The sequence below is a fragment of the Rhodococcus sp. GQ147 genome, assembly GCF_059759155.1.
In genome coordinates, this window is record NZ_JCAXDU010000026.1 from 1 (window position 1) to 56,729 (window position 56,729).

Sequence of the window (56,729 nt, forward strand, 5' to 3'; positions counted from 1 at the left end):
CCCCTTCCCAGGCCCTCGGTGGACCTTGGGAAGAAGCGAACCTGCAGCAGCACCCACACCCCAACCGACACGCCCCAAAGGTGGGGAATTACGTGACAGGCGGGTGAGGAATTACGTGACGGGTCGACCCCTCAACCTGGGGAATTACATGACCGCTGACAGCCAGCGGGCTTGACGGCCTCTCGACGTGGCGTCCTTCGGATCGCAGGATGGCGCTGATTGGCGGGGTCACCCTTGCGCAGTTCCGCCACTGCGATAAATCATGGATAACCCCGATTATCCATCAAATGTGGAAGAGGCGAGAAGGGGCGATCGGTGGTCGCAGCACCCCGGGGGACGGGATAATCCCGCGCCACCAACATGCGCATCGTCCGCGCGATCTGCGGCGCGCAACGCGCACGCGACGACCACACGGTGCTGCCGCAACGCCGCATCGGTGAACCGTGGGTCGGTGCAGTGTGCGCGTCGCTGCGGCATGGCACCCGATGCATGAGCAGCCGAACGCGCGTCGAGCGGATCGGCGGCTCGATCCGGCACGGGCGCCGGCAGGCCGGTCGCAGTCCGGAGGTGAGCCGGACTCGAGCCAGAGGCCGAGTGACAGGTGGGGCCCATCGCATCGATCCGGGGCGAACCAGGGATCCCCGAACGCCTCGGACGCCCTGCCGCACCTGTCCGGAGGAGGTCCGGTTCCACTCTAGTTAACATAACTTAGGTTATCGGCAATCCTGCGACCTGCGCCTTTGCCGTCTATCTTGAGATTTGCGCGACTCTCGCTGCTTCGGCACCTCTCGCAGGCTTGTAGTGAGGTCGCTTGGGATCGTTCTACAAACAGGCTGCCGTGCGGAGGGTATAGACAGTAATCCTCGATGTGCAATCTGGTATCAATGACGCACTGTCGTAGCATCACTCGACGGTTTCCCGTCGCTTCGGCGTCCGATGGCAAGATCACTGCCCGCGCACGCTTAGCTCGTGCACCTAACTCTCTACTTCGTAGGTAGCAGAAAATTTCTGCAAGTCCGGCGTGTCTAGAGTGAAAGAACAAGACGAACTGTCATGATCGTCGGCATGTCCGATTGTGTCCGTCGCCGCAGAGTGGGCCGTCCCGCGCTGCCGTATACGCCTGTGCAGATGAACCTTCGTGTGCACCCAAGCGTGCGTCGGTTCCTTCATACCGAAGCGGAACGGCGTGGGCTCAACGCCAACACGCTGCTTATGGAGATCGTTGCGGACGCTATGGGGACGACAGTCGCCGACCTGACCGCCGCAGGGCTGCAGGAAGAGGAGGACACCCAGATCCAACGAAGCGCCTGACCGCGTAGAGCAGGCCTATACAAAAACGAAACCCCCGGCGTGCCGGCCAGGGGCTTCGAAATAAGTCACGTAGAGGAGAAGCGCCAACTTCTTGTTCCTCTACCTCCCCGAAGGGACACTCTTGCCTGAGTGGTCTCAGGGTATCGCACACCCTGAAGAAGGTTCAATCAAATCACCGCGTGTCGCCAGCGATTTAAGTACGGCCACTAAATGCTGCGGTTCGAACACGTCACAGATAAGTGACCCGCGTCTCATAGAGCGCTTGTTTGAGGTGTGTACTCGTAAATGGTCACCGCGACCCCGAGTACGTCTCGACGTGCAGCAAACGCATGACTACCTGGCCACATCAGCGATGCCTGCGACTGCACCGGCCGTGCCGTGGGCTATTCACCTCACTGATACACAGCGACGATTCCGGCTACTCGCGTTCGACTTCGATAGCAGTCGGCACGGTACTGAGACTGCCGTCAGTGATGCAGATCGCCTGTGCAATGTGCTTGATGACCTGGGAGTCGCATATCTGCGTACAGTCTCCGGTCCGACGAAGGGCCAGCACATATGGGTCCGGCTCACCGAACCGGGCACTTCTGCGGACAGTGTGCGCCGCTTAGCGCACGTACTACGCCAACACTACCCAAGTCTCGATCTGTCCCCGCTCACCAACTCCGCCACTGGCGCGGTGCGACCTCCTGGCGCTCCCCATCGTCACGGTGGCTGGTCCCTCCCCCATCTTCGTGGGCAAGCACTGATCGACACGTTGGTGCGCATGGATGCAGGTACTTCGCCCGAGGTGGTGCAATGGCTTCTCGCCCAGCATCCTCACACCGAATCTCATTTGCGAGACCCCCGTCTTCAGAGGGTCCGCATCGTCAAGGACCAGGCCGGACCGCATCTCGATCGCCCGCGCCGACCACTTACCGCCCGAACTCGCGCGCTTCTATCTACGACTCCCCCGCTAGGCACCGACAGATCGGCCCTCGCACACAGCATCCTGCTCGGGATGGCGAAAGCTGGTCGTACCCTGGCAGATGTCGAAGCAGTTGTCGGTTCAGCCCCGGGTCTTGTCCGCCTACGCGAAGACCGTGACCGGGGCCGAGATGAGACGGTTCGCCAGTGGCGGCGTGCCCTCGATACCGCCGCTCGGTTTACTCCGCCCAGTGTCACCGAACGCGAAGTTATCGATGACGAGCTCGACCAAATCGAAGCCGCTATTACAACAGACCCGACTCGTTGGGCACGCGCCGGCGGAGCGAGCGACGAACGAATCCTGCATGCCCTGGTCGTCCTGGCACGTACGGCCCGCACACGGACGCTGGACATAGATGTACGCCGATTGGCCGAAGCAGCCGCCGTTGATGCTTCCACGGTGTCTCGACGCCTGCGAGTGCTTGCACAGGAAGGCTGGATTTCTCGAGTTCGAGCAGGAGCAGGGACTCGAGCCTCCACCTGGGAGTTGAACATTCGGTGTTCTACTGCAACACAAGGGGAACCCGCCCCCCGCTCTGGTTCAGGGCTATCCCTAGAACTGTTGGACCACCACACTCACGATGTCTGGTCGAACGGAGCAGGGCTCGGTGGTGTGGGTGCCCGTGTTCACTGGGCAGTTCTCAAGTTCGGGGAAACCTCAACTTCCGCTTCCTTCGGAAATGACATAATTTCCTGGGTTACATCCTTTACTGGCTACACCCGAAGCACCGTGTCCCGGATCGTAGGAAAACTCTATGAGAAGGGGCTGCTTCCGAAGTTGTCGACTTCAAGAAATTCGCAACAGATGGACCGAGTGGCTGCCTCGCTCGGAGTTAGAGGCGTGGCAGCACAGAGAGCTCATCGGCACCTTGTCGACCGTGAACTGCATCGGTGGTGGCTCGAAGAAATTGAGTGGAGAAGCCGCCGCGGTAAGAAGCACGGCGTCCCTAGGACTCCCCCATCGAATCTGGCCCTCCCCATGGACGCAAGCGCTCGGATGCGATACGGACGATTTCCTGCCAGGGCCAATGGCCGTGCGGACTACCGGTCGGCGCGCCTGATCGTCACAGAAGCGCTTGCTGCGACGTCGTCCAACAGAAAGGCCGCATAAGTCTTGGAGAGGCCGAGCTTTCCCCTGGCAACGGATTCACCTATTACTATTGTAATATCTCCGGCAGTCCTGCGGATGAAGGGGGCGCTACGCCCAGAGTCGGGGGCAGTCGAGGAGGTCGCGTGACGGGGGAAGACGCCCAGCGGGGGGCATTCGGTTCCGAGGATCAGGGAGGACAGGGCGGTGGCGCAGAGCGAGGAATTCACGACACAGGTCGAGGGGATCGACCTGACGATCGCGGCCGAGACCAGGCGGATTCTGGTCGAGTGGCTGGGCGTCGATCCGGCGACCGAGCAGGAACGGATCGATCGGCAGGCCCTGCGCCTGCAGCAGCTGACCGAGGACGCGGCCGAACAGTTCGAGCAGGCGAACCCGCCGGCGCCGGACGCGACGTACCAGGACGCGGTCCGCGCGAAGGAAACGGCGTGGCGGGCAGCACGGGAGATGGTGCTCGAGAACGAACTGTATCCGCAGGTGACCCCCGAGATCCGACAGGACTGGGAGCAGTTCGAGCAGTGGGCCGAGCAGGAAGCCGAGAAGGACTGGGAAGCGGCTCGGGTAGCGCAGGACCCCGACCGGTGGCGGACGCAGAACGTCAGGCCGAACCCGACCGCGGTGCGGGTGGTCGAGCGAGTGTGGCTGGACAAGCCGGCATGGTTCCGGGCGTTGGCGCAGGCCCTGATCGCACAGCGGATCGAGGACAACCAGCCGGTGCCGGCGACCTCCCGCGACCGGCTGACCGAGGAGCTGACGGAGTTGATCGAGGACGAGATGCGGCGCAACCCGCCGGAGGACCCGGATCTGCCGTTCTGATCCAGGCGCAGTGGGCGCAAGTCCGCAGCGAATTCGTAGACCTGGAGCTGCTGGGACGCAAGCTCGCCAAGAGGCTGGGCGCAGCGAACACAGCTTTGGAGACTGCGCAGGAACGCGGTTTCGACCGTGGCATCGAGGTCAACGGTCAGCGCGTCACCACGCTGACCGAACGGCTCGACCGTCTGCGGGGACGCTGGCGTGAGCTGCGGGCGCAGGAAAACCAGCTGCGCACCGAGCTGCACACCTGGGGCATCGACCCGGAGGCCGTCCCCAAGCAGACGGTGCGCGAGGTCGCCGCCGCACAACCGGCCTGGCGGGAGCATCCCGCAACCGAGCGGCAACTGCGCACCATCGAGCGCCTGGCCGCGGAGGCGAACGTGCCGTTCGTCCTCGACGACGACATCACCAAAGGCCAAGCCCACGATCTGATCACGGCGATGCTCGCCGGCAACCTGCCCAACGCCCAGTTCACCGACCGTCCCGCCGGGCCGATGTTCATCCCGGCCGCGACACCGGCCGAGCCGGCCACACCACCTGCCCCAGCCGCTGCCGAGACATCCCAGGACGAAGAACCGCAGGTCGAGCAGCCGCGGCCGCGGCCGCGGATCGACCCCCTGGCCGACGTCGAGCGCCGGGTGCTCGAACGCCTCGCCGAACCGGACACCGACGCCGACACTGCCGCCAACCCGCAGGTCAACACCGCAGCGCAGTTCCTGTCGTGGGCCGACGGGCATTTCACGGTCAAAGCCCAGGTCGCCCTCGCGGATCTGATGGCCGATCGCGACTCGCTCACCGACGAGCAGTTCCTGGTGTGCCGAGTGATGCTGTCCGACCCGAAACGCTGGGGCGAGCTCGGGCACCGCGCTGCCGAGGCGTACTGGCAGGCCCGCACCGGCGAGCCGACACAGCATCCGGTCACCACCGAGGTCGCCGACGCGATCGTCGAGGCCCGCGCCGACGTCGAGCGTCCGTTCACCGAGGACTTCCTCGACACCACCCAGGCTGTACTCGACACCCAGGAGCCGGCCGAACCGGCCACCGCCGAGCAGCGCGGCGAGCACGTCGCCGCAGTGCAGGACGGGATCGACCAGGCCGCCACGGTCGAGGTCGATCAGTGGTGGGCACGAGGCCGCGCCGCCTATGACCCGGCCGATCCGCTGACGCTGCCGCAGCCGGACACCGATCCGCAGGTCGCCGCCGCGATCGGCAAGGTGCGCAGCCGCACGGGCCGCGATGAGATCCGCCACCAGTGGTTCGCCGGTGTCGAGCAGGCACGTCGCGAGGCCACCGCTGGCGAACGGCAGGCTCTGATCGCCGAGGTCGCCGTCGATCCGCGGCTGATCGCTCAGGTCGAAGGCCGGCGCCCGGACTACTTGCCGGCCGTGACCCGTTCCGAGGTCAAGAGCCTGATCGCCGAGGCCGCCCGCAAGGCGCCCCCGCTGCGCCAGGCCGCAGCGAAGGTACTGCTCGAACACCGGTTGCCGGACGAGCTGTATGAGCGGGCCTACGCCGAATGGGAGCGTGTGCACGGTCCCGAGCTGACCTGGGATCAGGGCACCGCCGCGCAGTGGACGGCGTGGATGACCATGCACGCCCGACGGGACCCGCTGCTCGGATCGTGGGTCGGGCTGCCGATGTACCCGCGCACCCCGATCATCGAGATCGGTATCGAGACCGCCTTCGAGGTCATGGCCGAAGAGCGCCCCGATCTGATCGCCGCCACCGCGGACATTCCCACCGAGCGTCTGGCTGCGGAGATGCGCGGGAACATCATCCCGAACCTGCCCGCACCCGACCCGTCGGAGCTGTCCGCCCAGTTCCGGGACGGGGCGGCCTACTGCGCCCTGACGTTGAAGGACCATCCGAACAGCAAGGTCGCCTACTTCCCGATGCGGGGCTGGGACTACACCCTCGGCGGCGAGAGCAGCTCCGTAACCTGCGGCCGCAACGCCCGGGCGGCAATCGGTGCGCTGCTCGAAGCCCGCAACATCGCGCTCCCGGAGTGGATCGAGCGGGCCTACCGGCCCTACGCCCAGGCCCGCGCCACCGTGCTGACCAGGGCGATCGCCTACGCCCGCAACAACGAGTTCTACCACGCTGCCGCCAGTGCGGACCTGCTGTGGCGCTACAGCCAATCCGGTTCCGCGGTTGCCGACCACGCACTCATCAAGGATGTGCGGCGCGGCATCATCGACCAGCTGCGCAGCGACTTCCCGGCCGAAACCGCCCTGCTCGACCGCTACGGCATCGACCTGGCCTGGACCCTTCAACACGATGTGGACCCGAAGGTTCTGCGCGAGCTTCGGGCAGCCGGGGACGACCTCTACAGCCTCACCCCGGCCGATCTGACCTTCGCCGGGGTCGGAGATGTGGTCATCGGCGACCCGGACGGCCGGCACGTGACGATCCGCTTGGGGCGGACACCGGGCAGCAAAGAACGCATCACCACCGTCGACGGCCGGCCCCGACCCGAGCTGACCCTGCGGGACGCGATCGCCGAAGCCCGCACCGTGCTCGCCGCCGAACACGACGGCGAGCAGCTCGACCCGCAGAACACCGCCGAGATCGGCCCACAGGCCGAGGCCGATGTCGACGCGGGAGCAGAACCGCAGCGCGAGGAGGCCGAACCGCCGTCCCCCCGAGTCGTAGCGCCTGCGATCGACGACGCAGGCGCGGTGATCTTCGACGAGGTCGACCCCGCTCCCACCGAGCCGTCGACCCCGACCGTCACCGACCCTGCCCTCGAGACGTCCGCAACCTCGTGGGTGCTCACCGAACACCTGATGGTCGGCCACGCCAGGCCGATCACCGATCCGGCCCCCGAGCCGGTTCTGGAGCAGGAAGAACCTGCCGCGCCCGCCGCGACCCCTCCGGCGGCGACCGTCGAGCCGGAGGCTGCCGCCTCGACCGATGAGGCGGCGCCCAGGACCCCGGCTGTGGACACCGACGAGCTGGTTGTTCCCGAGACCGAGTACGGCGAGCCGCTGTCGAGTCCCCTGTGGCGGGACAAGCGCCAGCTGGTGCGCGTCCGTAAGAAATCCGGCGCACACATCTGGGTTTCCCGCACCGCCGCCGCCAAGTACACCGCCGCAGCCAGCAGCGAGCTACCGGCCACCGCGGCCGCGGACCAGCCGACCGCGCCCGAGATGGTCGCGGAGACCGGCCTCGAGGAAAGCGCGCCGGCCGCCGAACACGGTGCCGACGCCGCGGTGGCCCGCCCTGCCGCCCCAGCCGTGGCGGTGCAGGACTTCGCCCTCGGAACCGAGGTGCTCGTCCCCAGCGGGGCGAAGGCCCGGGCACGGGCGAACATCGCCGCTCTGCGTCTGGTGCAGCACCTCGACCAGCAGCAGCGACCGGCCACCGCCGACGAGCAGGCGGTGCTGGCGCAGTGGTCCGGCTGGGGTGCGATCCCGGAGATCTTCGACAACCGGACGAGGATCCTCGCGCAGTGGGGCGACGAGCACGCCGAGCTGCTGGACCTGCTCGGGGACAAGGGCTTCGCCCAGGCCCGTCAGACCACCCTGAACGCGCACTACACCGACCCCGCGGTGGTGGCGGAGCTGTGGCGGGCGGTGGCGCGGGCCGGGTTGCCCGACGGCGCCGTGGTGCTCGAGCCGGGCTGCGGGGCCGGCCACTTCGTCGGCACCGCACCGGAGTCGGTGCGCATGGTCGGCGTCGAGATCGAGCCGATCAGCGCGAAGATCGCGCACTACCTGTATCCCTCGCAGCAGATCCGCAACCACGGCTTCGAGCGCAACTTCGCCCCCGAGAACACCTTCACCGGCGCGATCGGCAACGTCCCGTTCGGCAGGTTCGCACCCGTCGACCCGATCCACAACGCGGACGGTCTGTCCATCCACAACCACTTCATCGCCAAATCGCTGGCGTTGACCGTTCCCGGTGGCTACGTCGCGGTGGTCACCTCGATGTTCACCTCCGATGCCCGCCGCGCCGAAGAACGCGCCGCGATCGTCGCCAAGGGAGATCTGATCGGGGCGGTGCGCCTGCCCACCGGAGCATTCGACCGGCAGGCCGGCACCGACGTGGTCACCGACGTGCTGGTGTTCCGCCGCCGCGACGACGGTGCCACCCCCACCGAGGACACTCTCGAATGGGCACAGCCCGCCGTCCAGGTCGAGGCGGTCGACGCCAAGACCGGCGAAGCCGCCCATACGTGGATCAACCCGTACTTCAAGAAGTACCCGCAGCGGGTGCTGGGCACCCTGACGGTGGGGGGCGGCATGTACGCCGGGTCGTCGCTGCGCGTTGCCCCCACCACCACAAAGCCGCTGGCGACGCAGCTGCGCGAGCAGCTCGACCCGATCATCGACCAGGCCCGAGGGCGCGGACTCGGATTCACCGCCCCGGCCCCCGCTCCGGCGCAGGTCGAAGCGTTCACCACGCCGGGGCTGCACACCGGCGCCGACCTCGATTCCAACGAGGTGCTGCCCGGTGCGATGCGCTTCAACGAGGCCGAGGACCGCTTCGAGCAGTTCACCCTCGGTCGCGGCTGGGCCGAGGCCGGCTGCCGCGGCAAGGACCTGGCCGAGCAGTGGAAGGTCATCATCGCTCTGGGGGAGACGGTGATGGAGCTGGCCGAGGCCAGCCGCTCGCGCACCGCCACCGTCGCCGACCGCGACGTCATCCGCGCCCGCCTCGGTGGCCTCTACGACCGCTACGTGCGCAAGTGGGGGCCGCTGAACCGCTTCAAGCTCACCGAACCGACCCCGCTGTCGGACGACAAGATCGCCGCCCGCCTCGACAAGGCGATCGCCGAGTGGCGGATCAAGACCGGTCGCGAGGAGGCCCTCGCCGACGGGCTGGATCCGAAGGATGCCGGCCCCTACACCGGGTCGATCCCCGACCAGGTGTACGAGGAGCTGTACGAGAAGGCGTCCGAGCAGCCGCAACCGCGCCGCTATTCCGCGCATCTGCAAGGCGCGATCGCCCGGGATCCACGCCTGGGCATGGTGCTGGCCATCGAGAACTTCCAGTCGAAGTTCGACGGCAGCGACGCAGTGGCGACCAAGACGGCGATCTTCACCGAGGACACCACCCCGTTCAAGGACAAGGCCGCCAGCGCCGCCGACGTCGACGAAGCGCTGGCGATCAGCTTCGACGAGCTCGGACACATCTCGCCGCAGCGAGTCGCCGAGCTGCTGACGATGTCCGTCGAGGACGCGCTCGAGCAGGCTCAGGGGAAGATCTATCCGTCCCTGCACGACGCCGACCGGTGGGAATTGGCCACCGTGGCCCTGTCCGGGCAGGTGCGCGACAAGCTGGCGCGGGCGACGATCACAGCCGGCGACGATCCTCGCTATGCGCCGCTGGTGGAGGCGCTGACCGAGGTGGTGCCGCCGGATGTGGATCCCGCCGAGATCGGGGTGCGCATCGGCGCGACCTGGGTGCCGATCGAGGACTATCGCGCGTTTCTGGTCGAGGAGTTCGGGTTGCGCCCGGATCGGCTGACCGTCGAACACGATCAGGTCAGCGGAAACTGGCAGATCACCACCGATCAGCGCAGCCGCCACGAATTCTCCGGTGGCTATCCGGACAAGTACGGCAGTGCCCGGCTGCCGGGCGTGAAGATGGTCGAGCTGCTCGCCAACAACAAGCCGGTCCAGGTCAACAAGACCGGCGACGAGCTCGAACGCTCCCCGAAGCCGCGGTTCCACGTCAAGCTCACCGAGCAGGCGCAAGCCTCGGCCACGGCCTTGCAGGAGCGGTTCGAAAAATGGTTGTGGGAGGACGGTGACCGCTATGTGCGCCTGGCCCGCATCTTCAACGAGCGCTACAACTCCTACGTCAAGCCGGTCCACGACGCGACCGGCAAGGCGTTTCCCGGCATGAACCCGAAGTACACGCCGTACGACTACCAGGCCGCCGCCGTCACCCGGTTCCTGCACGATGAGACGATCCTGCTCGACCACGTCGTCGGGGCCGGCAAGACCCTGACGATCACCGCCTCGTGCATGGAAGCCAAACGGCTCGGGCAGATCCGCCAGCCGTGGATCGTGGTGCCCAATCACCTGCTCGGACAGTGGGCGGTCGAAGCCCGCGACGCCTACCCGAACGCGAACATCCTCGTCGCCGCCGACCTGGACGGGCGCGATGACCGGCAACGCTTCGTCGGGCAGAGCGCCGTCGGGGACTGGGACCTGGTGATCGTGCCGCAGTCGGTGTTCAGTCGCATCGCCATGCGCCGCGAAGCGCAGATCGAGTACCTCGAAGGCGAACTCGGTGAGCTGCGCGAGGCCCTCGACGCCGCCAACAGCCAAGGCGCGGAGTTCACGGTCAAGCAGATCGAGCAGGCGATCAAATCCACCGAAGCCAGGGTCGAGAAGATCATCGCGGCCAAGGCCACCGACGAAGGACTGACCTTCGAACAGTCGGGGTGTGACTTTTTGTTCATCGACGAGGCGCACGACTACAAGAACCTCACCCGCCCGTCCAACAGCGCCGATCTGGCGGTCACCAACGGCTCCCAGCGGGCCACCGACCTGGAGATGAAGGCCAAGTACCTGCGGGAGAAGGCCCGCGCCCGCAACACTGAGCAGGGGATGGCGCACGCGCCGGCCAAGGCGATCGCCTTCGCCACCGGCACCCCGATCAGCAATTCGCTGTCGGAAATCTGGGTGATGACCAAGTACCTGCGCCCGGACCTGCTGCACAATGCCGGCCTGGGACGGATCGACAACTGGGCGGGCACCTTCGCCAAGCCGGTGTCGGTGCCGGAGATGAACACCACCGCCACCCGCATCCAGATGAAAACCCGCATGGCCGAATACGCCAACGTCCCGCAGCTGGTGGCGATGCTCGACCAGTTCCGGGACGTGGTGACCTCCGACCGCATCCCGGTGCGCCTGCCCGTCCTCGACGGCGGAGCCCCGAAGATCGTGGAGTTCGACATGGGACAGGACGCGATCGACGCGATGGCCGACCTCGATGTGCGCATGTCCCAGATCCAGGGCGATCGGATGGACCTGGACAACAGCCTCAAGATCGCCACCGACGGGCGGAATCTGACGATGTATCCGTCATTGGCGAACCTGGGCGCACCGGACCCGCAGCACAGCCGGGTCGAGCACGCCGCCGACCTGATCTGGCAGGTCCACCGCGACCACGCCGACCTGCACATCCCGGCCGACAAGTACGGCCCCGAGATGACCGGGGTGTTCCAGCTGGTGTTCTGCGACCGCGGCACCCCCAAAGCCGGAGCCGGCCCCAAGGCCCGCAATCTCTACACCGAACTACGCGACGCCCTGGTGGCCCGAGGCATGAATCGGGAAGAGATCGCGTTCATGCACGACTACGACAACCCCAAGGCCAAGGCCCGCCTGGTGCAAGCCTGCGCCGACGGGCGGATCCGGGTGCTGCTCACCTCCACCAAGAAGGGCGGCACCGGCCTGAACGTCCAACGGGCACTCAAGCAGATGATCAACCTCGACCCCGCGTGGACGGCCGCGGACATGGAACAACGCCTCGGCCGCATCATCCGCCAAGGCAACGTCCACGAGACCGTCAGCGTGGTCAACATGGTCGCCCGCCGCTCCTACGACGCGATGATGTACCAGTACGTGGCCCGCAAATCGAACTTCGTGGCGATGATCCGCAAGGCCGATGTGCCGCCCACGATGGAGGATCTCGGCGGGGACCTGACCGTCTCGTGGGCGCAGAGCAAGGCCGCGGCCACCGGTGATCCGGTGTTCGTCGAACAGGTCGAAGCCGACCAGAAGGTCGCCGAACTTCAAGCCCGCCGCGATGCCGTGCTCAATGCCAACGCGGCCCGCAACGCTGCGATCCGGGCACTGAGCCGGTCCATCACCGCCGACGAGAAACGGCTGCCCGAGGTCCGGGAGGTCGCCGGCAAGCTCGCAGCCTGGAGCGCCGTCGAGGACCGTGCCCAGCGCACGTGGGCGTTCCCCGACAAGGCGATCCCCGACTCGCAGACGGCGGAGCTGGCCGATGCCCTGCGAGGGTCGTTGATCCGGCTCAAAGACGAGGTGACCCGCAGCAACGACGAGCAGGTCTTCGGTGTCATCGGCGGGGTGCCGCTGAGCCTGGGCTACAGCCAGACCCTCGGCCAGTTCTCCGTCACCGTCGGTGAGGAAACCGCCTGGTACGAGCGGGATCGGTTCTTCAACGTCCTCGAACGCTCCACCGGCGCCCAGGGAATGCTGTCCACCATCCGCAAGATCGCCGATCGAGCCGACCGGCACACCACCACCATCGAGTCGCGGATCGAACACAACCGTCGCCGGCTCGCCGAGGCCGAGGCCGAGCCGGAACTCGACTTCACCGACACGGCCGAACTCGAGGCCGCGAAGCTGCGAGCCGAGGAACTGCGGCTCGAAGTCAACGCCCGCGAGAACTCTCCCGAGGCGTTGCGCCGAGTCCGCGAGGACCAGCAGCGACGGGCTGCGGACGGGCAGTACCCGCAGTGGACTCTGGATCTGAACCCGACCGATGCGTGGGCCGAACACCGGAACATGAGCAAGGCCGAGCTCATCGCCTCGGTGCCCGAGCGCATGGCCGCAGCCCGGCAAGAATGGCTCGACGGCGCCGAGATGCGCGAGGCGAACCGCAAGGCCGATCCGTGGGTGGCCCTCGACGACACCGAAGCGATCTGGCAGTACGGCTTCGACTCGGGCAGCGGCCGGCCCGGCGCGCGAGTGCGCTGGGACGATCGGCAATGGCACCTCGAAGCCTGGGACGGCGAGAGCGGTATCGACCGCGACGCGGTCAACACCCGAGGCGAAGCCTTCAGCCTCGGCAGCCGACTGGTCGACACGTTCGCCGCCGACCGGCAGATCCCCCGCGAAGCGATCCACCAGGCCAGCATCGAACGCCGCGAACGCCTCAACAGCGCCGCCGCCCCCACGGCGACAGGGTCGGTCGACGCGGTGGTCGAACCTTCCGAGGCTGTGGCCGAACTCAACGGTGACGCGATCGTGGAGCCGACCGAGACGGTCGACATCGATGCCCCGGACGCCTTCGAACTCGACGAAACCCTCGCCCAAGGGTTGCAGGCCGCAGGGGATGTTCGTCCGCTGCGCACTTTCGACCCGCACAGCACCACAGGACAGCAGCGACACCCCGACCCGCTGCCGCAGTACGAAGCCGGATACGACGGCGGATACGACGGCGGATACGACGGCGGATACGAAGACGGTCGCGCCGTCTGAACTCGCCTTTAGGCTCGACATCACCGGTGGGGCAGAACCGGCCCCAAGGCTCTGCCCCACCGCCACCACCGACCAAGGGGAATCCGTGACACCACGCAAGACCGAATCCGAAGCCCGCGCCGCCCTCGCCGCAATGGAACCCATCATGGCGATCGAAGGCCGCCAGATGAGCGACGGCGACAAGGAATTATTGGTCGAGCTGATCCGGGGCACCAAAACGGTCGAAGAAGTCACCAAAATCATCGCCCGGGAGGCCGGATACGACATCGACTGATATGACCCCGCGATATTCACAAGAGTGGCTGGACTACTTCATTCCCGAGACGATCGAATGGAACGCGGACGACATGCCCGACCCCAGCCGCGCCGTCCTGAAAAATTTGCTGCTGCGATCGGAAAAGTGGCCCCACGGCATCCCGGACGCCGAGGTCGTGCATCGCGTCGAAGGTGCCGTCAGCTACTCGCGGATGCAAGAACTCGCCGACCGTCCCCTTCCGGGCCGCTACGACCTGGCTCACTTCCAGCGCACTCACTACCAGCTGTTTCAGGACATCTACCCTTGGGCCGGGCAACTACGCACCGCCCCGCAGGACTGGCCGATGGTCAAGTGGGGGCCGGACGTCGCCGCCATCCGCAACGGGCAAAACCACGTCACCGAAATACCACACAAGTATTTCAAGGCCCGCGAAGTCCCCCAAGCCGCTAAAGTCGTTCTCGACCGCATCGCCGCCAAAGACAATCTGCGCGGACTCGACCGCAGCGACTTCATCGGAGAACTGGCCACAGTGTGGCTGCGGATAAACTTCGTCCATCCATTTCGTGAGGGCAACACCCGTACTCAATTCGCCTTTTTCCGACAACTGTCCGTCGAGGCCGGTTACAGGCTCGACACCGATCGCTTCCAAGCCGTCAGCAAGACCGAGCTGAAGCAGAACCCCCTGGTCGGGGACCTGCGTGAGCAGTTCGTCTGGGGACGTTTCGAGTACATGCAGAACGGCGACACCGGCCTGATGCGCGACGTGCTGGACATGGCGATCACCGAGGTGGTCGATCCTGTTCCCGCCGGTCCGGCCATCGACCACGGTGTTGATCTGCGCGCTATCACCGCCGCCATGTCCGCGCACCCACGCTCTGTTCACGACTTCACCGCCAATACCTCCACGCCGGGTCCTGTGACTCCACCCGTGGACCCGCCCCGCAGCCGACCCACCCTCGACCTCGACTTTTAGACGGATACGTAACCGGCGGTTGGTGGTGCCGCAGCATCGCCACCGACACTCGCACCTACGCCATGGTGCCTCCACACCCCCGCGCCTGCCGGTCAGGGTTCTGCAGAGGAAAGCGGACCGTCATCGCTGGCCCGCCGTGCATCACCGAGCACCACCCGGAAGTGTTGCAGCGAGCAACAACAGGGTGAAACTGCTGCATACACGCACTATCATGAGAGCGATCCGTGCAGAGGGCGCAGATGGTTCGAGCCGAGGAGGTGGACAGATGAGCGTGGTCACACCGAAGACTGTGCGTCAGCAGCTCGTGCAGTCCGCCGTGCTCGACAAGATCATCACCACCGGTCTGTCGGTCGACACCGAACCGGTGCGCCGCAGCCTGCAAACGATCCGCCGTCAGGTGAACCGGAGCCCACTGATGGAGCGCTACCTGGACCGATGGGACATGATCGTCCGCACCAACGACATCGATGACATCCGCCGGATCGTCGAGACGGACGACGACACCAGCCGGGAAATGCGCAACCTGTCCCCCCTGTCGGTTCTGCTCAGCGATGACGAACGTCGCCGCGTCCTCACCGAATTCAGCACCAGACTCAAAGCTACTGCGCAGCGGTGAACCGGGACGAACTCGGACGGGCGATCAAGGCCGCGTGCGCCAACCTCGACGAACCTCGCGTGATCGTGCTCGGTTCCCAATCGATCCTCGGCAGCTTCGACACCACCGCCCTGCCTCCGGCCGCCTTCCTCTCTCGAGAAGTCGACATCCTGCCCCTGAGTGGGATCACCGATCCACCTGCCGTCGAAGACAAGCTGCTGCTCCTCGATGCCCGACTCGGCGAGGGCTCCCCTTTCCACATGTCCTTCGGCTTCTACGTCGAAGGCATCCACAAAGACGTCGTAGTCCTGCCCCGACACTGGGAACACCGCCTCGTCCACTTCATCGTCGACGACGACACCTCCACCCTCTACGGCCGAACCGGATTGTGCCTGGACCCAGTGGATCTGTGCGTGTCGAAAACGATCGCCGGACGCGAGAAAGACTACGAATTCGTCGCCGCCCTGGTCGCAGAACAACTCGTGCGAGCCGCCGACATCCGCGCCCGCATCGACAGCGGAATCGAGTGGTCACCGACCTACACCGAGAACAAGGACCTCTCCCTCGATCGAGCGCGGAACTGGCTGAGCAGTCTTGCCGACCCCACCGCGACCTCGGCCAAGAAAGATCCTGCCTCTAATGCTCCGGCGTCGGTGGCCACCGACATCGCCACCGCTCTCCTCGGCCATCCCCGCTCGGTCGAGCAGATGCTCAACAGCAAGAACCGAGGTGAGAACCCCTCGACGTCCGCTGCTCCCCCTGACACCGGACCGACCCGAGAAGCCGGACCCGACCTCTCTCAATGAGTGCTGTACGAATCTGCCTCCACAAACCGGCGTGCGAATACCGAACCGTACGGAAATAATGGAAAAACAGAACTTGTGCGCCAGTCGGCTACCGCCGCCGACCTTCCAGCGTGGACAACAACACGAACTTCGTGCCCATCAGATCGAACGCTGCTTCGCTGTCTGCGGCGACGAGGAGTTCCCGCTCGCGGGCGTGTAGCGCCGCAATCGCGGTCTTGAGTTCCTCGTCGGTCATCGCATCGGCGGCATCGCCGATGGCTCGCGTCCCCTCTTCCACGCGCCGAGGGTAGCCACCGTGTCGTCCGCTGCACGTACAACCCATCAGCGGAAAAGGCGATGGTCCCCGGCGGGGGCGCCGGGGACCATCCTTCGACCCGTCAGGGAATCACTCACCTGTCGGGGAACTCGGGTGATTGCAGCGGTCACCGTAGCGGAAGCACGGATCGGTACCAAACAGGTGGAGCGAGAGCGACCGGCAGGAGGAAGGACTCTCGGAGTCAGTCCTCGACGGGGTACAGATCGCTTACGCGCGCCGGCCACGGATACGTGAGCGGGCTGTCGGCGTTGACCTCGATCATCGCCGTGCCGGTGTCCTCATCGATGTCGTTGACGGTGAACACGAACGTGCCGCGTGCGCTGACCGTCACCTGATCGCCGGGCTTCAGGGTGCTGTCTCCGATCGACACGACAGAAGAGGGGCGTGTCGTTTTCCCAGTTCACACCACAAATTCAGCGAAGCTAATTTTCTGGATCCCGGCGGGTCGCCCCGTCTGCGATCCGGCCGGCTCGCTCACCTTCCGAGTAGGGCCTTGGTTGCTCCTGTGTCTGTCTCGGTGGCCATTGCACCCCGGTGAACGGCGGTCCCGTATGGCGCGGAATGGCGATCTCCGCCTCGCAGACGAGACACAGATAGGTGCGGTGTCCGGTGGCCCCGGAGGGGCGCAGGGCCGTTGTGCAGGTGCACGGTGTCCAGCCCACGACCACCCGGTGCGGTCCCAGCCGGTGCCCGTTCGGGCAGAACTTCGGCGGGCGCTCGTAGGACACCACACCACACATTTTCGCACATGTGTTCGATTAGGGCGTTTATAGTCAGGGCGGCAGGTCGATGGAGGGACGCGAGAGGCGGACTTCGGGAAGCATCGGCCTGCCACATCGTTTCCGCAGGAAACAGACATCGAGAGCGGAAGTACCCCCGATGCCGGGCACCCACGCACCGGCCCGTATGCCCGCCTCGGTACCCGGTCACTCCCTCCCCGAGCCGGCGCGAACCGGGGGGATGTGGGTTCCGCCGGGCACCCTCATGCCACCTCGAACGATCCGGGGTGGACCACGCCCCGCTACCGCGCCCCTCGATGGCATAGCGCCGATCCCTACCATTCGTAACGTACGTATCATGATACGTACGTTACGAATGATGTTACGATGCTGGATACGGAACGTCATCGGGTCGGGAGGGCGAGGTCATGGCCGAGGAAGCCAGAGGGGGACGGCGCCGCGAATACGCCACCGACGCCGACCGGGTACGGGCCTGGCGGCAGCGCCAGAAAGACAAGGCCCGCGCCCAGCAACACCAGGATGCGCTGCCGACCGATCCGACCTCGGCGATCGGCACCCTCGCCGAGGCGGTACCACTGCTGCGCCGCGAAACCCAGGCGATGCTCGAGACGCTGACGACGATCGCGTCGTCGATCACCACCGCGACCGATCTGCTCGCAGATCCGGCGGCGATCGATGCACAGCTGCGGCGCGTACGCGCCGAGGCCGACAAGGTCCGGGCCGACGCCGCAGCCGAGATCGCGGCACTGCGGGACGAACTCGACACCGCGCGCACCGAACGCGCCGACGCCGATGCCGCCGCCACGGCCGCCGACGCCGACGCCACCGAGGCCCTCGCCCAGCTCACCGCAGCCCGGGCCGACCACGCCGCGGCACAGGACCGCTGGCAGCAGCAGCTCGATCAGGCCGCCGCGACCCACCGCGAGCAGATCGCCGGCCTCGAGCACCGGATCGAGCTGCTCACCGGGCAGCTCGACGAACACCGCGAGCAGCTGACCCGAGCGATCGCCGAAAAAGACGCCGCGGCGGCCACCGCAGCCGACCACACCCGCCGGCTCGACGCCGAACTCACCGCCGCCCGCACCGCGGCGGCAGCCGAACGCGACCGCGCCTCCACCGCCCGCGCCGACGCCGCCGCCGCACACGCGCAAGCCGAAGCCGCCCGCGAACGAGTTGCCGAACTGCGCGCCGAACTCCAGGACCTGCGCACACCCCCGGCAGGCCCGTAAACCCCCCAGCCGGCTCCCCGTACTGCTGGCTGCCACAGCAGCGGACCTCGAGGTCCGACGGGGGCCGACCTGGCACACTTCGATCCGGCCATCCCCGCCGTACCCCTTGCGGCGGGGATGGGTTCGCCGCATAGACGGCTGCGGCAACCATGGTTCGACTGACAGGAACGACTCGCCTACTACCAGGTTCCGGATCGAACTTTGCCCGTCACGTAGAACTCTGCCCAGTAGCCATTGGCGTTGGGGTTTCGCCTCTTCTGGTCGTTCACGGCATTCACCAGTGGCCCACAGTTCCACTTGCTAAGGCCCGTGCTTGCGCACGCCGCAGCCCCGCCCTTCTGGTTCAGCTCTGCACGACCGACCTTGAACCATGCATGAGAGGGCAGACCAAACCCGGAGATGCCTCCCTGCGCCGCGCTGGCAGAACCCCCGCCAGCTACAACCAGACAGACCGCTGCACCACTGACAATTGCCATTCGTACGAGCTTGCGCATAAGGACTCCTGGTTGTTGCGATCCTGTGTCGACATCCTGGCTCCCGCTAAACGTAGCGAGACGATCGGAGGAGGCGATATACGCCAATCGGATGAACCTAACGCAATGCCGCTCCAGACCTCAGGTTTCGTGCCGGCTCCGTCTCACTGCCTGATCGATCCTGCCCACGCTCCGGTACATGCATTCAGCGGAGTGTTCGCTAAAATCTGTTCACTCCAGTGACACGCGCGTTCTCTCGAAGGACACGCCGAGTGATCGCGTCGCATCGGCGCTGCGCTATCAAAGTCGAGCTGCGTTGCTTCCAGCGGACAGCCACCCGCCCGCGGCAGCGTCTCGACCGAAATCGCCGGCTGCGACGAACCGCAGGCACGTCCGCTTCGACTCCACGCACCGATCCGGGAAGCAGCCACCACGACGCCGACCCGGGCGCGGCGGGGGCAGCAGAAGCCATGAACCACACCGGCAGTAAGGTCGAGACCACGGTGTTGGTGATTGCTGGCCGCAGCATCGACATCGACACCGCGATCGCGAAGGCCCATGCCTATCCGGCAGTGACCGTGGCCCGCTACGACCTGCCCGGACCCGGACCCGCCGCGGTGATCACCGCCGACGAGATCGCCCGCACCCACAAGGTGCGTTCCCGCATCAGCCACGCCCAACGCGACTGGTTCATCCGTACCGCGGAGTTGGGCAGTAGCGGCCCCCGGACCCGATGGACGGGGACTGTAGTGCACCCGACGGAAACCTACCGACCACGATCACGAAGGTGGACTTTCGGTGTTGCCGGGTCAACTCCGGTGTCCACCGGACCGAGTCCAAACGGGCGCGGATATCGGCGAGCATCGTATTCCCTCAAGTATTCGGACCTATCGACGAACCCTCCGATCGGGATTCTGCCTGGTCGGTCTGGTCGGTGTGCAGTTCGGTGCGCACCGACCGCGCCGACGTCCAGATGGCATGGTCGATCTCCCATGCGGTGACCCGTCGGCCAAGTACGCTGGTGACCTTGGTGGCGAGCTCGGAGAGCAGGGTGCGGGCGGTAACAGCCTCGACGTCGGCGCCGTGGCGGGCCAGCCATCGCAGCACCATACGGTCGGGTTTGATGGTGTCTTCGTCGCCGACGAGCATCCACAGATAGCCGCGGCGCACCCCGAAGCCACCTTCACCGGGAACGGCCCGCAACGCGGTCTCCACCGTGTCGAGCCGCTGCGGTTCGTCGAGCAGGACACGAGCATCGTCGAGTGTCCGGATCCCGTGCTCGTGCAGGATTGTCGCGTACTGCAGCACCGCTTCGGCCTTGAGAATGCCCCCGCGCGATGAGGTGCGCTGCCGATTGTTCGTCACCGCCAGCAGCGCATCGACGCTGTCGTAGCGATCCAGGAACGCCTCGAGCGGCAAAGGGTCGACCAGATCGGTGACCGGTGGTGGCACGGACGGCGTCTCGATGCCGGCATCGGCGGCGACCCGGCGCACCACCGGCAGCACGTGACGGTCGTAGTGGGCACCGATGCTGTAGACCGCATCGACGATGCACAGACTCAGACTCAGCCACTGCCACCGACGCGGACGCAGGTCGAGACCACACACGGCCTCGATCAACGGCGGCAGATCAGCAGCGGCGGACATGAGTGCACCGTAATCGATCTGGGCGACATACAAGGCGTGCATCGGCCCTTCGACCCTGCACCGGCGTCGCGATCACCGGCAGCGAACCCGACCGGAACTCGCTCAAAACTCAGGCGGTCGAACTGGCAGCGACCGCTGCGCAGCAGGCGCAGACTCGCACCGGATAAGGGGGCCACGACCGGTGGACCTGTCGGACCACGCGATCAACCGAGCCTCGCGAGCACCCGCAGGACTATCCGCAGGTCGTGATCACCGCATACGGGTTAGCTCAGGGTAGAGCGCACATCTACCGTCGCGCGGAACCAACGGGCCAAGTACTTATCGGCCATCAACTCCGAATGAGCTTCGACGTAGCCGACGAACCAGCCGGACAGGCCGTCCCAGATTCTGTGGTCCCCGGGAGCGGTCAGGCTCCAGCCGAGCTCGTCGAGGGTCCAGTGCGCTTTGGCGGAGTTGCGCAACATCGAGGTGCTCACCCAGTTCGGTTCCGCATCGACGCCGCCGCGGGCGACCGGCACCAGATGGTCGATGGTCGGGAACAGCTCCCAGAACGCGAAGTGCGACTGCGACATCTGCCAGTTCGGATGCGCCGGGAACTCGTCCGGCAGGATCAGTGACAGCGTGCGCAGGGCAGCTGGGTGCACGAGCTTGGTGCCGCTGTAGCGATCGAGGAAGCCGTCCCGGTAGAACACGCGCAGGCATTGACGGTCGGTGTACTGCCGTGAGTTCTTCGCTACCGGGGTGAAGGGATACTCGCTGCGCAGAATCTGCCGGCCCTGCTCGAGATCATCGGCATCGATCGCGGCCACGGTGCGAGCGAGAATATCGGCCTTGTCGCCCTCGACGAGAGCAGGATCCGGAACCGTTTCGGCAGATGGGGATTCAGGGGTCGACACATCTGCGATCGTAGAGTCCCTTTCGGCTACCCGTTACCCGTCCTCCTGCGCATCCAGTGGGAGGTGCCAGTGAGCGCGATGGGCATGAGGCCAGCACGCGGGTCATGTCCGCGATCGGGCATCTCACCTACCGGCCCGGATCGCTTCCGCGTTCCGCTCCGGAATGACAGTGAGCGAACAACCCGACCGCAGCGACAGTGAACATCCGCAGGTTCGAAGAGCGTGAGAACAAGACCGGACTCGTGTATCCGCTGATTCGGCTTGCCGGACACGAGGACAAACGAACGAGATTCATGCTGCCCGCCCGATCACCGCAACCGAATCCGGACCCCTTCGGAGAACAACGTCAACGAATCCTCGAACAACAGATAGTCCGGTTCCGCTCCACTCATCTCAAAGTAGAGCTCCCCGGAGGCCGCTTCCCCAGGGTTCAGGGTCGGGTAGGCAAGAGGTGAGAGCGTGTTGACAGTCGGGCTGAAGCGACGCTCCTGCGAGTCGAACGCATCGAGGTCACCGAACCGGAACACCCGGGGACCCGTACCGATATTGGTCACCGTGATCTCGGCAGTCGAGTTGTTCCACGAGTGCACGACGATCTCGAAACTACCGTCGCGCAGCGGCACACCCAGATCGGTGGCAGGTTCGACGGCCGTGGTCTCAGGCGGGGGCGCGAGGGTCGAGGTGTCCACGGTCTCGGGCGGCACGGGGGGCGCCGTGGTCTCGGGCGGGGCTGCAGGCTCACTGCTGGTGTCCTCGGCGCGGACAGAGGCTTCGGTGTCGTCGCTGCCTTCGACGAAGATGCCGCCGATCATGATGACCAGAATGGTCGCTAGTACCGCTCCTAGCAGAAGAGAGTGCCCACGTCCCCACGACGAAGTCGAGTTCTGCAATGTCGGTGACTCTGGTTCCGGCACCGGTTCGGTCCGGATGCGGGTGTTGGACGTCCATTGCTGTCCGTCCCAGTACCGCAATACCGTCGGGTCGTGAGGGTCGGGCCGCCACCCGGGAGTCGAGTCGTTCATCGGGCGCGTGCCTTTCTTCCATGGAGATCGATGTACGAGCAGTACCGATGATCTTCAGGTCATCTATACATGTGGTCCTTGAGCGGGTGCTGCTGCTGGGTGCAGTCGTCCGCGCCGCATCACCCGCGAGGTGATGTCCTGCTCGGCTACCCGGTTCTGGTCACCAGGCGAACGACGGGTCCGACGATGGCGACGAGGACGAGAACAGCAAGAACCCAACCCACCGTCGGAACTTTGATGACGGCGATGACGACCAACGATGCGGCCGCCATGACGATCAATGCCCAGATGAACTGGCGCTTCCATCGGTCGAGCGGTCTGCGCCGGTACCACTGTGTCGCTGTCTCGGATCGAGGTGCGATCCGCCCACCGAGTTTGAATTCGAACAACGCGATTCCTGTGCTGTCGGCGAATGCTCGTGCAGCCCGGGTGTATCCGCCGTAGGAGAAGTGCACCCACTGAGCGTTGCCCTTCTTCAGGTACACCGTCTCGTGGAGCTGCCGGAGATGATGCTCGTCGATCGGTGTCGGGGTGGTCGTTCCGCGCCCGACGACATCGTGGCCGTCGATGTGGAACAGATCGTCGGTGTTGCCTCGGCGGGTGCTGACCCGATCGAATCCCATGTCCTGCATGTGGGCACTGACCGGCTCATACATCTCGCGGCGACTGAGAGCAGGTTTCACCGCGACTCACTATCTCGGGGCATAGCGCAGGAGACTATCTGATGTTCTGACATGCCTGGCCGGACGCAGTCCGATCGTGGCGTCAGCGGTCATGCCTCGATCTGTGTACCCGGATGCTGGCTGTTGACCAACGGGCTCTGTTCCCAGGAGAACTGTTTTGCCTTCTGTCCTGCCCAGAATGCCGGGGTGTTCTTGTAGCCGACGTTGACACGGCGGGCGACCACAAAGTGACCGGCAAGGTGATGCCCGGCAGCGTCGAGTGCATACGCGGCGCTGTTGATACGGGCACCGGTGGTGCACACGTCGTCTACGAGTAGGACCCGCCGGGTGGGGCCGTCCACGGAGACGAATCCGTCAGTGGACGGCTTGTTGAACGACAACGTTCCTGATCCACGGCGTAGCAGGGTTACTACGGGAACCTGCAGTGGCAGGTCTCGAAGGATGGTCTCGAGTGGGTGTGGGCCCGTCCGACTAGACGAGGGGACGACCGTGATCACGTCAACCGAACTTCGTGCTTGTATGCGCGCACCGTGTTCGTACAGGAACCTGGCGATCAGTGCTTTGACGACGTCGACGTACTCGGGGATAAAGGGTTCACTTTCGTCGATACGGCCCTTGTAGCAGGTCAGCCATTCGCGTAGCTGTGATGGCTTGTTGTACAACGAGATCATGTCCAGCGGTGGTGCTGGCACGCCTAGGGTCTTCCTATTCTTCGCGCAGTTCCAGCATTCCCCAGTCGTCCATTCCGTCCACGTGCGACAGCGCCAGCAGGTTTCAGGCTGACCATCGGTGGGAGGCGGTACCAATTCGGGGATTGCCTTCTCGGACAATTCCCAAAGATGCGGATCGATGTGCTCGATCACTGGTCGATCCCGTCGAGCGTGCGCCGAACCTCCTCAGCGCTGGTGATAAAGGAAGCTTTGCCGCCGTCGGCGAGCTTCTGCGCCCAATCTTGGTGTTCGAGGGCGGGTGACCACATCAGGACTGGTCGGCCGTATCCGATGGCTTGCTCGATCTCGTGTCGGCTGCCGCTACGGGACTCACCGGACATGATGATGCTGATATCGCTGAGGCCGGCGATCACGTGATTGCGGCGCAGGAACGAGGTGCGAGTTCTCGGGGCATACGGCGCGAACTGCGATACCAACACCCCGTTCTTGCGTATCCGGTGAGCCAGATCGATGTTCTGCTCGGGGTAGATGCGGGTGATACCGGTCCCCATCACAGCGACGGTGGCTCCGTCCGCTGCCAGTGCTCCTTCGTGTGCGGCGGCGTCAACGCCGAGGGCCAAACCGGACACGATCGTCGTTCCGGTGGCCGCGAGATCTGCGGCCAGCTCGTGGGTGTCACGGATGACTTCTGTACCGGCGGATCTGCTACCGATGATTGCTACGGAGGAGGATTCACGGTCCAGGGCTGCGGTGGCGAACAATATCGGAGGTGCGTCCCAGCACTCGGCAAGCCGTGCCGGGTAGCCCGGGGCATCGCAGGTGTCCGAGGACAGGAGGGGCCGGGCGACGCCATCCCTGGCCAAAATGTCGATCTGCTTGTGCCAGTATTCGATTCGCGCGTGATCTAGGCTGTCATGGAGGTATCGGACCAGCTCAGAATCCGACGATCTATTGCTCGGATCCAGGAGACTCGGATCCAGCAGAGCGCGGAACTGGGCGGGGTCGCGCAAAATGTAGGTGAGATCGCTGGGCTGTGCCGGGAGCAGCTCGAGAGAAGCCACCACGATCGCGGCCTGCCGCAGGTTGTCATCCTCCATGACAGTCATGGTACGAGGGCTGTACGACACGCATCACGAAGTGGATTGTGACTCGTACATGGCCTGCTTGATCAGGGATTTTGCGGCGCGGGCGGTGATGGTCGGGTCGGCATCGTTGAGCCTCTCCCACGTCGCGCGCTCGGTGGCACGGCTGCCGATAGTTGGAGGGTTGCCCCTGTGAGCTTCCCAGTACTCACGTGCGGCGCCACCGGCGGCGGCGATAGGAATCACCGCGACCCGTCGATCTGCCGCCCAACCGATCTCCTCGGCGGTTCGTGCGCCCCCACGGATGGCAACGAGCGCCCGACAGTCGTCCAGGACACTTGTGACGAGTTCCTTGCGCGGGAGATCGGAGTAAATGGAGGTCCCGACTCTCTCTGGCGGCACCACAGGGGGTTCGTCCTTCCCACGAAAATGGATCATAAGTTTGCTGGGGTCGTAGGTCCCTTCCTTCCGCCGCATCCGCGCGACGTCCCGCGAGGTGTACCAGCCGGCCGGGCCACCGAGGCTGGCGATTGTCCATGTCGATTCATCGACGAGGGTGGCAGCGAGCGCTGCGCACCAGGGGCCCAAGATCTCTTCGTCTTGCTCCGGCGTTGCGTTTTCGATTCTGCTGCTGCCCGAGACGAACAGGTGTGGCGGGCGGGTACGCAGCACCAGCTCGGCGAGCAGATCAGGGATCTCGTCGTGATCGTTGATCTCGCAGACGGTGACGCCGCTGTTCTCGAGGTCGGCGGCCTGGAGTCGATACCGGCGTAGGTCTTCCGGTGTGTCATCGGCACCATTAGGGGGTTTCATCACGGCGATGTGGCGGTCGGCGGATGCGGTCCCCAGGGTGCGGGCAAGGCGGAGGAGTATCTCGATGTTGGGGTCGGTGAAACTGAATCCCAGGAAGAGCATGGTGCGGCTCATGTACGACGATCGGAGCACGGTCCAAGTGCGAGGATGCGCCAGTTCGTAGCGTTCGTAATCGGTACGTGTGATGACAGGCTGGAGTTCCCACTTATTACGGTCGTCGATGCTGCCGTGCATCTTGATGATCGCTCGCCGGCGCGAGGCAATGTTATGAACGTGGTTCTCTCCAGCCACGACGACGGCCTCGGGAATGGCAGTTTCCAGCAATCGGTCGTAGTTGGTAGTCCAAATCTCCTTGATGTCGAGACGTCGCAGATCCCGGTGGCTCGATGTCGGTTCGGGTGGAATCTCGATCATGGTAGTGAGGATGTGGGTCTCCAGCGCGTCGCGGCCGCCGTTTCCACGGTCCAGTGCGATGTACTCGGCGACCAACGGCAGATCGGCGTGGCCCGGAATATCACAGCGATCTTGCATCGGCTTCAGTAGTGAACCCCAGTCCGGATACCCAGCAGCCCGCGAGAGGCCCGCGCCCACAAAGACGGCGGCATTCCCGGACAGGATCGCCTGTCCATACGTCTCGACAAGTTTGGCGCGTGTGATCGTCACACCCCGTATTGTGCCAATCAGAGGGAGCGCGCCCCGTGTGCGCACGAGATCCCGGGGCGGGGGCAGTCCCCGATTCCCGCCACTCTCCGGGACTTACCCCTATCCCTGCAGTCGACTGGGGTCGACATCTTTGAATCCGCTCTGGTACCCGGCATGACCGGCGTGACCGGGATACCCCGGATAACCAGCGTACCCAGGGTATCCGGGGTATCCCGGGTATCCGCGATAGGGTTGAAACGTGCGGTGCAGAAGCCGATTACCTACCACCGTCCCCAAGTACTTCCCCTTCTTGTCGACGGCATCGGCATCCCCCCAGGGGAACCATCCGATCCACTTTCCGCGCTTGTCAAAGAGGAACTTGTCCCCTTCCATCCGCCGGAACGCAATCGGTGAACCACCGATATCGAAATAGAAAATGGCCATGCTCATCCCTTCAGAACCATCTCGGCAACTGGAGCATCTCAGACACTTCCGACATATGCCCTCCAGGATGCAGACTCCTGCACGTCTGGCGGATGAATCCGCTCGGCCCACGTCACGAACCTCGTCATTCCATGCACGCCGTGCCCGCTACCCAAAGGTTCCCGAGCCCAGAACGATAAAAGTGATGTGTGGCATTCTTCGCCCCGCAAACGATCACATCTGTAAGGCGACAACGCAGGGGAGAGTGACAGGACGGTGGCAGCTTCATCACCGGTAGGGATGCCGGTGCGGCTCGAGGATCTCGACCGTGGCCAGGTGCTTCGTGGTGTGCAACCCGGTCCCGTCACCTTGGTCGATGTCGACCGGCACGGCCCGGACGCGGTGACGGTGACCTTCAAGGACACCGCTGGCGGTCTGGGTCAACAATTGCTCTATCGGACCGATGAGGAACGGCTGCGGATCGAGACACCGCAGGCCCGGTGGTCGTTCGATGCCGATCCGGCCGAGTTCCGCCTCGCCGCCGAAGCGCTGCGTATTCGCATGGCCGGCCTGCACGATCCGATGGTGGCGGTCTCCTCCAGCGCGGTCGATCCTTTGCCGCACCAGATCCGTGCCGTCTACGGCGAGCTGCTGCCCCGCACCCCGCTGCGGTTCGTCCTCGCCGACGACCCCGGCGCCGGCAAGACGATCATGGCCGGGCTCTACGCGAAAGAACTGATGCTGCGCGGGGACCTGACCCGCATGTTGATCGTCGCACCCGGCTCGCTGGTCGAGCAGTGGCAGGACGAGCTGGCCACCAAATTCGGCATCGACGCCCAGCTGCTCTCGCGCGAGATGATCGCCTCGAGCCCGGACGCGAACCCCTTCGAACGCTATCCGCTGCTGATCGCCCGGATGGACCAGCTCGCCCGCAACGACGACCTGCTCGCCTTGCTCGACACCAGCGACTGGGATCTGGTGGTCGTCGACGAGGCACACCGCATGTCGGCCACCTGGTACGGCGGCGAACTCGACGTCACCCGCCGCTACCAGCTCGGCCAGCGCCTCGGGCAGATCACCCGGCACCTGCTGCTGATGACCGCCACCCCCCACAACGGCAACGAAACCAGCTTCCAGGCGTTCATGGCACTGCTCGACCCCGACCGGTTCGAAGGCGAATACCGCTCCGGCGCGCACACCACCGACACCTCCGGGCTGATGCGCCGCATGGTCAAAGAAGAGCTCCTCACCTTCGACGGCACCCCACTGTTCCCCGAACGCATCGCCGAGACCGTGCCGTACACCCTCTCCGACGGCGAACGCCAGCTCTACGACGAGGTCACCCGCTACGTGCGCGAGGAGATGAACCGCGCCGACCGGCTCGGCGCCGATAACCCCCGCGCCCGCACCGTCGGCTTCGCCCTGACCGTGCTGCAACGGCGCCTGGCGTCCTCCCCGCACGCGATCGTCCGCTCGCTGCAACGCCGCCGCGAACGCCTCGGCGCCAAACGCCGCGACCTGCTCACCCCCACCCCGACGAGCCGGGTCGACGACTTCGCCCTGACCGGGATCGACTTCGACGATCCGGACGAGTACGACGCCAGTGAACGCGAAGAGATGGAAGAGCAGGTCGTCGACGCCGCCACTGCGGCGCAGACCGTCGCCGAACTCGACATCGAAATCGCCCGCCTCGGGGTGCTCGTCGCCCTCGCCGAGCAGGTCCGCGACTCCGGCGAGGACCGCAAATGGGCCGAACTACGCTCGCTGCTGCTGGACCGGAATCTGCTGCGCGATGCCCAGGGTGCCCCGCGCAAGCTGATCGTGTTCACCGAACACCGCGACACCCTGGACTATCTGACTGCCCAGATCCGCAACATCCTCGGTCGTGAAGACGCGGTGGTCACCATCCACGGCAGTACCCGTCGCGAGGACCGCCGTACGATCCGTGAACAGTTCACCCACGATCCCGATACCCAGGTGCTCATCGCCACCGATGCGGCCGGGGAAGGGTTGAACCTGCAGGCCGCCCATCTGATGATCAACTACGACCTGCCGTGGAATCCCAACCGGCTCGAGCAGCGCTTTGGGCGGATCCACCGTATCGGCCAGCGCAACACCTGCCGGCTGTGGAATCTCGTCGCCGACGGCACCCGCGAAGGGCACGTGTTCACCCGGCTGCTCGAGAAGATGGAAACCCAGCGTCGTGCCTACGGTGGCCGGTTGTTCGATGTCCTCGGCGATGCCTTCACCGACCGACCGCTGCGCGCGTTGTTGCTCGATGCGATCCGCTACGGCGATGACCCGGCCCGTCTGGCCGCTCTCGACCAGGTCGTCGATGCCGAAGTCTCCCGCGGTCTGGACACCCTGCTCGAAGAACGCGCCCTGGCGCATGAAGCCCTGGCTCCGCACGAACTCGACCGGCTGCGCCGCGAGATGGACGAAGCTCGCGCCCGGCGGCTGCAGCCGCATTACATCGCCGCGTTCTTCCACGATGCGTTCTCTCGTCTCGGAGGTCGCCTGCCTCGCCGGGAAGCAGGGCGGTTCGAGATCACCCACGTCCCCGCGACTGTGCGGGCCCGGCAACGCCCGGGCGCGGCGGTGCCGATCGTCTCGCGCTATCAGCGGGTCACCTTCGATCCCGACCGCATCGACCTGGGCGAGCCCACCGCACCACGCGCCGAACTCCTCGCCCCCGGCCACCCGCTGCTCGACACCGTTCTCGACGCCACTATCGAAACCCACCAGCAGGCGCTGGAGACCGGAACCGTGCTGTTCGACCCGCACGATCCGGCCGAACACCCCCGGTTGATCGTGGCGGTGACCGGTGAGATCAGCGACGGCACCAGCGTGGTGGTGTCCAAGCGTTTCGACTTCATCACCCTCACCCCCGATGGCACCGCCACCTTGTGCGGGCCGGCGCCCTATCTGGACCTACAGCCTCTTCCCTCCGAGGCACGCACCATCGCCGACGAGGTCCTCGGCCGTAGCTGGCTTGCCGGCGGGGTCGAGCAACTCGCCGCCACCTGGGCCATCACCCACGCCCAACCCGAACATCTCGCCCAGGTCAAAGACCGCGTCCTGCCGCTGCTCGACAAGACCCGAGCTGCGGTGCACAAACGCCTCACCCAGCAGATCAACTATCTCGACAGCGAAGCCGCCCGCCTACGCGACGTCCTGGCCACCCGCACCCAGGGCCGGCACGCCAAACCCCGGCACAGCCCCGACCGGCTCGAGGCCCGCGCCCGCGACCTCGAAACCCGCCTCACCGCCCGCACCACCGAACTCGACCTGCAATCCCGCCTGGCAGCCAAACCCCCGCAGATCGCCGGCGCGGTGCTGGTCATCCCCGCTGGGATGCTGCCCGGCGCCCCCGCCCGGTATGCCAAGGAAACGGCTCGCATCGAACGCCGCGCCGTCGACAAGGTCCTCGCCGCCGAACACGCCCTCGGACGCATCCCGGAGGAGATGCCGCACAACAACAAGGGCTACGACATCCGCTCCCTCGACCCGCAGGACGGGCATTACGTGTTCATCGAGGTCAAGGGCCGCATCGAAGGATCCGAGGACTTCACCGTCACCTTCAACGAAGTCCTCTACGGCAAGAACGTCCCTGACCGTCACCGCCTTGCCATGGTCTCGGTCAGCGACCGCGGTCCCGACCACGACCAGCTGCGGTATGTGCATGAGCCGTTCCGCCGCATCGACCTGGGCGATCTTGCTGCCACCGAGGTACGCCTGCACTGGGCCAAGACCTGGGCGAAAGGCGGACCACCCTCCTAGCAGCCTCACCGTCCCGGCCTGATCGGGCACCGCTGCCGGATCCTGGCACGCCCGGCCACTACTGTTTCCCGTAACCACGCTCCCGTAGCACCGATGTACGTAGAGAAGGACCCCGCCTCGTGATTGCCGACACCCCCGCTGTTCCTCGTCGCAAGCTCATCGAGGTCGCGCTGCCGCTGGAGAAGATCAACGCCGAATCGGCTCGCGAGAAGTCGATCCGCCACGGTCACCCGTCTACCCTGCATCTGTGGTGGTCCCGTAAGCCCCTGGCTACCGCCCGCGCTGTGCTCTTCGCGCAACTCGTTGACGATCCGTCCTCCTTTCCTGATCGATTTCCTACCGACGAGGCCGTCGACCGGGAACGCAGACGCCTGCACGAAATCATCGAACAGTTGGTGGTGTGGGAAAACGCCGGCGACGAGAACCTGCTACGTAGAGCGCGTGAAGAGATCCTCGCTTCCACCGCAGGTAATCCCCCTTCGATCCTCGACCCCTTCGCGGGAGGAGGGTCAATTCCCCTCGAAGCGCAGCGTCTTGGTCTCGAAGCGCACGCTTCTGACCTCAACCCGGTCGCAGTGCTCATCAACAAAGCGCTGATCGAGATTCCTCCGAAGTTTGCCGGACGTCCACCCGTGTTCCCGGGGGCGGCAGACGCGCAGATCACTACCTGGCCGCGTGCCACTGGACTCGCCGAAGACGTCCGCCGCTATGGACAGTGGATGCGCGACGAGGCCGAAAAACGCATCGGTTACCTCTACCCAAGGGCGTCATTGCCGGATGGATCAGAAGCCAACGTCATTGCATGGATCTGGGCGCGCACCGTCACCTGCCCCAACCCCGCCTGTGGCATCGCCATGCCGCTGACAAGCAAGTGGTGGCTCGGCAAGAAAAAGAACAAGGAAGCCTACGTCGTCCCCACGGTTGTAGACGGCAAGGTCGAATTCAACATCGGCCATGATCCGAAGAAGGCACCCACCAAGGACACCGACGGCACAGTGGGACGCGCCGGCGCCGTGTGTATCGGGTGCGGTGCCGCTGTCGATCTGAAATACATCCGCGCAGAAGGACGGGCTGGGCGTATGGGTGCACAGCTCATGGCAATCGCGGCTGAAGGAAAGCGCACCCGAATCTACCTGAAGCCCACGCCGGAGCATGAAGTGGCAGCGCACGTTGACCGTCCAGAGGACGTGCCAGACGGCGACTTGGCGAACAATCCGCGGGACTTCAAGACACCCAACTACGGGATGACAACGTTCGCTGACTTGTTTACTCCCCGTCAGCTCACCGCACTCACGACTTTCAGCGAGCTTGTTACTGAAGCGCGGGAACACGTTCTTGCAGACGCACTTGCTGCTGGTGTGACCAAAGGCGAGCGACTGGAATCTGGCGGCACCGGCGCAGCAGCGTACGCGGACGCAGTAGCGACGTACTTGGGATTCGCGATCAGTCGGATGACCAACAAGTCCTCGACAATTTGCTCCTGGGATTCGAGCCCCAAGATGGAAGCCGTTCGCAGCGTATTTGCACGCCAAGCTCTGCCGATGAGCTGGGATTTTGCTGAGTCCAACCCATGGGGAGGTTCGGGTGGCGACTATCTTGAGGACCTTCTTTGGGTGAGTCGAGTACTCGACAAGGGACCATCGGGAAAACCCGGAGTAGCGAGACAGGCTGATGCTCAGGTATCAGTTGGCCAACCGGTTCTTCTCTCCACCGACCCGCCTTACTACGACAACATCGGATATTCCGATCTGTCCGACTTCTTCTACGTATGGCTTCGCCGATCTCTGCGACCTGTCCACCCAAATCTTCTCAGCACCATGCTGGTTCCTAAAGCGGAAGAACTCGTAGCCAATCCTTACCGCCATAACGGCAGGGAGGGAGCACACAAGTTCTTCGAAGACGGATTCCGCGAAGTCTTCCGACGTGCACGAGAGGTGGCCCTACCGGACTACCCAATTACCGTGTACTACGCCTTCAAGCAGCAGGACACCAACGATAGCGGGGAAGCATCTACTGGTTGGGAAACTCTGTTGGAGGGCATGGTTCGTTCTGGTTGGGCCATTACTGCTACGTGGCCGATGCGCAGCGAATTGGGGAACCGCATGTTATCGCAGGGCACGAATGCCCTCGCTTCTTCTATCGTCCTAGCGCTGCGACCCCGTCCCGAGAACGCGACCACGCTCGATCGTCGGGGATTCATCAATGCACTCAAGGACGAACTGCCTGACGCGTTGCGTGAACTGCAGCAAGGCGCTATCGCCCCAGTGGATCTGCCCCAGGCGGCGATCGGGCCTGGAATGGCGGTATTTTCACGTTTTGCAGGCGTGTTGACTGATGACGGTTCGAAGATGACGGTGCGGGCGGCACTAGCTCGAATCAACGAGATTCTCGACGAGGTACTCGCCGAGCAAGAAGGTGACTTCGACTCCGACACTCGGTTCGCAATCGCATGGTTCCGTCAGCACGGCTTCGATGCGGGAACGTTCGGTGACGCCGACAATATGGCCCGTGCCCGCAACGCTTCCCTCGAGCACTTAGAGCGGTCCGGCATCCTCACCAGCCGTGCTGGAAAAGTCGCGCTGCTCTCCCCTGCCGCGTTGGGGGGTGTCTATGCGGACGGGGAGTACGACCCGGCTACCGACCCGCACATCAGCACGTGGGAAGTGGTCATGCACCTGTCTCGCGCTCTGACGGAGAAGGGGGTGCCGGCTGCTGCGGCCTTGTTGTCGCGGGTGCCGGAGTCTATCGATCGGGACCTGTGTAAGGAGTTGGCGTTCCTGCTGTTCACCATCGCCGAGGACGCCAAGCGTACCCAGATTGCGATCGAGTTCAACTCTCTCGGTACGGCCTGGAACGACATCGTCGCCGAGTCCCGCACCGCATCGACCCAGCTGATGCTGGATACGTAGAAGGAACCTTGTCATGGCTGTGAGCAACCGCGACCGGATCGGTCGGATCTTTGAGCTTCTCGGTCCCGCGCTGGACGAGTTCCACACCTACGTGCTGGCCAAGAAACTGGAGGGTGGGGACTGGACAGCGCTGTTGGCGGCGCGGGACAAGACCAAGGGCGCCGGAGCGTCGAAGACCTATGTGCGCACCGACCCGCAGAACGGCCTGCGGATGATCACCGAACAGATCCCCAACCAGATCCAAAAAGGCTGGTATCCGTTCACCGATCACCTCTCCCGTACCGAACAGTCCTGGGCCACCGAACTGCGGGATGTGCGCAACACCTGGGCGCACAACGGATCGTTCACCGCCGACGATGCCTACCGAGCCCTCGATACCGCAGAGCGGTTCCTCCGCGCGATAGGAGCTCCGGACCAGGCCGATGAGGCCCGACGCTCACGGATCGAGCTGATGCGCCTGAGCTCCGAAAAGCAGGACCGCAAGGTCGTCAAGACCTCCGCGGCAGCGGAGATCGGCGCCGACGGTCTCGAACCGTGGCGGCTGGTGCTCAGCCCGCATCAGGATGTGCAGAGCGGCAATTTCCACGCCGCCGAATTCGCCGCAGACCTGGCGATGGTCTCCCGAGGTGAAGGCGACCCCGAATACACCGATCCGGTGGAGTTCTTCGCCCGCACCTACCTGACCGAAGGCTTGAAAGATCTACTCGTCCCCGCAATGCGGCGCCTGTCCGGCGACCCCAACGCTGCGCCGATCATCAACCTGCAAACCAACTTCGGTGGCGGCAAGACCCACTCCATGCTGGCGGTATGGCATCTGGCGTCCGGGCGGCCGCTGGTGGACTATCCGCAGGAAGTCCAGGATTTGCTCGCTGGCACCGCGCTTCCCGCTGCACGGCGGGTGGCGCTGGTAGGCACCCAGATCAAGGCTGGTGCGGTGAAGGTGATGCCCGACGGCACCCGCATTAACACCATCGGTGGTCTGCTGGCCTGGCATCTCGGCGGCGCCGAAGGCTATGCGATGGTCGCCGAATCCGACACCAACCGGCTCAATCCCAGCGGTGAAGCACTGCGCGAGCTGTTTCTGCGGTTCGGCCCGTCGGTGATCCTCATCGACGAATGGGTCGCCTATGCGCGTCTGTTGTTCGGCCACGAGGAGCTGCCTGACGGCACCTTCGATGCCCAGTTCACCTTCGCCCAAGCCCTGACCGAGGCGGCCAAGGCTGTGCCCGGCACGTTGGTGCTGATTTCCATCCCTGCCTCGGCGGAGATGAAGGATGGCGAGTACGTCGGTGACGAGGAAGAAGTCGGGGGACAGAACGGCCGCGAAGCATTGAAGATGCTGCGCAAGGCGGTCGGTCGTGTCGCTGAGCAGTGGCGCGCTGCCAACGCCGAGGAGAGCTTCCACATCGTCCGGCGCCGGTTGTTCGAAACCCCGGACAGCACCGCCCTGGCAAAGATCAACGCTACCGCCAAGGCCATGGTGGCGTTCTACGTCAAGAACAGCAGCGACTTTCCCCGTGAGGTCCGCGAACTCGACTACGAAGAACGCATCCGCCGCTCCTATCCGATTCACCCGGAGCTGTTCGACCGGCTCTACCAGGACTGGTCCACCCTCGAACGCTTCCAGCGCACCCGCGGTGTCCTGCGGTTGATGAACGTCATCGTCGGTCAGCTCTGGCGCGAGAACGACACCGCCCCGTTGATCATGCCCGGCTCGATCCCGCTACGCGCCGACAAGGTCGTCACCGAACTCACCCAGTACCTCGACGACCAGTGGAAGGCGCTGATCGACACCGACGTCGACGGACCGAACTCCGCTCCCGCCCAGGTCGACAACACCAACCAGCTGCTCGGCCAGCGCCTGACCACCCAACGTCTGGCCCGCACCGTCTTTATGGGCGCGACCCCGACGCTTACCTCTGCGCACAAGGGTCTGGACAAGCAACGGATCTTCCTCGGCACCGCCCTTCCCGGGGATGTGCCGGGCAACTTCCATTCGGCGCTGAACCACCTGGCCAATACCGCCACCTACTTCTACAACTCCGGGTCGCTGTACTGGTACGACACCCAGGCCAACACCACCCGCACCGCCCGCGACCATGCCGAACGCCTCCACAAGGAGGACGTCTGGGCCGAAGTCGTGCGCCGACTGCAAGAGCACCGCAAGACCGCGTCGGACGGCTTCGCCGGCGTGCACGTCGCCCCCGAGTCCTCGGCCGACGTACCGGACGTGCAGGAAGCACGGCTGGTGATCGTGCCCCCGGCGTATCTGCACAACCGCAAAGCGAAGACAGATTCGCCGGCGGCGATCTGGGCGCGAGAGGTGGTCGAGCACCGCGGCAGCGCCGCCCGCACCCATCGCAACATGCTCGCGTTCCTTGCCGCGGATGAAGCCCGCTGGACCGAACTCGACAGCGCCGTCCGGGACTTTCTGGCCTGGTCCTACATCCGCGACAACGCCGACAAGGACCTGAACCTGACCGCCGCGCAGCGTCAGCAAGCCGTCGACCGGGTCGCTACCCACGAGCAAGCCGTCGCCGATCGACTCCTGCAGACCTACCACTGGGTGCTCGTGCCCACTGAATTCGACTCCACGAAGCAGCAACTCCAAATCGAGGCGTTCAAAGCCGATGGGACCACCACCGATCTGGCCGCACGAGCAGCGGCGAAATTACGCAACGAATCGCTACTGACCCTGCAGCGCAGCGCCAGCCTGATCCGGCACGATCTGTCCGGCCCGCTCAAGCCCGCGTGGGACCGCGACGGACACATCAGCGTCGGCCAACTGTGGAACTACTACACCACCTACCCCTATCTGGCGCGACTACGCGATCGCACAGTCCTCGAGAACGGGGTGCTGACGGTCTTCGACGAGATGATCTGGCAACAGACCGGCTTCGCTCTCGCTGCCGACTGGGACGGCCAGAACTATCTCGGACTGGTACTGCCCTCCGAGCAAGCAACCCCGCCGCAGATCACCGACGCGATGCTGCTGGTCCAGCCTGAGCGAGCCGAGGCACAACGCGAACGCGAACTCGCCGAATACGAGGCAACCCAGGGCGAGAGCGACTCCCAGCACGAAAGTGACTCGCCCGCGGGTGACGAGGAGACGACACCGGCCTCTGGTGCGACGGTTCAGACCACCACGGCCACACGCACGGGTAGCCGCAGTGAAACTGGAGGTACCACTCCGGGGGCGAAAACCCGATTCTTCGGGTCCACCGCCCTGCACCCGGACTTCTACGCCCGCGACTTCAACAAGATCACCAACGAGATCATCCAACACCTCGCCGCCGCAGACGGTGTCCACCTCGAAGTCCGGATCGAGATCACCGCCACTACCCCGAACGGATTCGACGAGAACAAAATCCGCACGGTCAGCGAGAACGCCACCGTCCTCAAATTCGACCAGGCCGGGTTCGAAACGGACTGATCAATCGCCCACAGCGATGCTGTCCGGGTAGCGCTGAACTAGGACAGGAGCAGTACTGGAACGGCACAAAAGTGGTACAGTTCGTGGTGCCCGAGGCAGTAGTCGAGGGAAGTGGTTCGTGTAGGAGGTCTCCGGAGCGTAAGTACCCCTCGGGGCAGCTCCACCAGGTGGTTTCCAGCCTTGCGTGCCCATCCCACGTAGCGAAGGCCCTCTCCATCCGGAGAGGGCCTTCGCGTATCTCAGAGGGTGATGACCTCGATGCGGTGCTCGATCTTGCGGCGGATGGACCCACCCCGGCCCCACGCCCACGCGTGAACATCGGGAAGCCACAGCAACGGATTGTTCGGACGATCGTGAAGGTACTCGAACGGGGCATGCGGACCTACCGCCTGCCGGATCACCCGATTGTCTTCTCGATCTTGATCGCACGACTCGATGACCACACGACGTGCCGACAGCTCCACCAAATCGTGAGCCGCTGCAGTGAGCGTGAGGTCCCGCGCCTCGCGTTCGGAAAGCTTGCGTGACTTGACCACATAGAGGCGACTGTCGGCATTCAACTTCGCGACCTCGGTCACGATCTTGGGTGCTGTCTTTCTGTCCACGGACTTCATGTGGATTCGGCTGCTTCCCTTGGGGCACAGCTCTCTCATCCGTTTGCGCATCTCGTCCACGCCGGACGGTACGACGGTCACCGCGCAGAGGAGGTAGTCGTCGCGCTTGGACTCGTCAACGAAGACATGCACGGCCCGCCCCCACATCCTCGGCAGCTGCCGTCACGTCACGCTCCTTCAGTGGAGGAACCGCACACGATATCGCGGATGACCGCGAGCTTTTCCTGAGCATCGGACGAGCCCACGGAACGCAACATCGCATCCCCACGCTCACTGGGAGTCAGGACGGCTCTCACCACATCGGCGATGGGGGTGCCGAGCAAGTAGAGGCGGACCTCGTCGTCCTGATTGGGTGGCAACTCGGCAGGAAGGTGCCCGATCCCGTGGGAGGCCAAGGCCCGGCTGATGGCGGACCGGACGTGGATCCCCAGTCGTCCCGCGTCCTGGATCCGCTTCAGCGTTTCCATCGTCGTGGTGTAGACGCCGGCGTCCACTACCGCCGCTCGCAACTCGCTATAACTGTCCATGATTTAGTCCTAATGATTAAACAACAATCTCAACTAATCCCATGATAGCGGAAGCAGGCGGGGACGGGAGGGGTGTGCTGTTTGACGATCGTCAAACAGGACTCCGTTGACGTGCAAGACGAGCTGGTCACCTTGACACACGTGCTCCCGGCCGGGGAGACGAGCAACGAGATGAGGGCCTGAATCAGACCCACCCGCACCGACCTCCGAGGACGCGTGCCGGCGGGCTTCGACCGCGACGACATCAGCGGTCACCGCGCCGACGGTCAGAGCGGCTTCGATACCGGCGATCACATCCACACGCCAAAGCCAGGGTGGTGTTCGCTGTGTCGTGTGGGTCGGGTGACCGATCGTGGCCGCACACCGGATCCGCAGGTTTCCGCACCCAATCTGAACTGCTCAGGACGGCGCGTCACCCGCACGAAAGATCGAGGCTAGTAGCCGCCCTTAGCCTGAATCCACCGATGAGTCCTTGAAGGTCGATCCGGATCTGGATTCCAGACGAGTGCGGGCTCAGGGCGTGAAGTAACCGCTGGTCTGCTCAGCTTTTCCACGGTGCGGCTCCGGTCGTGCCGTCTCGGCGGGTCGGTCAGTGTTCAGGTGGTCGAGGGCGGACTGTGGCCGATGGTGTTGGCCCACAGTCGAAGCCAGGCAGCCGACCAGGGCCAGTGCGTGGGTAGTCGCAAGATCGGTCTTCGTTGCGGTCGACACAATCGGGCGGGAAGGTTGACGATCTTGCGGCGTAGCGTCGCCCCACGGGCGCGCGAATGCCCACCACCTGCAAGAACACCGGTCGCGCGCAGCAGATTGTGGGCGATCGCCGCGCAGAGCACCCATGCCGAATTCGCCCCGAACCTCCCCGACGGCATGTGCGCCAGGGGCCCGTCGATGAGGTCGGCGAAGACGGTTTCGATGATCGCGTGCCGGCGATGGGTGACATCAGCATCGACGGTGTGGGCGCTGGTGTTGGTGAAAAACGGGTGATATCGCCACACCGGAAACAACGCGTCGGGGAAGCGGGCGTCTTTGACGCGGCGCACGATCAACCGGGCGGTGACCGGAGTCCTGGTGGAAGCGAAAGCGGTGTAAGTGGTTTCGGCGACCTCGGCATCGGAGATCCAGGCACCGGTGTCCGGGTCACGCACGGCACCGGGATATTTCACCGCGGTCCACGCCTCGTCGGGAATCGAGTCGATCGCGCGTTGGACGGCGGTGTTCTTGGCCAGGACGAGCGAGAAACACACTTTCGCGCGCAGACATGCCGCGATGACCGAGCGGGTGCCGTAGGCGGAATCACCGCAGGCCGTGATGGCACCGGCCGCGCCCGCTGCCCGGGCGGTGACGATGGCCTGAGTAACCATCCGACCTGCACCTTTACCGGATCCGGCTTTCCCGGCGCGTAGTCGCATGCCGGTGATGATCGGTGTGGAGTCGGCTGTGCTGATGGTCGTGGCCAGCGGGGACAGGCCTTTGCGCAGGATCTGTTTGCCGGCGATTTTCGTGTGTCCGTAGGAGGCGCCTTGTTTGGCGCGGTCGTAGACCGGGCGCAGCAGCGAGTCGATGTCGATGAACGCCTGCTCGGCCAGACCGGGCAGGATCTCGACCCGGGCGGTGAGTGCGATCAGGTGTTCGCGGAGCACGGATTCGAGCTGACGTGCATGACCGAAGCTGAACTCGCGCAGCAGCGTTCCCACAGTCGAGGGTGCATAGACGCCTGCGAACAGGTGTGGCATGCCGCCCGAGCGCAGCAGGTCGATATCGTCGATGCTGTCGGCGCCGGCGCACATCCCGGCGATCAGGGTGAGCAGTTTCGGTGCCGGGTTCGCCGCTCCGGAGGTGACCTTCGTGGTGGTGATCGAGACCTTCTCGGTGAGCAGGTCCGGCAGGTGGGTGTGTTCGGCCAGTGTCATGACCGGGACCAGTCCGGCGCACGAGACGAGGTTGTCCTCGTCGAACACGGCGGAGCCGTCGATGAACTTGTGGGACACTTTCACCGGAAGTGCCTTTCGTGACCTGGTGGATTTGTTGTGTGAGAACTCCAATCTTCCCAGTTCAGGGGGCACTTTCTTCAGTTCGACACGCTGCTACGCGGCTGATCGTTCGGTGGATTCAGGCTTACGGTCCCGCATCTCGACTCGGCCCCTCAAGCACCGCGACTCGGACAGTAGTCGTCCGCTGCCATGGGGTCGGATGAGCACCTCGGAGAGTTGACGTCGTGTTTCCCCTGCCTGCATCCAGTTCCCAGGCGTAAGTGAGTGCAGTGGCCAACCGGCTGGGGCGCAACATGCCCGCCCATTGCACTTCCACCGGCAAGGCGCTGTTGGCCATGCTGACTGACGATGAGCTACATCTGCTTTATCCCGACGAGCGGCTCATCCAGCTCACCCCGCATTCGCTAGGCACCCGGACCGAGCTTCTCGACGCGGTGCGCACGATCCGTTCCCGGGGGTTCGCGTCGAGCAAGGAGGAGAACGAGGAGGGTGTCGCCTCCCTCGCCGTCGCACTGGCCTCGACCCGCTCTCCGCGGTTGGCTGTCAACGCCTCGCTGCCGCTCAGTCGCATGAGCTCGGCGACCGAGCAGGACATCCTCACTCGGCTGGTAGCTGCGGCGGAGGAGATCGACCATCTCCTGCTCTGATCGGCGTGGTCAGTCCGAGGTCGGCTGGGCCTCAGGCTGGACTGGGCTGCCCGCCGTCCCGGTCCAGCCGGTTGCCGGTCCCCTGGACGTGGCGCACGAAGGACCGTACCGCCGGGGCGATGCCTCCTTCGCGTGACCAGTAGATCCACAGCGGGGCGCTCATCGGGGTGTGCTCGTCGACCAGCACTGGCCATCTGGCCGAGTCGTCGGCACTGAGGTTGTCGTCGGCGATGACGGCCACGCCCAGCCCTGCCCGGGCGAGCGCAACGATGGTGGTGGCGTTGACGCTCTCCGACGTGATGTCGAGCCCGAAGCCCCCTGCCCGCAGCGCCGGCTCCAGCAGGCGCCGGGTGAGGCTATCGGCGGGCCCGGTGAGCACCGGCTGGCCACGCAATTCAGCGACCGAGACGTGGCTCCGGCCCCGCCACGGGTGGTCGTCGGAGGTCACCACCGCCAGCCGCACGTCGCCGAGCTGGTGGCCCGCAAGACGCTGGTCGGCCTGCCCGAGGCCCGTCGCGAGATCGACGTCCCCGTTAAGCACCTGTTCGATCGCGGGCAGGCCCGAGTACTCGTGGACGGCGACGTGGGTAGCGGGATGCGCCGACCGGAAGGTGCCGATCAGGGGCGCGAGGAACCGTGGCACGTGCGGATATGCGCAGGCCACCGTGACGACGCCCGCTCGACCGCGAGCGAGTTCGTGGGCAAACTGGGAGACCGACTCCGCTCGATTCAGCAGGTAATGGGCGCGGGGCAGCAATTGATTCCCGGCACCGGTGAGCTGTACTCCGCGGCCGGACCTCTTGAAGAGGGCGATGCCCAGCTCCGCCTCCAGCGCCTTGATCGAACGCCACAGCGAGGGCTGCGGCACGTCGAGGGTGGCGGCGGCGCGGAGGAACGACCCCTCGCGGGCCACCGCAACGAGATACCTGAGTTGACGCAGCTCCACGCACGGCTCCTAGTTTCACCAGTGAATAGCTCGATCCCAAAATAGCCCGTAGACAGCCTGTGATGAGGGTCATACGCTCTTATGTGTACTGCTATGCAGAAAGCCGTCCCAACTTGAGGAGAATTGGATGTCGGAGTCTGGTGGAGGAACCGTGGCCACTGCGCGGCAGCGTCAGCTGGTCGAGCGGGCACTCGGTGAGTGGCAGGGCGAGGTGGCGGGTCGAGTCATCGTTGTCACCGGTGGAGCCCGCGGCATCGGCCGTTCCCTCTGCGAGGGACTGTTGCGCGCCGGCGCCAAGGTCGTTGCAGCGGACCTGACGTGGGACGACGCTGACGACTTCCGCAAGCAGCTGGAGTCGGACGGCAGCGGCATGGCCGTCGACATGGACATCACCGACGACGCCGCCCTCGACGCCGCCCGAGACGCTGTAATCGACAGGTTCGGGACCGTCGACGTCCTAGTGAACAACGCGTCTCTGGTCTCCGAAACCCTCTTCCCGCCCACAGGCCACCGGAACACCCTTGACACGACCGACCGCGACTGGGAGGTGATGTTCGGCGTCAACGTGTTCGGCACGCTGAAGGCCATCCGCCGGTTCATCGAGCCGATGCGGGCCCAGCAGCGGGGCAGCATCGTCAACGTCGTCAGCAGTGGCGTCCTGGCCGTCGCCGGCGGCGGCGGCTACCACGGGCTGCGCCCGTGGACGGTCGAGATGCCTTACCAGGCCACCAAGGCCGCCGTGATGGCGCTGACCTTCTACCTCGCCGAGGAAGTGCGCGGCGACGGGGTCGCGGTTAACGCGATCATGCCGGGGCACACCCGAGCGTCGTGGTTCGACGCCACCGCCCGGGCCTTCAACGAGCAGGGCATTGCCTACTTCATGCGCCCGGCGATTCCCGAGCACCTGCTGCCGATCTCGCTCTTCCTCGCCGCCCAGGACAGCGCGGGGACGTCCGGGCGCCTCTACTACGTGCCGGAGTGGAACTACGACCACGGCTACGGGGACTACGCCGCCTGGCAGGACCATGAGCTGCCTCCGGACATGGAGGAGATCTACAGCCGGCTGGAAGCCGCGACCCCGTCATACGAGCGGGCCGGCGTGGCCCACCTCCCCTTCGACGCGCAGGGCGCCCTGTACGCCGCGGGCATGGCAAACCTCGGGGCCCAGAACAGTTGGACCAGCAATGACAGCGCTCAGTGATACCGCAGACGCCCAGACGATCCGCTTACAGGTGGGCCGTTCGGGTCCGCCCTCCCATCTCACCTCACGCAACCCGTCAGACCCCGAGAGGACCCGCTCATGACCAGCATTAGCGAACGCCCCGTTGACGTGGCCGCCGCAGGACTGCACGACCTGGTGAAGCCCGACGAGGGTTCCGTCAGCCGAACGGTCTTCGTCGACGAGGCAATCTACCGCAAGGAATTGGACCGGGTATTCACCAAGACGTGGTTGTTCATCGGCCACGAGTCCCAGTTGAGTGAGCCGGGCGACTACCTGACGAACTTCATGGGCGAGGACCCTGTGATCGCCACTCGCGGTGCGGACGGAGTGATCCGGGTGATGCTCAACTCCTGCGCCCACCGGGGCATGGCCGTGTGTAGCACCGACGCCGGGTCCTCGAAGTTCTTCCGCTGCCCCTACCACGGCTGGACCTACAGCAACAACGGCGATCTGATCGGTGTACCGCGCGCAGATACCGTCTACCATGGCGAGCTGGACAAGTCGCGGCTAGGTCTGAAGGCCGTTCCGCGGGTGGAGAACTACAAGGGTTTCATCTTCGCCAATTGGGACGAGGACGCCATCCCGCTGGTGGACTACCTCGGCGCTGACCAGCTCTGGTATCTGGACCTGGCCTTCGAGGCGCCGCTCGGCGGGCTCGAGGTGATCGGCCCCACGATGAAGTTCCGGATCAAGGCCAACTGGAAGCTGGCGGCGGAGAACTTCGCCGGCGACGACTACCACGTGCTCTACACACATGGGTCGGCCTTCCAGATCGGCTTCCTCCCCGATTACGACACGCTCGGCGACTACATCGCATACTTCGGCCACGGCCACGGGATGGGCGACATCAGCAAGCCCGGCCGGGCCTATCAGAACGACGTCGGGATGGCTCAGTTCCTCGGGCCGGAGGCGATCGAGTACGTCAACGCCGTGCACGAGCGGCTCAAGGCCCGGGTCTCCCCGCTGCAGGCGGAGATGCACGGGCTCGGTCAGGGCAATATCTTCCCGAACCTGTCATGGATCAAGTTCGGCGTCTTCCACGTCTTCGGGCTCTTCCAATGGCACCCGAGGGGACCGGGTGAGATCGAGGTCTGGCAGACGGCGCTCTTCGACCGCGACGCGCCGCAGTCGGTCAAGGACTTCGCCCGCACCCAGATGTCCCAGGAGAACGCCGCGGCCGGGATCTTTGGCCAGGACGATGGCGAGAACTTCGAGCAAATCACCGAGTCCGCCCGCGGGGTGGTCTCCCAGACCCGGGATTTCAACTACGCGATGGGCCTGGGGCACGAGGGCGAGATCCACGAGGAGGGATACCCCGGCCATTTGGGGCCCCACTATTCGGAGCAGAACCACCGCAACTTCTATCGCTACTGGCTCGAACTCATGACCACCCCGGGAGAGCAGAAATGACCAATTCCCTCACCGATCTGCGCCGCGACGTCGAGGACTTCCTCTACAGCGAGGCCAAGATGCTCGACGAGCAACGCTACGACGAGTGGCTCGACCTGTTCACCGAGGATGTCCATTACTGGATGCCGATCACGGAGACCCGTGAGGTGCGGCAGCACCGGGACCACGTCCCCGGCGAGTGGTCGCTCATGGAGGAGGACGCCCGTTTCCTCGCCAAGCGGATGGAGCGCTTGGCCGGTGGCCTTGCCCACTCGGAGCAGCCGCGGTCGCGGACGCGTCGTTTCATCAGCAACGTCCTGGTCACCCCCGGGCCGGACGGCGACCTGGTAGCGGAGTGCAACTTCATCGTCTTCCAGTCCCGGCGAGCCAACTCCGAGCAGTTCTTCGTCGGCTCCCGTCGCGACCGGATCGTGACCTCCGGTGAGAGCTGGAAGATCGCCGAACGGACCGTGCTCTTCGACCACCGGGTGTTGCCCCGTGCCATCTCCATCTTCTTCTGAGGCCCAGGCGGCTGACCTCGACGGCAGTCGGGATGTCGGGGCTGATGGCGCACCTGAGCCGAGTTCTTGGCTGCGCATCGGCTCTGCCGACGGCGAGCTCGTAGTCAGCAACGAGTTCGCCCGGGTGCGGGTACGCGCCGACCGAGACGGCAACGACCTTCGCCTGGCCATCCGTAGCCTGCGCACCGGCCGCGAGGTCTTCCTTGACGCGCTGCAGCTGGAGAGCCTCACCTGGCTCGACGAGAGGGCCTACACGACATTGCTCTCCGAGCCGTTCGGACCGGAGTGACCGACCATCCCGCACGACCGAACAGAGAGGAGCCTCAACGTGACGAGGACTGAAGGGGGAATGGCCCAGCCCCAGGGGAACTCGTTCTGGGTGGACCTGCTGGGAACCGAGGTCCGGTACCGCCAGGCGAGCTCTTACCGCACCCGCAGCATCGAGGCAGGCGCCGGTGAGCCGGTAGTCCTGCTGCACGGCGTGAGCGGGCACGCCGAGACCTGGGTGCGCAACATCGCCGTCCTCGGCCGGGACTTCCGCGTGCATGCCATTGACATGCTGGGTCACGGCTTCACCGACAAGCCGCAGATCGAGTACTCGATCCGCGCGCTCGCCGAGCACGTGCTCGGCTTCCTCGACGAGATCGGCGCCTCGCGAGCCCACCTGGTCGGGCAGTCTCTCGGTGGCTGGGTCGCGGCGTTTCTCGCCGTCCACCACCCCGAGCGGGTCGCCTCGCTCGTCAGTGTCACCGGGGCGGGGCTGCAGGTGGACGCCGACGGTGCCACGCTGACCGAGAACGTCGGCCGGCAGGTCGCGGAGGCTACCACCAAGGCTCTGGACACCCCGACCCGGGAGAAGGTCCGGACTCGGCTGGAATGGCTGGTCCATGACCCGTCCGTGGTCACCGACGAACTGGTGGAGACCCGGTACCGGATCTACGCCAGCCCGGACTTCGCCGCCACCGCCGGTGACATGGTCGCCGCATTCACCTCCCGGCCCCGGCCGGAGGAACTGCTGACCGCCGAGCGGCTCGCGACGATCAACTGCCCGACGCTCGTGCTGTGGACCCGGCAGAACCCGACCATGCCGTGGCCGGTGGGGGAGGCGGCCAGCCGGATCATTCCCGATGCAACGTTCCGTCTGATGGAGGACGCCGGTCACTGGCCGCAGTTCGAGAAGCCGGCGGAATTCCACGCTGTCGTCGGCGGGTTCCTGCGTTCGGTCACCGCGGGGCGCCGAGGTGGGCGCACCGACGGCGACGGCGGCCCCACGGATCCGGCCACCAACCGGCAACGGGCGGCCCGCTGATGGGCAGGCTGGTAGGTGCGTACGCGACGTCCCACACGGCGATGATGATCCGAAAGCTCCAACCGGACAACGACGTGCACGCCGCAGTCCATCAGGCCTTCGCTCAGGTGCGTGCGGAAATTGACCGGCTGTCCCCTGACGTGCTCGTCGTCGTCAGCAGCGAGCACCTAACATCCTTCAGCTACGACAGCTTTCCGCAGATTTGCGTCGGAATCGGAGAGATAGCCACCGGTTGGGGCGATGGAGGAGTGGCCAGCGCCGAGGTCCCACTTGCTGGCGCCTTCGCTGCCCAGCTGCTCTCCGAAGGGGTGGCCGCCGGGTTCGACCTCGCGTTCTCCGCCAACCCGAAGATCGACCATGCGTTCATGGCACCATTGACCCTGATCCGACCAGAGATGGACATCCCGGTGGTCCCGGTGTTCCAGAACGCCAACACCGAGCCTCTGCCACCCCTGTGGCGCAGCGCCCAACTGGGGGAACTGCTGCGCGACGTCATTACGCGGCGGCCCGCAGCCGAAACAGTGGTCGTGCTCGGGACCGGCGGGCTCTCCCACTGGGTCGGCACGCCGGAGATGGGTCAGATCAACTCCGCCTTCGACGAGCGGTTCCTGCAGCACGTGCGCGCAGGGGACCTCGGCGCGATCCTCGCCATGAAGACCGCCGACGTCCTCGCTGAGGCCGGCAATGGTGCCCCGGAGATCTGCAACTGGGTCACCGCGATGGCCGCCGCGTCCAGTCAGGAGGGCTGGGGAGTGTCGGAGCGTGAGCGGACGGCCCGTGGGCCGAGAGGGGTCGTCCTGGCATACGAGTCCGTCCCGGACTGGGCGACCGGGATCGCGCTGGCTCGGTTGGCCCCCGAGGAGGAACCGTGAACTTACCCCTGGACCAGGTCATCCGCCGGGTCGTCCGGGATCCGGAGTTTCGTTCCATTGCGGAAGAGTCGGGCCATCTCGCGGCCGACCTCGCAGGCGTACGGCTGGCCGATCTTGCGGCCGTCCTGGATGGTGACCTGGTCACCCTCCATCAAAGGGGCGCCCACCCACTGCTGATCATGCAGCTGGCCGGTGCGCTCAGGATCGATCCGATGCGGCGCTTCGCCGCCGAACAGACTGCCCATGACTTAACCACGGAGGGACGATGAACATGATGAAAATTACGGTGGACCTCGAGCGGTGTGAGGGCTTCGCCTCGTGCGTTGTGACCGCGCCCGAGCTCTTCGACCTCGATGACGAGCGAAGCGTCGCCGTCGTTCTGGAGCCTGTTGACGGTGGCCCCCGCACCCGCGCCTTAGCGCTCGAGGCCGCCGCGAGCTGCCCGGTGCGGGCCATCACCGTCTCCGACCCCCTGGTGGACGAACCATCGCTGCCGCGGCGCGGCCGGTGACCGACGGAGTTTCGCCGGACGCGGTGGCAACCGCGTTCGAGAACGAACTCCGTCGGGCGACGGTGGCCGGTACGCCCTGTGCCCCGGTTCGTGAACGTGCTACCACCGACGTTAGCGGCCGGCTGCGCCGTTCAGCAGGTTCTCTCCGCTCGCGCTCTCGGTTGGAGGGGTGGCAGCCGCAATGGCCGATCGCTGAGCGGCCCGGACCACCCTCGAGGGCATGGCTGCCGAACTGCGCCTTCCCTATATCCGGGCCCTCGAGGCGGCCCTACGCGATGCCGCCTACCTCGACGCCACTGACCATGTGTTTTCTCGACGGTCGCCTATGATGCGGACCTCCAGGAGGCTGGCAAATGGATCCGCAAGATCCCTTCCAACAGCTGGCTAGTGGAGGGAAGCGAGTGGGTGGAGCTGGATGAGCGACTGGGTCGTCGCGAGAACGAGATGCTGCTGGTCAAGAAATACGCGTCCTGTTTCTTCGGTACCGATCTAGCAGCTCGTCTGATCTCCCGGGGCGTGGACACGGTGATCCTCCTCGGATGCACGACCAGCGGATGCGTCCGCGCCACCGCTGTGGACGCGTGCTCCTACGGGTTCCACACAGTCGTTGTGGAGGAGGGCGTGGGAGACAGGGCAGAGCTGCCACACCTGGCAAGCCTCTTCGACATCGACAACAAGTACGGTGACGTCGTGAGCCTTGAGGACGCCAGCGCCTACCTCCAGCATGTCCGCCAGTAGAGACGCCGTATACGGACACCGGTGACGAAAGCTCATCGGCCAGTGCATCGATCGGTGGATCGCTGAGAACGTCTATGCGAAAGAGTTACCACCTCGGGAAGGCACATGGACTCCGTCAACTGTGACAGGGCCTTGAGCGCGCTGGCCATCATCTTGTTCAGCTTCGCGCTGGGCACTTTGTCCGTTGTCGTCCCTCTATTGGGTGTGCATGCGGGCTACACCCCCAGTGAGATCGGGCTGCTGGTCGCCGTGGCTGCCATCGCACAGCTGATCACCCGCCTGTACATGGGCGCGTTGATGCGCCGGATTCCGGACAAATTCTTCCTCGTGGGATCCGGGCTGATGATCGCGATCTCGTGCGCACTGCTCGCGATTTCTCCCGCGGTCGTGTTTTTTGTCGCGTCCCAGTTGGTCCAGGGAATAGCCCGGGCGTTCTTCTGGACCAGCAGCCAGACCCACGCCGTTCGCACATCCGCCGCACCGGTCAGTGGCCTCCGGGACGTCAATCTGGCGGCGGGAATCGGTGCGCTTCTCGGCCCCACGGTGGCCGGATATTTCTGGGAGGCCTCGGTGGAGCTACCGCTCATAATGGGGATCGTCGCAGGTTCCGTCGCCGTCGTCCCCGCGGCCTTGTTGATCAGGTTTCCCCCGTTCGCGGCCAGGCCTTCGTCGCTCACCGGCAGCGACGTCCGTCTGTGGCGACGACCCGGTGTCAACGTGGCCTGCTGGATGAACACAGGCGCAGGGACCTGGAAAAGCCTTCTGGACTCCTACGTCCCTCTCGCCCTGTCCCTGGCAGGCCAACCAGCTGCAGTCATCGGCATCCTCCTGTCTATCGCCAACGCCGCCGTTCTCGTCGGCAGTACCGTCAGCGGGTGGGTCCGCAGCCGCGGCGTCAGGGCGTCTCTGGTCATCGGGATGATCATGACAGGACTGGGACTGGCCGCAGTGGGACCGTTTTCCGGTCTGACTGTCCCGGTGGCCGCTGCCCTGGCCATCTCCGGCATCGGTGCCGGGGTCCTGCAGACCGTCGGTCCGGCCATCGCAGCGGAGATGGTGCACCCAGAAGAACGCGGAGACGCGCTAGCACTAACAGGCACCTTCCGCGCCACGGCGCTCTTCCTCTCACCGCTGGCCATGGCCGGGCTGGTCACCCTCACCCCGGTGACCGCGGCCCTGCTGGCCGCGGGCCTGTTCATCATCACCCCGGCCGCAACCCCCTGGAGGTCCAACAAAGATGTCGTCTGACCGGCAAAGACCTAAAGCTCGCGCTGCTTGCCTCCGGCGACGGGAAACGTTTTGACGAGAGGATATCCATGACGACGGAAACCCATCCAAGCAATGACCCCGCAACGGTCCCGAGGCTCCACCTGAGGCACGGGCATAGCATTCCGCATCTAGGTCTGGGCACCTGGCCACTAGTGGGGGAAGAGTGCGAAGCGGCCGTCCGCTACGCCATTCGAAGCGGCTACCGGCTCGTCGACACCGCGTTCCAGTACCGCAATGAAGACGCGGTAGGACGCGGCGTCCGCACGGCAGGCGTTGCGCGTGAAGAGTTGTTCGTCTCCAGCAAGTTCAACAAGGAGTCCCACAGCGTCGACGGTGTGCAGCGGGCCTACGACCGTAGTCTCCAAGCCTTGGGCCTGGACTACCTGGACATGTTCATGTGCCACTGGCCCGTGCCGGCCTTGGACCAGTACACCGAGGCATGGAGAGGCCTCGTCAAGCTCCTAGACGAAGGCCGGGTCAAAGCGATCGGTGTCTCCAATTTCAAGCCGGACCATCTGGAGAAGGTCATTGCCGCGACCGGCGTGGTTCCCGACGTGAACCAGATCCAGCTCAGCCCCGATCTCGCACGGCTACCCGCGCGGGCAGTGCACCAGGACCTGGGCATCATCACCGAAGCCTGGAGCCCTATTGGTCGCGAATCGGGACTGCGCGACCACCCCATCGTGGTGCAGATCGCGCAACGGACAGCAAAGACTCCGGCGCAGGTTCTGCTCCGCTGGCACGTCCAGCAAGGAATCGTCCCGATCCCGCAGGCCGCCAAACCCGCATGGCTGGTCGAGAACATCTCGGTGTTCGATTTCTCCCTGACTGCCGAGGAAATGGCCGCCCTAGCGAGGCTGGACCGCGGAGAGAACGCCGCCCGCGACTCCGACTCCCCCGAAAACGGCCACTAACCCTTGCCGCACCCACCCGTACCTGGCACGAAGAGTGGGAGGGGTTGACGTAGATCACAAAATGCGGAAACCTCTTCACGACAGAGTGACCCTCTGCTCTACAGACTGACTGATCGATGATCGAGAAAGAGCTCTCCCATGGCAGACCACCACGGCGTCCTCGAGGACGTACGGCAGGGCATGATCCCTGCACATATCTACAACGACAAAGAGCTCTTCGAACTCGAGAAAGAGCGTCTCTTCAGCCGCAGCTGGCTATTCGTCGCCCACGAGTCGGAGGTCCCCGAGGCTGGCGACTACGTGGTCCGCAGAGTCCTCAAAGACTCGTTCATTATCTCTCGGGACGAAAAGGGCGAGGTCCGGGCCCTGTTCAACATGTGCCTCCACCGGGGCATGCAGGTCTGCCGGGCAGAGATGGGCAATGCCTCCCACTTCCGTTGCCCGTACCACGGCTGGTCTTACCGCAATGACGGGCGCCTCGTTGGCCTGCCGTTTCACAAGGAGGCATACGGCGGGGAGGAAGGCTTCAAGAAGAAGGGCCAGACCCTGTTGCCAGCTCCCTCGCTGGCCACGTACAACGGTCTGATCTTCATCAGCATGGACCCGGACGCCGAGCCCCTGGAGGAGTTCCTAGGGGACTTCAAATTCTACCTCGACTACTACACGAAGCAGAGCGCAGACGGCATCGAGCTGCGTGGCCCTCAGCGTTGGCGGATCAAGGCGAACTGGAAGATCGGGGCCGAGAACTTCGCCGGGGACATGTACCACACGCCCCAGACCCACACCTCGGTGGTGGAGATTGGCCTCTTCCGCGAGCCCAAGGCGGAGAAACGCAAGGACGGCACCACGTACTGGGCTGGCAACGGCGGCGGCACCACTTACAAGCTGCCCGAAGGTAGCTTGGAGGAGCGCCTGCGCTACGTAGGCTACCCGGACGAGATGATCGCCCGGATGAAGGAGCAGTGGACCCAGGAGCAGCTCGACGTAGTCGGCAAGGACGGGTTCATGATCTCGGCGGCCTCACTGTTCCCGAACATGAGCTTCGTGCACAACTGGCCGCGGGTCGAAGAGGGCTCCGACGAGGTGCTCCCCTTCATCTCCATCCGCGTGTGGCAGCCAATCAGCGAGAACGAGACGGAAGTCCTCTCGTGGTTCGCCGTCGACAAAAACGCGCCGGAGGAGTACAAAGCGCTCTCCTACAAGGCATATCTCATGTGCTTCGGCAGTGGCGGCATGTTCGAACAGGACGACGTCGAGAACTGGGTGTCCCTCACCAATACTGCCGCCGGCTCCATGGCACGGCGTCTGCTGCTCAACAGCCGGATGGGCATGCTCGAGAACGGCGAGAACGTCGTCGAGGCCCTGTCCCCCGAGGAATACTCGGGACCCGGCTCCACCCGTATCGGATACAGCGAGTACAACCAGCGGGAGTTTTTGCGCCGATGGGCCGATCACCTCGAGCGTCCGGCAGTAGCCGCAGCGCAGGCGCACGTGGGCTCGGACCTGGTGGAGGCGCCACCGGCCGCCGGACCGGGGGCCCCCCGCCCGGCCAGCAGTAACGCAGAGACCGTGCCCGCTGCGACCCTGCACGAGGAGGTCTGATCATGAGTGCTGGAACGGCACACGAGAACGAGAATTCGACGCTTTCCGAGCAGTCGGCGCTGGGAGCCCACGCCCCGCGTACCCAGCGGACGGGGCAGACCCTGCCCTTCAACGATGAACTTCACCTGGAGGCGCATCGTTGGCTGATCGATGAGGCATACCTGTTGGACGCCCAAGACTACAGCGAATGGCTCTCCCGGATCGCCGATGACGTTCATTACATCATGCCCGTCCGCGTCACCACTGCCCTGGGCGCGGGATACACCACCTCGCCTGGAATGGCGCACTGGGACGAGAACAAGTACTCGCTCAGCCGCCGGGTGGCCCGCTTCGCCACCGACCACGCCTGGACTGAAGACCCCCCATCACGGCTACGCCACTACATCACTAACGTGCGCACCTTCCGCACCCCCAACCCCGACGAAATCATCGTGGACTCGGCGGTTCTTCTCTTCCGCAGCCGTGGTGACGTGGGCGAATCCTCCACTGTCTCCGCAGGACGCGAGGACCTCCTCCGCCGTACCTCATCAAGGTCCGGGTGGGAGCTGGCCCGGCGCACCATTATGGTCGACGAGTCGGTCATCCGCATGCAGAATCTGGCTATCTTCCTATGAAGCTGGAATGGGAAGGCGAGGAGGAAGACCGCCTCGCGGCGATTCGGGCCACCGAGGAACGACGTCGGCTCGAAGAGCACGTCACCGGAACGCCGATCGTGATCGCCAACGAGTTCTCGGAGGTCCAGGTCACCCGCATTGAGACCCGCAACGGTTCGCGGCTGATGATTCAATCTCCTCGTTCGGGCCAGTGGGTAACGCTCTGTCCGCTGGAACTGGAGTCCCTGACCTGGCAGGCCCCAGACACGTTCTCGGCCATGATCGGCCACCCTTTCGGGCCGCTAGTGACCGAAGAAGAATAGACACTCCTAACTGCCACAGCATCACCGCCTCACGAAAGTATGTGACCATGCCTGTAATCAGAGCTGACCTGGGCGCCTGTCAGGGGTATGCAAACTGCATTGTCGGAGCCTCTGACTACTTCGATCTGGACGACGACGGGATCGTCGTACTGCTCCAGACCGAGGTCCCCGAAGCCGACCGCGCCCGCGTCATCGAAGCTGCCCGCAGCTGCCCGGTCTCCGCGCTGGTGGTGGAGGACGAATGAGTCCGATCACCGTCATCGTCGGGTCCTCCATCGCCGGGGTGCGCACCGCGCAGTCCCTCCGCCGGGAAGGCTATAAGGGGGAGATCATCCTCGTGGGAGAAGAGACCGAACTCCCCTACGACAAACCGCCCCTGTCGAAATCCGTTCTTGCGGGATCCGCCGACGAGGACTCCATCCGGCTGCTGACCCAGGAGCAGGCCGATGCCGAGGACATCCAACTCCTGCTGGGACACCGCGCTGTCGATCTGGACGTCGCCGAGAACCTGCTGAAGCTCGAAGGGCACGACCCCCTTCGCTACGACAACCTCGTCATTGCCACCGGAGCATCACCCCGCCCCTCCCCCTGGGGCCAGTCTCCAGGGATCCACGTGCTGCGCACCCTTGAGGACGCCCGCGAACTACGTGGGGACCTTCTCCGGGGTGGGGCGCTGGCCGTTATCGGGGCAGGGTTCATCGGCGCCGAAGCGGCAGCCACCGCCCGCGGCCTGGGATTGGAGGTCACCGTCATCGACCCGGTGCCGGTGCCCATGAGCCGCCTCTTTAACCCTGAGATCGGCCAGTGGTTCGCAGACCTTCACCAGGACAACGGGGTCAACACCATGTTCGGCACCGGAGTGGAAGCTATCGAAGGCGAGGAGGGCAACTTCTTCCTCCACCTGACCAACGGTGAGAGCGTTCAGGCGGCCACCGTGCTGATCGGTATCGGCGTCATCCCCAACGACTCCTGGCTCAGCGCATCCGGCCTGCTCGTGGACAACGGGGTCGTGCTCAACGAGTACTGCCAAGCCCTCGACGCCGCGAACGTGTACGCCGTCGGCGACGTAGCCCGCTGGCGCCACCAGAAGCACGGCGAGGACGTCAGGACTGAACATTGGACTAACGCGGTGGAACAAGCCACATGCGTGGCCTACAACATCATCCATCCGGAACAGCCGCGCGCCTACACGCCCATTGAATACGTGTGGAGCGACCAGCACGACTGGAAAATCCAGGTCGTGGGACGCGTCGGAGGCAATGTCGACCACGTCCTCATCGGACACCCGCAGGTCCACGGCAAGTTCGCCGCCCTCTACACCACCGACGGCACCACCGTCCGGGGCGCAGCCATCGTGAACTGGCCCAAAGCCCTCATTGCCTGCCGACTGGGCATGGCCAGGGGCATCACGGTGCAGGATCTGCGCGCCAAGCTCGAACCCCAGTTGGAGCCACCGCCGAGGAGGGCGTCATGACACCCGGAAACTTGCTGCCCCAGACCGAGAGCGTCACCCGGGAACATATCGCCCTCGCCTGCCGGGTCTTGGCCCATCGGGGCCTTGCAGATGGAATCTTGGGTCACATCAGCCTGAAAATTACCGACAGCACATTGCTGGTGCGCTGTCGCGGCCCGTACGAACGCGGACTGGCGTATACGCAAGCCGAAGACATCCGCATGGTGGACCTCGACGGCAATCCCGCCGCTGACGGTGAGCTCGGGGGCGGATATACGGTCCCCAATGAACTGCCGCTGCACACCGAGCTTTACCGGCGCCGCCCAGACGTCCGAGCTGTCGTACACGCTCATCCCCCGCGAGTGGTTGCCGCCGACCTGGCAGGGCTTGCAGTACGCCCCATCGTAGGGGCGTACGACATTCCCGGAGCCCGCCTCGCCGCCAACGGGGTGCCCGTCTATCCCCGCGGAGTACTCATCCGCGACCGTCGGCTCGCCACCGAAATGGCCGATGCCATGGGAACAAGGCCCGTTGTTGTGCTGCGGGGCCACGGCCTCACCAGCGCGGCCGAAACCGTCGAGCAAGCAGTTCTCCAGGCCATCAGCGTGGACGGCCTGTCCGGGTTGGCACTGCAAGTGGCTTCGGCTGGTGGGCACCTCGTCGACCTGCCCGACGCCGATATGGCCGAACTGCCCGACCTCGGAGGAGCATTCAACACAGAGACTGCCTGGAGACATGAACTCGCACGACTTGGTGAGCCTCGTTGACGGCCTGCGCCCTAGCCGGACAGAGACTGAACCCCCGGTCAGTAACATGAAGCTCATGTCCGCCTCACGGGCGGAGGACGACTCCAGATACGGCCCTCCTCCGCAATACCCCATCGAATCCGTCGACAACGCACTCCGATTGTTGCTGCTCTTCGAGACTCGGCCGAGTATCCGGCTCACCGATGCCAGCAAGTACCTCGGAGTGGCGTCATCTACGGCCCATCGCCTCATGGGGATGCTCCTCTACCGAGGTTTCGTACGGCAGAACCCTCAGACCAAAGCGTACGAACCCGGACAAGCACTCAGCTCCATCGCCTTCGCCATACGGCGCCACGTCGACATCGGAACGCTAATTCGTCCAGCAATGGAAAGGTTATTCGAGGCAACCGGAGAGACGGTGCACTTTGCCGAGCTCAAAGGCTCGAACATACACTTTCTGGAGGCCATCGAAAGCCAACGTGCCGTCCGCGTTGCCTCACGTCAAGGTGCGATGCTTCCTGCCAACTGCACTGCAACGGGCAAAGCAATGCTGAGCCTACTCACCACGGAACAACTGCATGCCCTGTACCCGTATGAGGAGCTTCCGGGTCTCACCAAGAGATCTATCATTTCCCGTTCCGATCTGGAGCGTGCCCTCGAAACGATTCGGCAAACCGAATACTCAACGAGCCAGGAAGAAAGCGAAGACGGCGTCATGTCAGTCGCTGTTCCCATCACCAGCCCGAGCGGAAGATACTACGGGATCAATGTATCCGTGCCCGCTCACCGCATGACTGAACAACTCCGCACAGAACTCGGAGCTATGCTCCAGACAGCCGCCAAAGAAATCCAGAACTTGCTCGTTTAAGGATCTCGACGGCCGGTGACGGTGGGGCTGTGGACAGGACCACCTCAGCTCAGCGGCGATTCCAGAGAGTCGATTCTCCGCAGTCGGCGCCCGAAGAAGAAGGAAATGACCACGGCGACGGTTGCCATAGTGGCGAGCATCGCCCAGGTCAGTGTCGAGTTACCGAGGCTAACCCGGGGCTTTCACGGAAATTCGACCTCAACCCGTGTCACACAGAAAGAAAGGTGCTCTGACCTGCGGTAATTCGACTTGTCTAAGGTTGAACAATCGCGTGAGCCAGGAGCACCCTTCATTCAGGTGAGCAAGTCTACGTCCCCCCTACCCACACGTGTCCGCATCGGCCACCGGAACCGGCGTCGTGTCGCATGCCGGCGCGATCCTGCTGCTGCGCACCGCGGAGAAAACCGGCCTCACCACGGCATTGACGACCGAACTCGGCCCGTTCCGCAAACCGTTTGATGGCGCTCATTGATCCTGCTCAGTCCTGCTCACCGAAAGTGCTCACCCGTGTGGCTCCGCCGATGAGGGCGGGTCTCCTTCGATGCTGGTGGTCTCTGACCACGCACCGGCTACTCGAAGGAGACCCGCTTTCTCATGTTGACATGGGAGGAAGACGTGGAGATCCACGCACTGCACAAACGAGGCTGGACGATCGCGGCGATCGCCCGGCACACCGGCCGAAACCGGCGCACCATCCGCAACTACCTGAACGGCACCACCACCCCCGGCGTGCGTAAACGCGCCGGCGCCGACCCGTTCGAGCCGTTCGTCGACTATGTGACAGCCCGCCTGGCCGAGGATCCGCATCTGTGTGTCGACCGTCGCGTAATTCCCCAGGGGTTTCCGTCATGGAATTCCCCATGTCCGGGTGTGCTGAGTCGAGGGTAGCCGGGCCGGTG

42 protein-coding genes and 4 pseudogenes are annotated in these 56,729 nt (G+C 64.9%); 31 read left to right on the forward strand and 15 right to left on the reverse strand.

Annotated elements, in window-relative coordinates; genetic code table 11:
- Positions 1 to 1,053 precede the first annotated feature (1,053 nt).
- The 7 genes from AC6CID_RS22545 (at position 1,054) to AC6CID_RS22575 (ending at position 16,016) form a co-directional block, all read left to right on the forward strand.
- Complete coding sequence (locus tag AC6CID_RS22545; RefSeq protein ID WP_019287437.1) at positions 1,054 to 1,311, forward strand: hypothetical protein; 258 nt, start codon at positions 1,054 to 1,056, stop codon at positions 1,309 to 1,311.
- 2,260 nt (positions 1,312 to 3,571) lie between these two features.
- Complete coding sequence (locus AC6CID_RS22550; protein ID WP_033098580.1) at positions 3,572 to 4,201, forward strand: hypothetical protein; 630 nt, start codon at positions 3,572 to 3,574, stop codon at positions 4,199 to 4,201.
- Between the two features lie 95 nt (positions 4,202 to 4,296).
- On the forward strand, positions 4,297 to 13,386 hold the full coding sequence (locus AC6CID_RS22555) for a helicase-like domain-containing protein (protein WP_498354521.1): 9,090 nt from the start codon (positions 4,297 to 4,299) through the stop codon (positions 13,384 to 13,386).
- An 85-nt stretch (positions 13,387 to 13,471) separates the two neighbouring features.
- Entirely contained in the window at positions 13,472 to 13,660 is a 189-nt protein-coding gene (locus AC6CID_RS22560) for a hypothetical protein (protein ID WP_006554218.1), read from the forward strand.
- A 1-nt stretch (position 13,661) separates the two neighbouring features.
- Complete coding sequence (locus AC6CID_RS22565) at positions 13,662 to 14,615, forward strand: Fic/DOC family protein (protein WP_498354522.1); 954 nt, start codon at positions 13,662 to 13,664, stop codon at positions 14,613 to 14,615.
- Positions 14,616 to 14,880: 265 nt separating this feature from the next.
- Positions 14,881 to 15,231, forward strand: coding sequence for a hypothetical protein (locus tag AC6CID_RS22570; RefSeq protein WP_065996590.1), 351 nt, complete (start codon positions 14,881 to 14,883; stop codon positions 15,229 to 15,231).
- Positions 15,228 to 16,016 (forward strand): hypothetical protein, encoded by a 789-nt coding sequence (locus AC6CID_RS22575; RefSeq protein WP_498354523.1) that lies wholly within the window; start codon positions 15,228 to 15,230, stop codon positions 16,014 to 16,016. Before AC6CID_RS22570 ends, AC6CID_RS22575 begins: the two co-directional genes overlap by 4 nt.
- Positions 16,017 to 16,104: 88 nt before the next feature.
- Here the strand turns inward: AC6CID_RS22575 and AC6CID_RS22580 are convergent, their stop codons facing one another.
- Positions 16,105 to 16,293 carry a hypothetical protein gene (locus tag AC6CID_RS22580; protein ID WP_498354524.1) on the reverse strand — a complete coding sequence of 63 codons (189 nt, stop codon included), beginning with the start codon at positions 16,291 to 16,293 and terminating at the stop codon, positions 16,105 to 16,107.
- Between the two features lie 220 nt (positions 16,294 to 16,513).
- A complete protein-coding gene (locus tag AC6CID_RS22585) occupies positions 16,514 to 16,702 on the reverse strand; it encodes a hypothetical protein (protein WP_220667224.1) in 189 nt (62 codons plus the stop codon).
- A 777-nt stretch (positions 16,703 to 17,479) separates the two neighbouring features.
- Here AC6CID_RS22585 and AC6CID_RS22590 point away from each other — a divergent pair.
- Positions 17,480 to 18,301 carry a hypothetical protein gene (locus tag AC6CID_RS22590; RefSeq protein ID WP_498354525.1) on the forward strand — a complete coding sequence of 274 codons (822 nt, stop codon included), beginning with the start codon at positions 17,480 to 17,482 and terminating at the stop codon, positions 18,299 to 18,301.
- A gap of 1,346 nt (positions 18,302 to 19,647) precedes the next feature.
- Here the strand turns inward: AC6CID_RS22590 and AC6CID_RS22595 are convergent.
- The 8 genes and pseudogenes from AC6CID_RS22595 to AC6CID_RS22630 form a co-directional block, all read right to left on the reverse strand.
- Positions 19,648 to 20,421: a DUF8548 family protein gene (locus tag AC6CID_RS22595; protein ID WP_220667108.1), complete on the reverse strand. Its 774-nt coding sequence runs from the start codon at positions 20,419 to 20,421 to the stop codon at positions 19,648 to 19,650.
- A gap of 263 nt (positions 20,422 to 20,684) precedes the next feature.
- Entirely contained in the window at positions 20,685 to 21,317 is a 633-nt protein-coding gene (locus tag AC6CID_RS22600) for a BTB/POZ domain-containing protein (protein ID WP_220667109.1), read from the reverse strand.
- Between the two features lie 308 nt (positions 21,318 to 21,625).
- Positions 21,626 to 22,129: a DUF4352 domain-containing protein gene (locus tag AC6CID_RS22605; RefSeq protein WP_220667116.1), complete on the reverse strand. Its 504-nt coding sequence runs from the start codon at positions 22,127 to 22,129 to the stop codon at positions 21,626 to 21,628.
- Positions 22,130 to 22,237: 108 nt separating this feature from the next.
- Positions 22,238 to 22,339, reverse strand: a pseudogene (locus tag AC6CID_RS22610) (DUF2510 domain-containing protein); the annotation flags it as partial.
- 146 nt (positions 22,340 to 22,485) lie between these two features.
- The gene (locus AC6CID_RS22615; protein ID WP_220667110.1) at positions 22,486 to 23,022 is read right to left on the reverse strand and encodes a hypothetical protein; all 537 of its coding nucleotides are present in this window, start codon (positions 23,020 to 23,022) and stop codon (positions 22,486 to 22,488) included.
- A gap of 89 nt (positions 23,023 to 23,111) precedes the next feature.
- Positions 23,112 to 23,885 (reverse strand): ComF family protein, encoded by a 774-nt coding sequence (locus AC6CID_RS22620; RefSeq protein ID WP_220667111.1) that lies wholly within the window; start codon positions 23,883 to 23,885, stop codon positions 23,112 to 23,114.
- Positions 23,882 to 24,790 (reverse strand): DNA-processing protein DprA, encoded by a 909-nt coding sequence (locus AC6CID_RS22625; RefSeq protein WP_220667112.1) that lies wholly within the window; start codon positions 24,788 to 24,790, stop codon positions 23,882 to 23,884. The genes AC6CID_RS22620 and AC6CID_RS22625 overlap by 4 nt, the downstream gene beginning before the upstream one ends.
- A gap of 33 nt (positions 24,791 to 24,823) precedes the next feature.
- On the reverse strand, positions 24,824 to 26,251 hold the full coding sequence (locus tag AC6CID_RS22630; protein ID WP_308257116.1) for an SIR2 family protein: 1,428 nt from the start codon (positions 26,249 to 26,251) through the stop codon (positions 24,824 to 24,826).
- A 702-nt stretch (positions 26,252 to 26,953) separates the two neighbouring features.
- Here AC6CID_RS22630 and AC6CID_RS22635 point away from each other — a divergent pair.
- From AC6CID_RS22635 to AC6CID_RS22645, 3 genes are all read left to right on the forward strand, one after another.
- Positions 26,954 to 30,433 (forward strand): helicase-related protein, encoded by a 3,480-nt coding sequence (locus tag AC6CID_RS22635; protein WP_498354535.1) that lies wholly within the window; start codon positions 26,954 to 26,956, stop codon positions 30,431 to 30,433.
- Positions 30,434 to 30,552: 119 nt separating this feature from the next.
- Positions 30,553 to 33,342, forward strand: a complete 2,790-nt coding sequence (locus AC6CID_RS22640) for a DUF1156 domain-containing protein (RefSeq protein WP_498354526.1) — start codon at positions 30,553 to 30,555, stop codon at positions 33,340 to 33,342.
- Positions 33,343 to 33,355: 13 nt separating this feature from the next.
- Positions 33,356 to 36,775: a Swt1 family HEPN domain-containing protein gene (locus AC6CID_RS22645; RefSeq protein ID WP_498354527.1), complete on the forward strand. Its 3,420-nt coding sequence runs from the start codon at positions 33,356 to 33,358 to the stop codon at positions 36,773 to 36,775.
- Positions 36,776 to 37,014: 239 nt separating this feature from the next.
- Here the strand turns inward: AC6CID_RS22645 and AC6CID_RS22650 are convergent, their stop codons facing one another.
- The 3 genes from AC6CID_RS22650 to AC6CID_RS22660 form a co-directional block, all read right to left on the reverse strand.
- The gene (locus AC6CID_RS22650) at positions 37,015 to 37,470 is read right to left on the reverse strand and encodes a hypothetical protein (RefSeq protein ID WP_498354528.1); all 456 of its coding nucleotides are present in this window, start codon (positions 37,468 to 37,470) and stop codon (positions 37,015 to 37,017) included.
- Positions 37,471 to 37,556: 86 nt separating this feature from the next.
- On the reverse strand, positions 37,557 to 37,916 hold the full coding sequence (locus AC6CID_RS22655; RefSeq protein ID WP_019291301.1) for a hypothetical protein: 360 nt from the start codon (positions 37,914 to 37,916) through the stop codon (positions 37,557 to 37,559).
- Between the two features lie 596 nt (positions 37,917 to 38,512).
- A complete protein-coding gene (locus tag AC6CID_RS22660; protein ID WP_498354529.1) occupies positions 38,513 to 39,910 on the reverse strand; it encodes an IS1380 family transposase in 1,398 nt (465 codons plus the stop codon).
- Between the two features lie 257 nt (positions 39,911 to 40,167).
- Between AC6CID_RS22660 and AC6CID_RS22665 the strand changes: the two genes are divergently transcribed.
- The gene (locus AC6CID_RS22665; protein WP_228045252.1) at positions 40,168 to 40,554 is read left to right on the forward strand and encodes an IclR family transcriptional regulator domain-containing protein; all 387 of its coding nucleotides are present in this window, start codon (positions 40,168 to 40,170) and stop codon (positions 40,552 to 40,554) included.
- Positions 40,555 to 40,585: 31 nt separating this feature from the next.
- Here the strand turns inward: AC6CID_RS22665 and AC6CID_RS22670 are convergent, their stop codons facing one another.
- Positions 40,586 to 41,500 (reverse strand): LysR family transcriptional regulator, encoded by a 915-nt coding sequence (locus AC6CID_RS22670; RefSeq protein ID WP_498354530.1) that lies wholly within the window; start codon positions 41,498 to 41,500, stop codon positions 40,586 to 40,588.
- Positions 41,501 to 41,627: 127 nt separating this feature from the next.
- On the opposite strand from AC6CID_RS22670, the gene AC6CID_RS22675 reads away from it, so the two are divergent.
- The 6 genes from AC6CID_RS22675 (at position 41,628) to AC6CID_RS22700 (ending at position 46,813) form a co-directional block, all read left to right on the forward strand.
- Positions 41,628 to 42,701, forward strand: a complete 1,074-nt coding sequence (locus tag AC6CID_RS22675) for an SDR family oxidoreductase (protein WP_037215456.1) — start codon at positions 41,628 to 41,630, stop codon at positions 42,699 to 42,701.
- A 129-nt stretch (positions 42,702 to 42,830) separates the two neighbouring features.
- Positions 42,831 to 44,132, forward strand: coding sequence for an aromatic ring-hydroxylating dioxygenase subunit alpha (locus AC6CID_RS22680; protein WP_418346010.1), 1,302 nt, complete (start codon positions 42,831 to 42,833; stop codon positions 44,130 to 44,132).
- On the forward strand, positions 44,129 to 44,632 hold the full coding sequence (locus AC6CID_RS22685) for an aromatic-ring-hydroxylating dioxygenase subunit beta (protein WP_019287416.1): 504 nt from the start codon (positions 44,129 to 44,131) through the stop codon (positions 44,630 to 44,632). The genes AC6CID_RS22680 and AC6CID_RS22685 overlap by 4 nt, the downstream gene beginning before the upstream one ends.
- Positions 44,610 to 44,921 carry a hypothetical protein gene (locus AC6CID_RS22690; RefSeq protein ID WP_157126999.1) on the forward strand — a complete coding sequence of 104 codons (312 nt, stop codon included), beginning with the start codon at positions 44,610 to 44,612 and terminating at the stop codon, positions 44,919 to 44,921. Before AC6CID_RS22685 ends, AC6CID_RS22690 begins: the two co-directional genes overlap by 23 nt.
- Positions 44,922 to 44,960: 39 nt before the next feature.
- Positions 44,961 to 45,941 carry an alpha/beta fold hydrolase gene (locus tag AC6CID_RS22695; protein ID WP_482127702.1) on the forward strand — a complete coding sequence of 327 codons (981 nt, stop codon included), beginning with the start codon at positions 44,961 to 44,963 and terminating at the stop codon, positions 45,939 to 45,941.
- The gene (locus AC6CID_RS22700) at positions 45,941 to 46,813 is read left to right on the forward strand and encodes a DODA-type extradiol aromatic ring-opening family dioxygenase (protein ID WP_193904005.1); all 873 of its coding nucleotides are present in this window, start codon (positions 45,941 to 45,943) and stop codon (positions 46,811 to 46,813) included. The genes AC6CID_RS22695 and AC6CID_RS22700 overlap by 1 nt, the downstream gene beginning before the upstream one ends.
- A 2-nt stretch (positions 46,814 to 46,815) precedes the next feature.
- Here the strand turns inward: AC6CID_RS22700 and AC6CID_RS22705 are convergent, their stop codons facing one another.
- The gene (locus tag AC6CID_RS22705) at positions 46,816 to 47,058 is read right to left on the reverse strand and encodes a hypothetical protein (protein ID WP_193904004.1); all 243 of its coding nucleotides are present in this window, start codon (positions 47,056 to 47,058) and stop codon (positions 46,816 to 46,818) included.
- Between the two features lie 20 nt (positions 47,059 to 47,078).
- On the opposite strand from AC6CID_RS22705, the gene AC6CID_RS22710 reads away from it, so the two are divergent.
- From AC6CID_RS22710 to AC6CID_RS22770, 13 genes and pseudogenes are all read left to right on the forward strand, one after another.
- Positions 47,079 to 47,324: a ferredoxin gene (locus AC6CID_RS22710; protein WP_193904003.1), complete on the forward strand. Its 246-nt coding sequence runs from the start codon at positions 47,079 to 47,081 to the stop codon at positions 47,322 to 47,324.
- A gap of 318 nt (positions 47,325 to 47,642) precedes the next feature.
- Positions 47,643 to 48,062 (forward strand): annotated as a pseudogene (locus AC6CID_RS22715) (isochorismatase family protein); the annotation flags it as partial.
- Between the two features lie 105 nt (positions 48,063 to 48,167).
- Positions 48,168 to 49,310: an MFS transporter gene (locus AC6CID_RS22720; protein WP_498354531.1), complete on the forward strand. Its 1,143-nt coding sequence runs from the start codon at positions 48,168 to 48,170 to the stop codon at positions 49,308 to 49,310.
- A gap of 68 nt (positions 49,311 to 49,378) precedes the next feature.
- Positions 49,379 to 50,245, forward strand: coding sequence for an aldo/keto reductase (locus AC6CID_RS22725; protein ID WP_498354532.1), 867 nt, complete (start codon positions 49,379 to 49,381; stop codon positions 50,243 to 50,245).
- Positions 50,246 to 50,383: 138 nt separating this feature from the next.
- The gene (locus AC6CID_RS22730) at positions 50,384 to 51,847 is read left to right on the forward strand and encodes a Rieske 2Fe-2S domain-containing protein (protein WP_019287425.1); all 1,464 of its coding nucleotides are present in this window, start codon (positions 50,384 to 50,386) and stop codon (positions 51,845 to 51,847) included.
- A 2-nt stretch (positions 51,848 to 51,849) separates the two neighbouring features.
- Positions 51,850 to 52,461 carry a 3-phenylpropionate/cinnamic acid dioxygenase subunit beta gene (locus AC6CID_RS22735; RefSeq protein WP_498354533.1) on the forward strand — a complete coding sequence of 204 codons (612 nt, stop codon included), beginning with the start codon at positions 51,850 to 51,852 and terminating at the stop codon, positions 52,459 to 52,461.
- Positions 52,458 to 52,763, forward strand: coding sequence for a hypothetical protein (locus AC6CID_RS22740; RefSeq protein ID WP_019287427.1), 306 nt, complete (start codon positions 52,458 to 52,460; stop codon positions 52,761 to 52,763). Before AC6CID_RS22735 ends, AC6CID_RS22740 begins: the two co-directional genes overlap by 4 nt.
- A 47-nt stretch (positions 52,764 to 52,810) precedes the next feature.
- The gene (locus AC6CID_RS22745) at positions 52,811 to 53,008 is read left to right on the forward strand and encodes a ferredoxin (RefSeq protein WP_498354534.1); all 198 of its coding nucleotides are present in this window, start codon (positions 52,811 to 52,813) and stop codon (positions 53,006 to 53,008) included.
- The gene (locus AC6CID_RS22750; RefSeq protein ID WP_418345994.1) at positions 53,005 to 54,237 is read left to right on the forward strand and encodes an NAD(P)/FAD-dependent oxidoreductase; all 1,233 of its coding nucleotides are present in this window, start codon (positions 53,005 to 53,007) and stop codon (positions 54,235 to 54,237) included. The genes AC6CID_RS22745 and AC6CID_RS22750 overlap by 4 nt, the downstream gene beginning before the upstream one ends.
- A complete protein-coding gene (gene phtC / locus AC6CID_RS22755; protein ID WP_464743266.1) occupies positions 54,234 to 54,983 on the forward strand; it encodes a 3,4-dihydroxyphthalate decarboxylase in 750 nt (249 codons plus the stop codon). Before AC6CID_RS22750 ends, phtC begins: the two co-directional genes overlap by 4 nt.
- A 46-nt stretch (positions 54,984 to 55,029) precedes the next feature.
- Entirely contained in the window at positions 55,030 to 55,830 is an 801-nt protein-coding gene (locus tag AC6CID_RS22760) for an IclR family transcriptional regulator (RefSeq protein WP_498354536.1), read from the forward strand.
- Between the two features lie 297 nt (positions 55,831 to 56,127).
- Positions 56,128 to 56,284 (forward strand): annotated as a pseudogene (locus AC6CID_RS22765) (IS1380 family transposase); the annotation flags it as partial.
- 140 nt (positions 56,285 to 56,424) lie between these two features.
- Positions 56,425 to 56,640: pseudogene (locus tag AC6CID_RS22770) on the forward strand (helix-turn-helix domain-containing protein); the annotation flags it as partial.
- Between the last annotated feature and the right edge of the window lie 89 nt (positions 56,641 to 56,729).

Excerpts from the sequence above, each read along its gene's own strand:
- AC6CID_RS22760 (WP_498354536.1), top strand. The coding sequence starts at position 55,030 with ATGAAGCTCATGTCCGCCTCACGGGCGGAGGACGACTCCAGATACGGC.
- AC6CID_RS22545 (WP_019287437.1), top strand. The coding sequence starts at position 1,054 with ATGATCGTCGGCATGTCCGATTGTGTCCGTCGCCGCAGAGTGGGCCGT.
- AC6CID_RS22685 (WP_019287416.1), top strand. The coding sequence starts at position 44,129 with ATGACCAATTCCCTCACCGATCTGCGCCGCGACGTCGAGGACTTCCTC.
- AC6CID_RS22700 (WP_193904005.1), top strand. The coding sequence starts at position 45,941 with ATGGGCAGGCTGGTAGGTGCGTACGCGACGTCCCACACGGCGATGATG.
- AC6CID_RS22570 (WP_065996590.1), top strand. The coding sequence starts at position 14,881 with ATGAGCGTGGTCACACCGAAGACTGTGCGTCAGCAGCTCGTGCAGTCC.
- AC6CID_RS22635 (WP_498354535.1), top strand. The coding sequence starts at position 26,954 with ATGCCGGTGCGGCTCGAGGATCTCGACCGTGGCCAGGTGCTTCGTGGT.
- AC6CID_RS22750 (WP_418345994.1), top strand. The coding sequence starts at position 53,005 with ATGAGTCCGATCACCGTCATCGTCGGGTCCTCCATCGCCGGGGTGCGC.
- AC6CID_RS22710 (WP_193904003.1), top strand. The coding sequence starts at position 47,079 with ATGAACATGATGAAAATTACGGTGGACCTCGAGCGGTGTGAGGGCTTC.
- AC6CID_RS22730 (WP_019287425.1), top strand. The coding sequence starts at position 50,384 with ATGGCAGACCACCACGGCGTCCTCGAGGACGTACGGCAGGGCATGATC.
- AC6CID_RS22595 (WP_220667108.1), bottom strand. The coding sequence starts at position 20,421 with ATGTCCGCCGCTGCTGATCTGCCGCCGTTGATCGAGGCCGTGTGTGGT.
- AC6CID_RS22705 (WP_193904004.1), bottom strand. The coding sequence starts at position 47,058 with ATGGGCAGTCTGTTCGGCGGCGAAGCGCCGCATCGGATCGATCCTGAG.
- AC6CID_RS22735 (WP_498354533.1), top strand. The coding sequence starts at position 51,850 with ATGAGTGCTGGAACGGCACACGAGAACGAGAATTCGACGCTTTCCGAG.
- AC6CID_RS22675 (WP_037215456.1), top strand. The coding sequence starts at position 41,628 with ATGTCGGAGTCTGGTGGAGGAACCGTGGCCACTGCGCGGCAGCGTCAG.
- AC6CID_RS22745 (WP_498354534.1), top strand. The coding sequence starts at position 52,811 with ATGCCTGTAATCAGAGCTGACCTGGGCGCCTGTCAGGGGTATGCAAAC.
- AC6CID_RS22740 (WP_019287427.1), top strand. The coding sequence starts at position 52,458 with ATGAAGCTGGAATGGGAAGGCGAGGAGGAAGACCGCCTCGCGGCGATT.
- AC6CID_RS22720 (WP_498354531.1), top strand. The coding sequence starts at position 48,168 with ATGGACTCCGTCAACTGTGACAGGGCCTTGAGCGCGCTGGCCATCATC.
- AC6CID_RS22625 (WP_220667112.1), bottom strand. The coding sequence starts at position 24,790 with ATGGAGGATGACAACCTGCGGCAGGCCGCGATCGTGGTGGCTTCTCTC.
- AC6CID_RS22605 (WP_220667116.1), bottom strand. The coding sequence starts at position 22,129 with ATGATCGGCGGCATCTTCGTCGAAGGCAGCGACGACACCGAAGCCTCT.
- AC6CID_RS22645 (WP_498354527.1), top strand. The coding sequence starts at position 33,356 with ATGGCTGTGAGCAACCGCGACCGGATCGGTCGGATCTTTGAGCTTCTC.
- AC6CID_RS22590 (WP_498354525.1), top strand. The coding sequence starts at position 17,480 with ATGGCCGAGGAAGCCAGAGGGGGACGGCGCCGCGAATACGCCACCGAC.
- AC6CID_RS22725 (WP_498354532.1), top strand. The coding sequence starts at position 49,379 with ATGACGACGGAAACCCATCCAAGCAATGACCCCGCAACGGTCCCGAGG.
- phtC (WP_464743266.1), top strand. The coding sequence starts at position 54,234 with ATGACACCCGGAAACTTGCTGCCCCAGACCGAGAGCGTCACCCGGGAA.
- AC6CID_RS22655 (WP_019291301.1), bottom strand. The coding sequence starts at position 37,916 with ATGGACAGTTATAGCGAGTTGCGAGCGGCGGTAGTGGACGCCGGCGTC.
- AC6CID_RS22565 (WP_498354522.1), top strand. The coding sequence starts at position 13,662 with ATGACCCCGCGATATTCACAAGAGTGGCTGGACTACTTCATTCCCGAG.